This window comes from Capnocytophaga felis (genome assembly GCF_009684755.1).
In the GTDB taxonomy this organism is placed as follows: domain Bacteria; phylum Bacteroidota; class Bacteroidia; order Flavobacteriales; family Flavobacteriaceae; genus Capnocytophaga; species Capnocytophaga felis.
The window spans coordinates 173,015-229,041 of record NZ_BLBC01000014.1; the positions used below are offsets into that span (position 1 = coordinate 173,015).

Annotated in this window: 69 protein-coding genes, 2 tRNA genes and 1 pseudogene (2 of these 72 running past the window's edge); 22 read left to right on the forward strand and 50 right to left on the reverse strand. The window is 34.3% G+C overall.

All coding sequences use genetic code 11. From position 1 onward, the window contains the following. From GN105_RS11210 to GN105_RS11220, 3 genes are all read right to left on the reverse strand, one after another. Positions 1-66 carry the 5' end (the start) of a deoxynucleoside kinase gene (locus GN105_RS11210; protein WP_155285489.1) on the reverse strand. Its footprint begins 549 nt before the window's first position, so 66 of the gene's 615 nt are visible here — the first part of the coding sequence; it begins with the start codon at positions 64-66; its stop codon lies beyond the left edge, outside the window. Between the two features lie 26 nt (positions 67-92). Further along, positions 93-611, reverse strand: a complete 519-nt coding sequence (locus GN105_RS11215) for an Lrp/AsnC family transcriptional regulator (protein WP_155285490.1) — start codon at positions 609-611, stop codon at positions 93-95. Between the two features lie 145 nt (positions 612-756). Next, on the reverse strand, positions 757-1,836 hold the full coding sequence (locus GN105_RS11220; RefSeq protein ID WP_155285491.1) for a mannose-1-phosphate guanylyltransferase: 1,080 nt from the start codon (positions 1,834-1,836) through the stop codon (positions 757-759). Positions 1,837-2,031: 195 nt separating this feature from the next. Here GN105_RS11220 and GN105_RS11225 point away from each other — a divergent pair, with 195 nt between their 5' ends. The 9 genes from GN105_RS11225 to GN105_RS11265 all read left to right on the forward strand — a co-directional run bounded on the left by GN105_RS11225 (position 2,032) and on the right by GN105_RS11265 (position 10,251). Beyond that, the gene (locus tag GN105_RS11225) at positions 2,032-2,862 is read left to right on the forward strand and encodes an SAM hydrolase/SAM-dependent halogenase family protein (RefSeq protein WP_155285492.1); all 831 of its coding nucleotides are present in this window, start codon (positions 2,032-2,034) and stop codon (positions 2,860-2,862) included. A gap of 34 nt (positions 2,863-2,896) precedes the next feature. Further along, positions 2,897-4,276: a phosphoglucosamine mutase gene (glmM, locus tag GN105_RS11230; protein WP_155285493.1), complete on the forward strand. Its 1,380-nt coding sequence runs from the start codon at positions 2,897-2,899 to the stop codon at positions 4,274-4,276. 200 nt (positions 4,277-4,476) lie between these two features. After that, the gene (locus GN105_RS11235) at positions 4,477-4,974 is read left to right on the forward strand and encodes an outer membrane beta-barrel protein (protein WP_155285494.1); all 498 of its coding nucleotides are present in this window, start codon (positions 4,477-4,479) and stop codon (positions 4,972-4,974) included. A 24-nt stretch (positions 4,975-4,998) separates the two neighbouring features. Further along, entirely contained in the window at positions 4,999-5,910 is a 912-nt protein-coding gene (locus GN105_RS11240; protein ID WP_155285495.1) for a CPBP family intramembrane glutamic endopeptidase, read from the forward strand. Positions 5,911-6,030: 120 nt separating this feature from the next. Continuing rightward, positions 6,031-6,489: a Fur family transcriptional regulator gene (locus tag GN105_RS11245; RefSeq protein WP_155285496.1), complete on the forward strand. Its 459-nt coding sequence runs from the start codon at positions 6,031-6,033 to the stop codon at positions 6,487-6,489. A 154-nt stretch (positions 6,490-6,643) separates the two neighbouring features. Beyond that, positions 6,644-7,915: an adenylosuccinate synthase gene (locus tag GN105_RS11250; RefSeq protein ID WP_155285497.1), complete on the forward strand. Its 1,272-nt coding sequence runs from the start codon at positions 6,644-6,646 to the stop codon at positions 7,913-7,915. Positions 7,916-7,940: 25 nt separating this feature from the next. After that, a complete protein-coding gene (gene panB, locus GN105_RS11255; protein WP_155285498.1) occupies positions 7,941-8,759 on the forward strand; it encodes a 3-methyl-2-oxobutanoate hydroxymethyltransferase in 819 nt (272 codons plus the stop codon). Between the two features lie 69 nt (positions 8,760-8,828). Continuing rightward, complete coding sequence (locus GN105_RS11260; protein WP_155285499.1) at positions 8,829-9,653, forward strand: YoaK family protein; 825 nt, start codon at positions 8,829-8,831, stop codon at positions 9,651-9,653. Then, positions 9,556-10,251 (forward strand): RluA family pseudouridine synthase, encoded by a 696-nt coding sequence (locus GN105_RS11265; RefSeq protein WP_155285500.1) that lies wholly within the window; start codon positions 9,556-9,558, stop codon positions 10,249-10,251. The genes GN105_RS11260 and GN105_RS11265 overlap by 98 nt, the downstream gene beginning before the upstream one ends. A 156-nt stretch (positions 10,252-10,407) precedes the next feature. Here GN105_RS11265 and GN105_RS11270 read toward each other — a convergent pair whose 3' ends face one another. Both GN105_RS11270 and GN105_RS11275 read right to left on the reverse strand, forming a co-directional pair. Then, positions 10,408-10,794, reverse strand: a complete 387-nt coding sequence (locus tag GN105_RS11270; protein WP_227977367.1) for a DUF2752 domain-containing protein — start codon at positions 10,792-10,794, stop codon at positions 10,408-10,410. A 17-nt stretch (positions 10,795-10,811) separates the two neighbouring features. Beyond that, entirely contained in the window at positions 10,812-11,162 is a 351-nt protein-coding gene (locus GN105_RS11275) for a TM2 domain-containing protein (RefSeq protein ID WP_155285501.1), read from the reverse strand. Between the two features lie 164 nt (positions 11,163-11,326). Between GN105_RS11275 and GN105_RS11280 the strand changes: the two genes are divergently transcribed. From GN105_RS11280 to GN105_RS11290, 3 genes are all read left to right on the forward strand, one after another. After that, the gene (locus tag GN105_RS11280) at positions 11,327-11,590 is read left to right on the forward strand and encodes a hypothetical protein (protein WP_155285502.1); all 264 of its coding nucleotides are present in this window, start codon (positions 11,327-11,329) and stop codon (positions 11,588-11,590) included. Between the two features lie 60 nt (positions 11,591-11,650). Then, positions 11,651-11,724, forward strand: a tRNA-Thr gene (locus tag GN105_RS11285). A 74-nt stretch (positions 11,725-11,798) separates the two neighbouring features. After that, positions 11,799-13,925, forward strand: a complete 2,127-nt coding sequence (locus GN105_RS11290) for a Tex family protein (RefSeq protein WP_155285503.1) — start codon at positions 11,799-11,801, stop codon at positions 13,923-13,925. A gap of 44 nt (positions 13,926-13,969) precedes the next feature. Here GN105_RS11290 and GN105_RS11295 read toward each other — a convergent pair whose 3' ends face one another. From GN105_RS11295 to GN105_RS11315, 5 genes are all read right to left on the reverse strand, one after another. Continuing rightward, positions 13,970-14,401, reverse strand: a complete 432-nt coding sequence (locus GN105_RS11295; protein ID WP_155285504.1) for a hypothetical protein — start codon at positions 14,399-14,401, stop codon at positions 13,970-13,972. A gap of 10 nt (positions 14,402-14,411) precedes the next feature. Next, positions 14,412-14,909, reverse strand: a complete 498-nt coding sequence (locus tag GN105_RS11300) for a hypothetical protein (RefSeq protein WP_155285505.1) — start codon at positions 14,907-14,909, stop codon at positions 14,412-14,414. Positions 14,910-14,943: 34 nt separating this feature from the next. Further along, positions 14,944-15,483: an RNA polymerase sigma factor gene (locus GN105_RS11305; RefSeq protein WP_155285506.1), complete on the reverse strand. Its 540-nt coding sequence runs from the start codon at positions 15,481-15,483 to the stop codon at positions 14,944-14,946. A gap of 2 nt (positions 15,484-15,485) precedes the next feature. After that, positions 15,486-17,321 (reverse strand): ABC transporter ATP-binding protein, encoded by a 1,836-nt coding sequence (locus GN105_RS11310; RefSeq protein ID WP_155285507.1) that lies wholly within the window; start codon positions 17,319-17,321, stop codon positions 15,486-15,488. Positions 17,322-17,385: 64 nt separating this feature from the next. After that, a complete protein-coding gene (locus tag GN105_RS11315) occupies positions 17,386-18,468 on the reverse strand; it encodes an AMP-binding protein (RefSeq protein ID WP_095897047.1) in 1,083 nt (360 codons plus the stop codon). 279 nt (positions 18,469-18,747) lie between these two features. Between GN105_RS11315 and GN105_RS11320 the strand changes: the two genes are divergently transcribed. Next, positions 18,748-19,815 (forward strand): branched-chain amino acid aminotransferase, encoded by a 1,068-nt coding sequence (locus GN105_RS11320; protein ID WP_155285508.1) that lies wholly within the window; start codon positions 18,748-18,750, stop codon positions 19,813-19,815. 114 nt (positions 19,816-19,929) lie between these two features. Next, positions 19,930-20,003 (forward strand) — tRNA-Arg (locus GN105_RS11325). A gap of 125 nt (positions 20,004-20,128) precedes the next feature. On the opposite strand, the gene GN105_RS13090 is transcribed toward GN105_RS11325, so the two are convergent. The 33 genes and pseudogenes from GN105_RS13090 to GN105_RS11485 form a co-directional block, all read right to left on the reverse strand. Further along, entirely contained in the window at positions 20,129-20,263 is a 135-nt protein-coding gene (locus GN105_RS13090; RefSeq protein ID WP_262481988.1) for a hypothetical protein, read from the reverse strand. Between the two features lie 23 nt (positions 20,264-20,286). Beyond that, a pseudogene (locus GN105_RS13015) lies at positions 20,287-20,664 on the reverse strand (crAss001_48 related protein); the annotation flags it as partial. 43 nt (positions 20,665-20,707) lie between these two features. Then, positions 20,708-21,025 (reverse strand): hypothetical protein, encoded by a 318-nt coding sequence (locus tag GN105_RS11335; RefSeq protein WP_155285509.1) that lies wholly within the window; start codon positions 21,023-21,025, stop codon positions 20,708-20,710. Positions 21,026-21,029: 4 nt separating this feature from the next. Beyond that, entirely contained in the window at positions 21,030-24,791 is a 3,762-nt protein-coding gene (locus GN105_RS11340; RefSeq protein ID WP_155285510.1) for an LPD3 domain-containing protein, read from the reverse strand. Positions 24,792-24,867: 76 nt separating this feature from the next. Then, positions 24,868-25,386 carry a glycoside hydrolase family 73 protein gene (locus tag GN105_RS11345; protein WP_155285511.1) on the reverse strand — a complete coding sequence of 173 codons (519 nt, stop codon included), beginning with the start codon at positions 25,384-25,386 and terminating at the stop codon, positions 24,868-24,870. 11 nt (positions 25,387-25,397) lie between these two features. Then, positions 25,398-25,949 carry a hypothetical protein gene (locus tag GN105_RS11350; protein WP_155285512.1) on the reverse strand — a complete coding sequence of 184 codons (552 nt, stop codon included), beginning with the start codon at positions 25,947-25,949 and terminating at the stop codon, positions 25,398-25,400. A gap of 11 nt (positions 25,950-25,960) precedes the next feature. After that, the gene (locus GN105_RS11355) at positions 25,961-26,503 is read right to left on the reverse strand and encodes a hypothetical protein (RefSeq protein WP_155285513.1); all 543 of its coding nucleotides are present in this window, start codon (positions 26,501-26,503) and stop codon (positions 25,961-25,963) included. Then, positions 26,484-26,963: a hypothetical protein gene (locus GN105_RS11360; protein ID WP_155285514.1), complete on the reverse strand. Its 480-nt coding sequence runs from the start codon at positions 26,961-26,963 to the stop codon at positions 26,484-26,486. The genes GN105_RS11355 and GN105_RS11360 overlap by 20 nt, the downstream gene beginning before the upstream one ends. Before the next feature lie 12 nt (positions 26,964-26,975). Continuing rightward, the gene (locus GN105_RS11365; RefSeq protein ID WP_155285515.1) at positions 26,976-27,608 is read right to left on the reverse strand and encodes a hypothetical protein; all 633 of its coding nucleotides are present in this window, start codon (positions 27,606-27,608) and stop codon (positions 26,976-26,978) included. A 6-nt stretch (positions 27,609-27,614) separates the two neighbouring features. Further along, complete coding sequence (locus tag GN105_RS11370) at positions 27,615-27,797, reverse strand: hypothetical protein (protein ID WP_155289177.1); 183 nt, start codon at positions 27,795-27,797, stop codon at positions 27,615-27,617. 10 nt (positions 27,798-27,807) lie between these two features. Further along, complete coding sequence (locus GN105_RS11375) at positions 27,808-30,495, reverse strand: right-handed parallel beta-helix repeat-containing protein (RefSeq protein ID WP_155285517.1); 2,688 nt, start codon at positions 30,493-30,495, stop codon at positions 27,808-27,810. 11 nt (positions 30,496-30,506) lie between these two features. Continuing rightward, positions 30,507-31,004 carry a carboxypeptidase-like regulatory domain-containing protein gene (locus GN105_RS11380; RefSeq protein ID WP_155285518.1) on the reverse strand — a complete coding sequence of 166 codons (498 nt, stop codon included), beginning with the start codon at positions 31,002-31,004 and terminating at the stop codon, positions 30,507-30,509. An 11-nt stretch (positions 31,005-31,015) separates the two neighbouring features. After that, on the reverse strand, positions 31,016-31,471 hold the full coding sequence (locus tag GN105_RS11385; protein WP_155285519.1) for a hypothetical protein: 456 nt from the start codon (positions 31,469-31,471) through the stop codon (positions 31,016-31,018). An 11-nt stretch (positions 31,472-31,482) separates the two neighbouring features. Further along, positions 31,483-31,989, reverse strand: a complete 507-nt coding sequence (locus GN105_RS11390; protein WP_155285520.1) for a hypothetical protein — start codon at positions 31,987-31,989, stop codon at positions 31,483-31,485. 21 nt (positions 31,990-32,010) lie between these two features. Next, a complete protein-coding gene (locus tag GN105_RS11395; RefSeq protein WP_155285521.1) occupies positions 32,011-32,157 on the reverse strand; it encodes a hypothetical protein in 147 nt (48 codons plus the stop codon). A 6-nt stretch (positions 32,158-32,163) separates the two neighbouring features. Then, on the reverse strand, positions 32,164-32,997 hold the full coding sequence (locus GN105_RS11400; protein WP_155285522.1) for a hypothetical protein: 834 nt from the start codon (positions 32,995-32,997) through the stop codon (positions 32,164-32,166). Between the two features lie 2 nt (positions 32,998-32,999). Continuing rightward, positions 33,000-33,305 (reverse strand): hypothetical protein, encoded by a 306-nt coding sequence (locus GN105_RS11405; protein WP_155285523.1) that lies wholly within the window; start codon positions 33,303-33,305, stop codon positions 33,000-33,002. Positions 33,306-33,319: 14 nt separating this feature from the next. Next, positions 33,320-33,700, reverse strand: coding sequence for a hypothetical protein (locus GN105_RS11410; RefSeq protein WP_155285524.1), 381 nt, complete (start codon positions 33,698-33,700; stop codon positions 33,320-33,322). Between the two features lie 80 nt (positions 33,701-33,780). After that, positions 33,781-34,362, reverse strand: a complete 582-nt coding sequence (locus GN105_RS11415; protein WP_155285525.1) for a hypothetical protein — start codon at positions 34,360-34,362, stop codon at positions 33,781-33,783. A gap of 34 nt (positions 34,363-34,396) precedes the next feature. Beyond that, entirely contained in the window at positions 34,397-34,819 is a 423-nt protein-coding gene (locus GN105_RS11420) for a hypothetical protein (protein WP_155285526.1), read from the reverse strand. Between the two features lie 5 nt (positions 34,820-34,824). After that, positions 34,825-35,364 (reverse strand): hypothetical protein, encoded by a 540-nt coding sequence (locus GN105_RS11425; protein WP_155285527.1) that lies wholly within the window; start codon positions 35,362-35,364, stop codon positions 34,825-34,827. 18 nt (positions 35,365-35,382) lie between these two features. Then, on the reverse strand, positions 35,383-35,754 hold the full coding sequence (locus GN105_RS11430; protein ID WP_155285528.1) for a hypothetical protein: 372 nt from the start codon (positions 35,752-35,754) through the stop codon (positions 35,383-35,385). Next, positions 35,747-36,502, reverse strand: coding sequence for a hypothetical protein (locus GN105_RS11435; protein ID WP_155285529.1), 756 nt, complete (start codon positions 36,500-36,502; stop codon positions 35,747-35,749). Before GN105_RS11435 ends, GN105_RS11430 begins: the two co-directional genes overlap by 8 nt. 13 nt (positions 36,503-36,515) lie before the next feature. Then, entirely contained in the window at positions 36,516-38,525 is a 2,010-nt protein-coding gene (locus tag GN105_RS11440; RefSeq protein WP_155285530.1) for a hypothetical protein, read from the reverse strand. 132 nt (positions 38,526-38,657) lie between these two features. Further along, a complete protein-coding gene (locus tag GN105_RS11445) occupies positions 38,658-39,014 on the reverse strand; it encodes a hypothetical protein (protein WP_155285531.1) in 357 nt (118 codons plus the stop codon). A 1-nt stretch (position 39,015) separates the two neighbouring features. After that, entirely contained in the window at positions 39,016-39,450 is a 435-nt protein-coding gene (locus GN105_RS11450) for a hypothetical protein (RefSeq protein WP_155285532.1), read from the reverse strand. A gap of 1 nt (position 39,451) precedes the next feature. Continuing rightward, on the reverse strand, positions 39,452-39,706 hold the full coding sequence (locus tag GN105_RS11455; RefSeq protein WP_155285533.1) for a hypothetical protein: 255 nt from the start codon (positions 39,704-39,706) through the stop codon (positions 39,452-39,454). Positions 39,707-39,711: 5 nt separating this feature from the next. Continuing rightward, on the reverse strand, positions 39,712-39,951 hold the full coding sequence (locus GN105_RS11460) for a hypothetical protein (protein WP_155285534.1): 240 nt from the start codon (positions 39,949-39,951) through the stop codon (positions 39,712-39,714). A 26-nt stretch (positions 39,952-39,977) separates the two neighbouring features. Beyond that, positions 39,978-42,863 (reverse strand): hypothetical protein, encoded by a 2,886-nt coding sequence (locus GN105_RS11465; RefSeq protein ID WP_155285535.1) that lies wholly within the window; start codon positions 42,861-42,863, stop codon positions 39,978-39,980. A gap of 83 nt (positions 42,864-42,946) precedes the next feature. Further along, positions 42,947-43,273, reverse strand: a complete 327-nt coding sequence (locus GN105_RS11470) for a helix-turn-helix domain-containing protein (protein ID WP_155285536.1) — start codon at positions 43,271-43,273, stop codon at positions 42,947-42,949. Between the two features lie 5 nt (positions 43,274-43,278). Next, positions 43,279-43,554 carry a hypothetical protein gene (locus tag GN105_RS11475; protein WP_155285537.1) on the reverse strand — a complete coding sequence of 92 codons (276 nt, stop codon included), beginning with the start codon at positions 43,552-43,554 and terminating at the stop codon, positions 43,279-43,281. Then, on the reverse strand, positions 43,490-43,840 hold the full coding sequence (locus tag GN105_RS11480) for a hypothetical protein (protein ID WP_155285538.1): 351 nt from the start codon (positions 43,838-43,840) through the stop codon (positions 43,490-43,492). Before GN105_RS11480 ends, GN105_RS11475 begins: the two co-directional genes overlap by 65 nt. Positions 43,841-44,100: 260 nt before the next feature. After that, positions 44,101-44,319 (reverse strand): hypothetical protein, encoded by a 219-nt coding sequence (locus GN105_RS11485; RefSeq protein ID WP_155285539.1) that lies wholly within the window; start codon positions 44,317-44,319, stop codon positions 44,101-44,103. 172 nt (positions 44,320-44,491) lie between these two features. On the opposite strand from GN105_RS11485, the gene GN105_RS12890 reads away from it, so the two are divergent. From GN105_RS12890 to GN105_RS11505, 4 genes are all read left to right on the forward strand, one after another. Then, positions 44,492-44,824 carry a hypothetical protein gene (locus GN105_RS12890; RefSeq protein ID WP_175577633.1) on the forward strand — a complete coding sequence of 111 codons (333 nt, stop codon included), beginning with the start codon at positions 44,492-44,494 and terminating at the stop codon, positions 44,822-44,824. A gap of 2 nt (positions 44,825-44,826) precedes the next feature. After that, complete coding sequence (locus GN105_RS11495) at positions 44,827-45,231, forward strand: hypothetical protein (protein ID WP_155285540.1); 405 nt, start codon at positions 44,827-44,829, stop codon at positions 45,229-45,231. 21 nt (positions 45,232-45,252) lie between these two features. Beyond that, complete coding sequence (locus tag GN105_RS11500; RefSeq protein WP_155285541.1) at positions 45,253-45,567, forward strand: hypothetical protein; 315 nt, start codon at positions 45,253-45,255, stop codon at positions 45,565-45,567. 612 nt (positions 45,568-46,179) lie between these two features. Further along, entirely contained in the window at positions 46,180-46,317 is a 138-nt protein-coding gene (locus tag GN105_RS11505; RefSeq protein ID WP_155285542.1) for a hypothetical protein, read from the forward strand. Between the two features lie 29 nt (positions 46,318-46,346). On the opposite strand, the gene GN105_RS11510 is transcribed toward GN105_RS11505, so the two are convergent. The 5 genes from GN105_RS11510 to GN105_RS11530 form a co-directional block, all read right to left on the reverse strand. Next, positions 46,347-46,676 carry a type II toxin-antitoxin system RelE/ParE family toxin gene (locus tag GN105_RS11510; protein ID WP_155285543.1) on the reverse strand — a complete coding sequence of 110 codons (330 nt, stop codon included), beginning with the start codon at positions 46,674-46,676 and terminating at the stop codon, positions 46,347-46,349. Beyond that, entirely contained in the window at positions 46,666-46,902 is a 237-nt protein-coding gene (locus GN105_RS11515) for a hypothetical protein (RefSeq protein WP_155285544.1), read from the reverse strand. Before GN105_RS11515 ends, GN105_RS11510 begins: the two co-directional genes overlap by 11 nt. Before the next feature lie 31 nt (positions 46,903-46,933). Continuing rightward, entirely contained in the window at positions 46,934-48,205 is a 1,272-nt protein-coding gene (locus tag GN105_RS11520) for a tyrosine-type recombinase/integrase (RefSeq protein ID WP_155285545.1), read from the reverse strand. 476 nt (positions 48,206-48,681) lie between these two features. Continuing rightward, positions 48,682-49,365: an ABC transporter ATP-binding protein gene (locus GN105_RS11525; RefSeq protein WP_155285546.1), complete on the reverse strand. Its 684-nt coding sequence runs from the start codon at positions 49,363-49,365 to the stop codon at positions 48,682-48,684. 90 nt (positions 49,366-49,455) lie between these two features. Continuing rightward, entirely contained in the window at positions 49,456-49,857 is a 402-nt protein-coding gene (locus GN105_RS11530; RefSeq protein ID WP_155285547.1) for a hypothetical protein, read from the reverse strand. Between the two features lie 273 nt (positions 49,858-50,130). Between GN105_RS11530 and GN105_RS11535 the strand changes: the two genes are divergently transcribed. Further along, positions 50,131-51,420, forward strand: a complete 1,290-nt coding sequence (locus tag GN105_RS11535; RefSeq protein ID WP_155285548.1) for a dicarboxylate/amino acid:cation symporter — start codon at positions 50,131-50,133, stop codon at positions 51,418-51,420. 29 nt (positions 51,421-51,449) lie between these two features. Then, positions 51,450-53,372, forward strand: a complete 1,923-nt coding sequence (locus tag GN105_RS11540) for a DUF294 nucleotidyltransferase-like domain-containing protein (protein ID WP_155285549.1) — start codon at positions 51,450-51,452, stop codon at positions 53,370-53,372. 95 nt (positions 53,373-53,467) lie between these two features. Here GN105_RS11540 and GN105_RS11545 read toward each other — a convergent pair whose 3' ends face one another. Further along, positions 53,468-54,424 carry a DUF8428 domain-containing protein gene (locus GN105_RS11545; protein WP_155285550.1) on the reverse strand — a complete coding sequence of 319 codons (957 nt, stop codon included), beginning with the start codon at positions 54,422-54,424 and terminating at the stop codon, positions 53,468-53,470. 247 nt (positions 54,425-54,671) lie between these two features. Here GN105_RS11545 and GN105_RS11550 point away from each other — a divergent pair, with 247 nt between their 5' ends. Continuing rightward, positions 54,672-55,019 (forward strand): CidA/LrgA family protein, encoded by a 348-nt coding sequence (locus GN105_RS11550; protein WP_155285551.1) that lies wholly within the window; start codon positions 54,672-54,674, stop codon positions 55,017-55,019. Further along, on the forward strand, positions 55,019-55,720 hold the full coding sequence (locus GN105_RS11555) for an LrgB family protein (protein WP_155285552.1): 702 nt from the start codon (positions 55,019-55,021) through the stop codon (positions 55,718-55,720). The genes GN105_RS11550 and GN105_RS11555 overlap by 1 nt, the downstream gene beginning before the upstream one ends. Positions 55,721-55,768: 48 nt before the next feature. Here the strand turns inward: GN105_RS11555 and GN105_RS11560 are convergent, their stop codons facing one another. Beyond that, a protein-coding gene (locus GN105_RS11560; RefSeq protein WP_155285553.1) for a Gfo/Idh/MocA family protein crosses the window boundary here: on the reverse strand, positions 55,769-56,027 show its 3' end. Its footprint extends 1,172 nt past the window's final position; the window shows 259 of its 1,431 coding nt (coding positions 1,173-1,431); its start codon lies off the right edge, out of view; the stop codon is at positions 55,769-55,771.

The following is a 56,027-nucleotide window of genomic DNA, read 5'->3' on the forward strand; positions in this document are numbered from 1 at the left end:
CTTTGCTAAAAGAGCTGTTAGTGTCGTTTTTCCTGCTCCGATATTTCCTGCAACGGCTATATGCATCAGTATTAACTATTTTTAATATGTATTTATGATTCGCTACTGTTTTTCAATGTGTTATTATATTCGCATTCTGCTTCGTCACGTAAACATTTTATCATTGACGTATTTTTAATTTCCTTGATTACGAACGAACTTTGAATGTTTGCAATTATTTCCAATTTTGAAATTTTATGTACAACAAATCTTTGGTATTCTTCCATATCGTTTAATACCAATTTGAGCAAAAAGTCATAACCTCCCGCCATATATGAAGCTTCAAGAACCTCATCCAATGTACTTATGTAGTTTTCAAATTCTTCAAAAAGTTCTCCCTGATGACGCAATAATTTCACCTGACAATACGCCACAAGCTTCTTACCCAATTGTTTAGGATTAACCACGGCAACATAATTTTCTATAATTCCGCTGGTTTCTAATTTTTTTATTCGCTCGTGAACAGGTGTTATGGAAAGTCCTACCTTTTCTGCTAACTTTTTGATTGACTGCTTCCCGTCTTTCTGCAACTCATCAAGTAGCATAAAATCTATATGATCTAACATTTGCATAGTTATTGAGTTAATAAGATTACGTCGGTAAAAATATTTTTTTTTTTTGAGAAACACAAAAAAACAGAAATTTTTTTCTGTTTTCTCGTAATTAAATCCTTAAAAATAATCTTATTATACTTTTTTCAGAAAAGTGTAATAAAATCTATCTTAAATGCTTCCCAAATCTGTTTTTAACATCATTTAGTATCTCTTTAATATCTTGTTCATTTTGTTTGGGGCAAATCAGTAATACTTCTTTTTTATCTACAATTATATAGTCATCAAGTCCCTCAATCACTACTGTTTTTCCCTTTTCGGAGCGTACAATATTATTAGTTGCATTTCTGAACAAAACTTGGGCATTTACTACTGCGTTTTGCGTTTCATCTTTCGGAAGTTTTTCGTACAACGAACCCCACGTTCCTAAATCGTTCCAATCAAAACGAGCAGGAAGTACATATATATTAGAAGAAGGCTCTAAAATGGCATAATCAACTGAAATATTGTCAGCTTTGGAATAATTTTCGTTGATAAAACCGGATTCTTGCTCCGTATTATAGAATTCACTTCCTTTGTTAAATAACTCATACATAACAGGTTGATACATTTTAAAAGCTTGCAATACACTGCGTACACTCCAAACAAAAATACCTGCATTCCACAGAAAATTACCTAATTGTAAAAACTCTTTAGCAGTTTGATAATCAGGCTTCTCCCGAAATTGACTTACTTTTTTCACTTCATCGGAAGTATTTTTATCATACTGAATGTAGCCATATCCTGTATTAGGAAATGTAGGAACAATCCCTAAAGTCATCAGAATATCAGCATTTTGTGAAGTTTCAAAACACTTTTTCACATTTTCAGCAAAAGCAGCTTCATTTTCAATCCAATGGTCGCTTGGAGCAACAATCATTAATGCATTGGGATTTCGTTGTTTTATTTTCAACGAAGCATACAATATACAAGGAGCCGTATTTCTCATACAAGGCTCTAAAACAATATTTTGACTATCTATTTCAGGAATTTGTTCCTTGACTAACTCACCATATGTTTCGTTGGTCAAAACCAAAATATTTTCTTTTTGAATGAATTTATTAAGTCGGGAAAAAGTTCTTTGGAGTAATGTTTGTCCCGTTCCTAACATATCGTGAAATTGTTTTGGGTAACTTTCTGTACTGATAGGCCAAAAACGAGAGCCAATTCCTCCCGCCATAATTACCGCATAATGGTTATGATTCATAAATGAAATATGATAAGTTTTTCGCAAAGGTAAAAAATATTTGAGTTAAAATCAATTTCAGACAACGGAAAAACATCAATCGAAACAAATGTTAATAAATAATACTTTAAAAGAATGTGTAATAATATTTTTTTTAGTATGTTTGTGGGCATTTTTAATCGTACTACAATAATTTCAAGTGTAATAATACTTAATTTGAAAATCATTACATTAACTACAGATTTTGGAGAGAGAGATTACTCCGTTGGAGCTGTGAAAGGTGCTATTTATAGTAATTTTTCACAGGCTCACGTTGTTGATATTTCACACTTGATTACTCCTTTTGATGTTTTGCAAACGGCTTACATTCTTAAAAATGCCTATGTGCATTTTCCAAAAGGAACCATTCATATCGTTGGTGTAGATTCGGAGCGAACTCCCGAAAAAAAGCACTTGATTATGTATCTTAACGGACATTATTTCATCGGAGCTGATAACGGTATTTTTCATTTATTATCTGAAAATGAGAAAGATGTAGAAGTTTATGAAATTGGAGAAAATGAGCCTGTTACGCTATTTCCGGCACTTGATTTCTTTCCGAAAATAGTGGCTAAAATAGGTAATGAAATTCCTCTTGATAAAATTGGAAAAAAAACAGATGACTACTTGAAAATAAGTTATTTAAAACCCGAAATTTCAAGAGATAAATCTTTCATTTACGGAAATATTATTTATATAGACCATTACGGAAATGCAGTGAGTAATATCAGTCGTTCACTATTTGATGAAATTGGACAAAATCGTAATTTTGAAGTGATTTTTAAAATGTATTCATTTCACAAAATACACAATTTATACACCGATATAATCGATTTTAAAATTCCAAAAGAAAACAGAGCCCCCGAAGGAAGAAAATTACTTTTATTCAACAGCACTGATTTACTGCAAATTAGCATATATAAAAGCGATTTGAGTTCTTTGGGAGGAGCTTCCACCCTTTTGGGAATGGAATGCTTTGACAATGTTACCGTACATTTTTTTGAGTAAAAACGAACATATTTAATCATAAAAACATAAGAATATGACATTAATTAAATCTATTTCAGGAATTCGGGGTACAATCGGAGGAAAACCCGAAGACAATTTAACTCCAATTGATGCCGTAAAATTTGCCGCCGCTTACGGAACTTGGCTAAAAACAACCTTAAGAAAAGAAAATATTCGTGTGGTTGTAGGACGCGATGCTCGAATTTCAGGCGAAATGATTCAAAATTTAGTTGCTTACACGCTTGTAGGCTTGGGTATTGAAGTAATTGATACAGGTTTAAGCACCACGCCTACTGTGGAAGTTGCCGTACCAATGGAAAAAGCTGACGGAGGTATCATACTGACTGCCAGCCATAATCCAAAACAATGGAACGCCTTAAAACTTCTCAACAACAAAGGAGAATTCCTAAGCGGAAAAGATGGCGAAGAAATCCTGAAAATTGCCGAAAAAAATGATTTCAGTTTTTCTTTGGTTGATGATTTAGGAAAAATCACTAAAAATGACACCTATATAGATAAACACATTGAAGCTGTTCTTGATTTGAAAGTTTTAGACGTAGAAGCTATAAAGAAGAAAAAATTCAAAGTGGTTGTTGATGCCGTAAATTCAACAGGAGGAATTGCAATTCCTAAACTTTTGAAAAAATTAGGGGTAGAAGTTGTGGAACTTTATTGCGAACCAACAGGTCATTTCCCTCATAATCCGGAACCTTTAAAAGAGCATTTGGGAGATATTTCTGCCAAAGTTGTTGCTGAAAAAGCTGATTTTGGAATTGTAGTTGACCCAGATGTGGACAGATTGGCACTCATTTGTGAAGATGGAGAAATGTTCGGAGAAGAATACACACTTGTAGCTTGTGCTGATTATATTTTAGGAAAAACTCCGGGAAATACAGCCTCTAATCTTTCTTCTTCAAGAGCTTTACGTGATATTACCGAAAAACACGGCGGAAAATACTTCGCTTCGGCTGTGGGGGAAGTAAATGTCGTTGAAATGATGAAAAAACACAATGTTGTCATTGGTGGAGAAGGCAATGGCGGAGTAATTTATCCTGAATTGCACTACGGACGTGATGCTTTGGTAGGTGTTGCCGTATTTTTATCTCTTTTAGCTACGAAAAATTGTTCCGTAAAGCAGCTTCGTGAAAGCTATCCCGCTTATTTTATGAGCAAAAACAAAATTGAACTTACACCAGATGTAAACGTAGATAACATTTTGAAAAAAATGGCAGAAAAATATGCCAATGAAAATGTGAATACTGTTGACGGAGTGAAAATTGATTTTGCTGAAAGCTGGGCTCACTTAAGGAAATCAAATACTGAACCTATCATCCGCATTTATACAGAAGCTAAAAGTCAAAAAGACGCTGATAATTTGGCTTTAAAAATTATTGACGATATTAAAAAATTATAAATCAACAAACTAACACTTTTATAATACATTTCGAAACTTCATCAGAGTTTAATTTTGGTGAAGTTTCTTTCATATAAATTTATTTCAACAAGAAAAATATTCTTTTAAAAACAAAACTAAATTTTAACATTTTATTTGTATTCATATCTCTTATAAAGTTTACTTTTGCATTATTATTAACAATTTAATTATATAAAAAGATGAAAAAAATTATTTTATTATTCGGATTGTTTGTGTCTTTCACAGCAACTATTTATGCTCAAGGTTCGTTGGAAGTTGGTAACTATCAGCTAAATGGTGGTTTTGGCTTTTCTGGCTGGGGTATCCCTGTTTATGTAGGTGTTGACTATGGTATCGCAGAAGATTTTACCGTAGGTGGTGAAATTTCTTATCGTTCTGATTCTCATAAAAATGTAAGTTACTCAGGGTTGGGAATTATGGCAAACGGAAATTATCATTTTAACAGAGTACTCAGAATTCCTTCTGAATTTGATGTTTATGCTGGTGCAACAGTTGGGTATTTTCATTGGTCACACAACAATAATCATCCTTATTTGGAGTCGTACCATTCTTCTGGTTTAGGTTGGGGATTGCAAGTAGGCGGACGGTATTTTTTCAATGATAATTTCGGGGTAAATCTGGAATTGGGAGGAGGAAATGTTGTTAGCGGAAAGCTCGGAATTACATACATTTTTTAATAATCAGATAAGGTTAAGTAGGAAATGTACATTGAAAATGCATATCGTGGTAAAAGCCCAAAATGGCTATATATAATCTGTCCGCTGTTATTTTTTGGGGTCACTATATTGAGTTTTTTGGCTTTTTTGGTGATTGATTCCGGCGAATTGATAAAAGCATCTATTAAACAGAAAGGAGAATTACGTTTTTTTGCAGAAAATTTAATTTCTTTTGCCTTTTTTTGTGTCATTCTGCTACTTTGGGTTCGTTATGTACACCAACAACCATTATTGCACTTTCACACTTCACGAAATAAGATAGATTGGAAGCGTTTTTTCTTTTCTTTTTTTCTGTGGGGAGGTATTGTAATTGTGATGATTTTTGCTAATTACTTAATATATCCACAAGATTTTGAGTGGAATTTTCAGCTCGAACCATTTCTAATACTGTGTGCATTATCCTTTGTACTTATACCTTTTCAAGCAGGATTTGAAGAATATTTTTTTCGAGGATATTTAATGCAAGGAATAGGAATTTTTGTTAAAAATCGTTGGTTTCCACTATTTTTCAGTTCCGTAACTTTTGGATTGGTTCACGCCGCCAATCCTGAGGTAGGAAAATTAGGCTATTGGTTATTAGCGTATTATATTGGAACGGGATTTTTCCTCGGAATAATCACTCTGATGGATGAAGGTTTGGAATTGGCTTTGGGTTTTCATATAGCGAATAACATTTTCTCTGCCATTTTACTGACAAGCAGTTGGTCTGTTTTTCAAACACCTTCATTATTAAAGGACATTTCCGAACCCTCACTTACAGCAACCGTATTATTTCCATTATTGATTTATTTTCCACTAATGTTATTCATTTTTACAAAAAAATATGGTTGGACAAATTGGAAGGAAAAGCTTTTTGGACGAGTATTATCTGAAAAAGAATTTCTTGAAAATCAATAACAAAAGAGAGCTAAATGCTCTCTTTTTATTTTTATAAACGGTGCTTAATTAAAACATTCAATTCTTACAGATATATCAAAAAAAAATTGTAACTTTGTCCTTTGATTACATTAAATAGTTATGGCGAATACTACCCAAGAAAATTTAGAAATCGTGAAAAAAGTTTTCACCAAATATTTGGAAGAAAACGGACACCGAAAAACTCCTGAGCGTTACGCAATTGTTAAGGAAATTTACGAAAGTGGAGAACATTTTGATATAGAAACTCTTTATATCAAAATGAAAAATAAAAAATATCGTGTAAGTCGTGCCACACTTTACAACACTATTGAACTTTTATTGGAATGTGGTTTGGTTCGTAAACATCAATTCGGGCAAAATCAATCACATTATGAAAAAGCGTATTTTGATCGCCAACACGACCACGTAATCCTTACTGATACGGGCGAAATTATGGAGTTTTGCGACCCTCGAATTCAAGCTATTAAACAAACCATAGAAGAAATATTTGACATAAAAATAAACAATCACTCATTGTATTTCTATGGCGTAAAAAATAAAAAAGAGGAAGAAAAATAGTGTCACCACTTTGATTTTCCTAAAATTTTGATTTGGAAATTAAAACTTAAAATCTTTAAATCTTTCATTAAAAGAAATAACTTTATAAATCTGACGATAAACGATTTATAAATAAAATTGTAAAATAATTTTTCAACATAAAACAAACAAAAAAATGGCAGTAGATTTACTTCTTGGGCTTCAATGGGGCGATGAAGGAAAGGGAAAAATCGTAGATGTACTTACGCAAAAATATGACATCATCGCACGTTTTCAAGGAGGTCCCAATGCTGGACACACTCTCGAATTCAACGGAATTAAACACGTTTTACATACCATCCCCTCAGGAATTTTCCATGAAAATGCAATAAATATTGTTGGAAATGGCGTGGTTATCGACCCTGTTATTTTCAAAAAAGAAATTGACGCTTTAGGAAAATTCAACCTCAATCTGAAAGACAGATTATTAATATCCAGAAAGGCACATCTTATCTTGCCTACTCATCGATTGCTTGATGCTGCTTCCGAAGCTTCAAAAGGAAAGGCAAAAATTGGTTCCACATTAAAAGGGATAGGCCCTACATATATGGATAAAACTGGCAGAAATGGGCTTCGTGTGGGCGATATCGAATTAGCTGATTTTGAGACAAGATACCGCAATTTAACAGATAAACATCAAGAAATGATTTCGCACTACAATGTGGAAATTCAGTATAATCTGTCAGAATTAGAAGCAGAATTTTTTGAAGCTATCGAATCTTTGAAAAAACTTCAATTTATTGACAGTGAAGAATATATGCATCAAGCTATTAAAAGCGGAAAAAAAATATTAGCAGAAGGAGCTCAAGGTTCATTATTAGATATTGATTTTGGAACATATCCTTTTGTTACTTCTTCAAATACAACTGCAGCAGGAGCTTGTACCGGCTTAGGGGTTGCTCCAACAAAAATTGGTGAAGTTTTAGGTATTTTCAAAGCTTATACTACACGTGTGGGCAGCGGACCTTTTCCTACTGAACTCTTCGATGAAGATGGCGAAACAATGGGACGCATCGGACGCGAATTTGGTGCCACTACAGGACGCAAACGCCGTTGCGGATGGCTGGATTTGGTTGCATTAAAGTATGCTGTGCAAGTAAATGGAGTTACGCAACTTATGATGATGAAAGCCGATGTTTTAAGTGGGTTTGAAACATTGAAAGTGTGTACTTCCTATAAATACAACGGCAAAGAAATCAATCATTTACCATATAATATCGAAGAGCAAAACGTAACTCCTATTTACACCGAAATGAAAGGATGGGCAAAAGACTTAACGCAAATCACTGATACAAAAGAACTTCCAAAAGAATTAAATGATTATATTTCATTTTTAGAAAAAGAATTGGAAGTGCCCATTACGCTTGTTTCAGTAGGTCCTGACCGAACACAAACCATTGTTAGATAATTATCTATTTTTGAAAATTGAAAATATGTCTGTTGCAAAAAAAGAATATAAACGCGTAACAACAAAGTCGTTAATTGATATGAAATCTCAAGGAGAGAAAATTTCAATGCTTACGGCTTATGATTATACATTTAGCAGAATCATTGACGGAGCAGGAATTGATGTAATTCTTGTGGGTGACTCAGCGAGTAACGTGATGGCAGGACACGAAACCACTTTGCCAATTACCTTAGACCAAATGATTTACCACGCCTCTTCGGTAGTTCGGGGGGCAGGACGCTCATTAGTGGTTGTCGATTTACCTTTCGGTTCGTATCAATCTAATCCCAAAGAAGCCCTTCGTTCAGCTATTCGAATTATGAAAGAAAGTGGCGGACACGCTGTAAAACTTGAGGGAGGAAAAGAAATTAAGGAAAGTATCAAACGCATCTTGAATGCCGGTATTCCTGTGATGGGACATTTAGGATTAACGCCACAGTCAATCTATAAATTTGGTTCATACACCGTTAGAGCTAAAGAAGAAGCGGAAGCTCAAAAACTAAAAGAAGATGCCATTATGCTCGAAAAAATGGGCTGCTTTGCTATCGTATTGGAAAAAGTTCCTGCCAAATTGGCAGAAGAGGTAGCGAAGAGCATAAATATTCCTGTTATCGGGATTGGAGCAGGAAATGGAGTTGATGGTCAAGTACTTGTACTTCACGATGTTTTGGGAATGACTAATGAATTTCACCCGAGATTTCTACGCAGATATGCCAACTTATATGACGAAATAACTTCGGCTGTTTCTCGTTATGTGGAAGATGTGAAGAATCTTGAATTTCCAAATAAAGAGGAATCGTACTAGAATTTTTCAGAAGTTTCAGATTCAGACTTTTACTCTGAATCTGAAATTTTTGAATATTGCATTCGTGTAATGTTTCAGCATCAAGGAAAAAACAGAACGGCAAAAAATAACTTACAAATTGCCGTGGTACTTTCGTTTGTAGCGGGGATTGTTAATGTTGTTGGTTTTTTATTTTTAGGGAAATTAACCACTAATGTAACGGGACATTTTGCTCTTTTTATTTACGATGTCTCTATTATGGAGTTTTGGAAAGGAACAATTTACTTTTTGTATATTTTTTCTTTTCTATTAGGCTCATTTACATCTGGTTGGTTAATTGAAACGGCAAATCATTACAAAAAACATAACATTTTTGTTATTCCTACTTTGGTGGAGTGTTTTTTGTTGTTTACTGCAATAGCACTTAATCATTTTTTTGTTAATTTCCCAACCGATGTTACTGCCTGCATATTGCTTTTTGCTATGGGAGTGCAAAATTCATTTGTAACAAAAATTTCTAACTCCATAGTCAGAACTACACACCTTACAGGTTTATTTACAGATTTAGGAATCGAACTTTCTCAATGTATTTACCTGAAAAAAAACAACTTAAATAATCAGTTAGATAAAATAAAATCAAATATCAAGCTACGTCTGTTCATCATTATTTTCTTCTTTTTAGGAGGATTAAGCGGTGGTTTTTTCTTTATAAAAATGGAAATGAGTCTGAAAGCTTTGATTATTCCCATCATTGTTTTACTTTTAGGACTTTTTTATGACGATTTTCGTTTTGTCTATCTTACGAAAAAAAGAAAATATGAAAATAATATCAAACGCAGAAAATCTGCAAATACTTTACGAGGACAATCATCTGATAATCATAAACAAAAGAGCTGGAGACATCGTTCAAGGTGACAAAACAGGCGATTCTCCCTTGAGTGAAATTGTCAAAGAATATTTAAAAAATAAATACAACAAACCCGGTGAAGCTTTTCTCGGTGTGGTACATCGTTTGGATCGTCCTACCACAGGAATTGTAGTTTTTGCTAAAACTTCAAAAGCGTTATCCAGATTAAATACCTCATTTGCAGAAAAAAACAATGTTGAAAAAAACTATTGGGCAATTACAGAAAAATGCCCCTCTCCTACCGAAGGTTCTCTAACACATTGGCTTACAAGGAATACAGAAAAAAACAAATCCACAGCCCATAAAAAAGAAGTGAAAAACAGCAAAAAAGCGGTACTAAATTACAGATTACTGAAAAAATTAAATAATTACTATCTGCTGGAAATTCAGCTAATTACAGGAAGGCATCATCAAATTAGGTCGCAACTTTCTGCCATAGAATGTATTATAAAAGGAGATTTAAAATATGGTGCAAAACGCTCAAACCCAGACGGAAGTATCCACCTTCACGCACGAAAATTAAGTTTTATTCATCCTGTAAAAAAAGATAAAATTGAAATCACGGCTCCCGTTCCTGATGAAAAGTTATGGATGGATTGCTTGTAATGATGCAATTTAATGTTTTTATTAAGTTTTACAAACACTTTTTTATTCAATCAAAATTGAAACTTACTGGTTTTTCTGTTAAAAAATAACATCACTTAATTATTTAAAGTCCCCCTTATCACTTTCGCTAATTTTGTAATCAACGTTTAATTCTTATCATAATCCTTTCTGTATATTCCAAATCCAATTAAGTAATATCAAGAAAATGAGAGGAATATAAACGTATGTTCTTTTCAAATATTCTTCCGTTTTTATGTACATTTGATAAAGTAAAGTTTTACGAAATAGCAAATCATATAAAAGCACAATCGGAACTATCAATAAAAATAAAGAAGCCAATATACCTAACGGATTAAAATAAAGAGATTTAACAAAATTCCCTTCAAAAAAAGAAACCACGGAACGAGTTGTTCCACAGGAAGGACAAGGAATATCTGTTAAATGTTTGGACATACAAACCGTCAATCCTATATCATTTTTTTGAGTGAAGAAACTGATAATCAACCACACCCAACCTATGATACAGAATATCGTAAAAAGCACATATGTATTTTTTGCTGTCAATTATAAAATGCTGATTGCAGAATCTCTGAATTTTTATCACGTGTAGCATCCATAATCAAGAACCAATCGACGATTGTCCAAATCCCTAACCCTCCGCAAGTTAGCAATTTAGCCAATCCGAGTCCCACATCGCCAATGTAAATCCTGTCAATCCCACTAAATGCAAGAATAGGTGTTAAAATAGAAATTAACAAAGCCGTTGTAGGGTCTTTAAACTGAAGTGTTTGCAAATAAATCCACCGAGAATCATCCATCTCAAGCAGTCGCTGGCGAATTTGAGGAATTATTTCTGGTTTAAAGAACTTGGCATTTGTAATCATAAACATATCTACTTTCTGAGCATCCATAATAATATTCTTTAAGAAATAATGTGCAATATTACCATTTTTTTCCGAATTTTCATAATTTAGAAACACAAATAATCGTATATTTTCAGCAGTAAAACTCAGCCAATATTTTTTTATTATGCCTTTTTATTGTACATTTGTAACCGAATTAAAAAGAAATGATTATGGCAAGCATCAGAAGTTTAAAAAAAGAAATTAACTACGTTTTTGGAGATATTATTGATAGTGTTTTCCATTGGGAGTACACGAGCGGAAATCTTGGTAAGGGTTCAGAGCTTGTTCAAGAAATTTTGGTAGCTTATGATGATTTGATTGAAAAAATTTATCACCGAAATATTGAAAACAGAGGTTCTCATTTAAAGCAAGTTAGAAAAGATTTTGAACAAAAGGCAGGGACTTTTATCGGAAAATTAAACAAATTGAATTAATTTTTTTCAAAAAATAGTTGCAAATTAAAAAAAAGTTCTTACATTTGCACCCGCAATAACGCCGATATAGCTCAGTTGGCCAGAGCACGTGATTTGTAATCTCGGGGTCGTGGGTTCGAATCCCTCTATCGGCTCAAAAAACAAAGCCATCTTTTTAAAAGGTGGCTTTTTTTCATTTTCTTAATTCATAAAATTTTACAACTCTGCAATGACAAACATTCAGTATATTCAAAATCAAAATAATACACTTCAAAAAAATCAAATTGAAAATACATTATTGCTCCTTTCCGAAGGCTGTACAATTCCGTTCATCGCACGTTACAGAAAAGATAAAACACAAAATTTAGATGAAATAGCCATTGAACAAATCTCAAAATGGCAAACAGAATATGAAAATATTCTTAAAAGGAAAGAAACTATTTTGGCTGCCATTGAAGAGCAAGGAAAGCTATCGGATGATTTGAAGCAAAAAATCAATCTTTGTTTTATTCTCAACGAGCTGGAAGACATTTACTTACCTTACAAAAAGAGAAAAAAAACACGTGCCGATGTTGCCAAAGAAAAAGGATTGGAACCTTTGGCTAAAATCATTATGTCACAAAAAATCAATGATTTAGAATTTACTGCGTCAAAATATATTAATAAAGAAGTTCCCACAGAAAAAGAAGCTTTGCAAGGAGCTTCTGATATCATCGCCGAATGGATTAGCGAAAATATTTTTATCCGAAAAACTTTGAGACGTATGTTTCAACGCAATGCTAATGTTATTTCACAAGTAGTCAAAGCAAAAGCAGAAACCGAAGAAGCTCAAAAATTTTCAATGTACTTTGATTGGGAAGAAAATCTTCTGAAAACACCTTCACATCGTGTTTTAGCAATGCTTAGAGCTGAAAGTGAGGGATTTGTAAGATTAAAAATTGAAATCGATTCGGAAGAAGCAATCAACTTTATAGGTAAAAACATCATCAAAAGTAATGGAGAAGTTGCTGATTTTCTGAATGATGCAATTTCGGATAGCTATAAACGTCTTTTAGCTCCTTCCATTGCTAATGAAACTTTGCAAGAAGCTAAGGAACAAGCTGATAATAAAGCTATTCAGATTTTTGCCGAAAATTTAAAACAATTATTATTGGCTGCTCCTCTTGGAGAGAAAAGAATTTTAGCCATCGACCCTGGATTTAAAACAGGTTGTAAAGTTGTGTGTTTGGACGAAAAAGGAGATTTGCTACACAATGAAACCATTTTTCCGCATCCTCCGCAAAAAGATATCACAATGGCGATGAAAAAAATAAAATCAATGGTTAATTCTTACAAAATTGAGGCCATCGCCATCGGAAACGGAACAGCCTCGCGCGAAACGGAATTATTTATAAAAAATATAGCTTTCAGCTCTCCTTTGCAAGTTTTTGTAGTCAATGAAGCGGGTGCTTCTGTATATTCAGCATCAAAAATAGCTCGTGATGAATTCCCCAACTATGATGTTACAGTACGTGGAGCCGTATCAATAGGCAGACGCCTTTCCGACCCTCTGGCAGAACTGGTAAAAATTGATCCTAAGGCAATTGGCGTAGGACAATACCAACACGATGTAAATCAAACAAAATTAAAAGAAGAACTTGATTCTGTTGTGATTAGATGCGTAAATTCCGTAGGCGTGAACCTCAATACAGCAGGAAAATCTCTTCTTTCATATGTGTCAGGAATTGGTGAAAAAATGGCAGAAAACATTGTAAAATATCGTTCTGAGAAAGGGGCTTTCACTGAAAGAGAAGAGCTTTTGAACGTTCCAAGATTAGGAGCAAAGGCATATCAACAAGCAGTTGCGTTTTTGCGTATTCACGAAGGAAAAAATCCGTTGGATAATTCGGCTGTACATCCCGAGGCTTATCCCATCGTCCAAAAAATGGCAAATGACTTAGGTATTTCACCAGAAAAACTTATCGGTAATAAAGAAGCTATAAGCAAAATAAATATTCAAAAATATATCAATGATAATGTGGGAGTTATCTATTTAAAAGATGTTCTGAAAGAATTAGAAAAACCTGGATTAGACCCACGTAAATCTGCTAAAATCTTTGAATTTGACCCCAATGTAAAAACTTTTGATGATGTGAAAATAGGAATGATTTTATCCGGCATTGTCAATAATATCACGGCTTTTGGCTGTTTTGTTGATATCGGAATAAAAGAAAGCGGACTTATCCATATTTCACAACTGAAAGAAGGTTACGTTGCCGATGTAAACGATGTGGTAAAAATGCATCAACACGTTACTGTAAAGGTAATTGATATTGATAATCAACGAAAAAGAATCGGATTAAGCTTAATAAGTTAGAAAAAAAATCTCCGGAGTTTATAAATTTCCGGAGATTTTTTTCTTCACTTAGCATTTTTATAATGATTTATCAAGTTTCTATGAAACTCTTTCTCAGCATCTTTTAATAAAAGTAATTTTTTTGCTGAAATTATCTTTAAAAGTTCTTTATCCTTTTCCTTGTTCATTTGCCATATTTTATCAGCAAGTTCATCATCTTTCTTTAAAATTTCCACAGCTTCTTTTTCTGTCAAATCACTTTTTTTCTGACAACCTTTTTTTCTGCAACTTCTTATTTGACAATGCAAATTATGCAAATTTTCGTTATATTTTTCATATACAGGCCAAAAAACCTTCGCCTCACCTGGAGTAAGTTCTATTTTTTCAGTAATGTACCCTATTTTTAGTGTTTTTATCCGCTCATAATTATCTTCTTTCTGAGAAAAAACAGAAAGATTGACAAAAAGAAACAAAATAATCGTAAAAATTACCCTCATAATGTATTTTTTAATAATTTTCTTCTATATTATAATCATATTCTTGTAAATAATTACCAAGATTTTCCATATTTTGACTTTCATTCACGATAGAATTATTCAAACTTACGGCTTCCAATTGCTCCAAAATCAAATATGTTTTATCATCTTCTAAATAAATATCATTCAGATAGTTCTGTATTTCCAAAGAGGTTAAATCCGAAAATTGAACGCTTTCCAAAGAATTTCGGGAAATATAAATCCAAATTGACGAAACAACTATCAGAATTAGAACAGAAGCCACCGCGTGCCTAACAATTGGCAAATAAAACGTTTTTGTTTTTCTGGTAGTAAATTTTAAAATTGATTCTCTTGATTGTTCAAAATAAGCCTCTGGAATTTTAAAACCTTGTTCTTTTGTTATAATAAATTCAATATCAATCCTATTCTTCAGATTTTTCTCAAAATCATCAAAATACGTTTCCGGAACTTTCATTCCTGAATTTATATGTAATTTATCTTGCTCCATATCCAAGCGTAAGACGATAAAACCTGAAAAAAGTTTAATGAGTTTGCAAATAATTTTTAATTTTCTGAACTGCGTGATGATACGATGCCTTTAAGGCCCCCACCGAAGTGTCCAATATTTCAGAAATTTGTTCGTATTTCAGCTCTTCAAAATATTTCATATTGAATACAAGTTGTTGTTTTTCAGGAAGTGTCGCAATCGCTTTCTGAAATTTAATCTGAATCTCATCTCCTTCAAAATAAACATCTGCTTCCAAGTTAAGACTTCTGGCATATTGTAAATCTTCGATAGAACAATTTCGTTCATTGGCTTTTTTCTTCAAAAAATCAAGAGCTTGGTTTGTAGCTATTCGGTAAACCCACGAAAATAAAGAACTATCCCCTCTGAATTTATCAATATTCCGAAAAATTTTAATGAAAGTTTCTTGTAGCACATCATCAGCATCATCGTGTGAAATAACCATTCTTCGGATATGCCAATAAAGTTTCTTTTGGTATGTATCTACCAGAAATTCAAATCCTTTTGAACGTGTTTTTGAATTTTGAAGCAGCTTTATGAGTTCTTTTTCCTCCAAATTTATGATTCAAAAGATTGCATTTCAACTAATTTTTTGTACATACCTTGCCTTTGTAAAAGCTCATTATGAGTGCCTTGTTCCACTATGCGTCCTTTTTGCATAACCACTATCAAATCAGCTTTTTGAATAGTTGAAAGGCGATGGGCAATCACAATGGAAGTTCTATTTTTCATCATATTTTCCAAAGCATTTTGTACCAAACGCTCACTTTCAGTATCAAGTGCAGAAGTTGCTTCGTCCAAAATCATAATCGGTGGATTTTTTAAAACCGCACGAGCAATGCTTAGTCGTTGTTTTTGTCCTCCACTTAGCTTACCTCCTGAATCTCCAATATTTGTATCGAAGTGTTCGGGTAAATCTTTAATAAATTCATAAGCATTCGCCACCTTAGTTGCTTCTAAAATTTCTTGCTCGTTTGCATTCGGATTTCCAATAAGCAAGTTATTTTTAACCGTATCATTAAACAATATTGAATCCTGAGAAACCATACCTATTAAACGACGTAACGAACTTATTTTTAAATCTTTAATATTAACACCATCAATTTCAATGCTTCCTTTATTTACATCATAAAAACGTGTAATTAAATTGGCAATGGTACTTTTTCCACTTCCCGATTGTCCTACCAAGGCAATTGTTTTTCCTTTTGGAATTTCTAAAGAAAAATCAGTTAAAACTTCTTTGTCATCATAACCAAATGTAATATTTTTTAATACAATCGAAGATTTAAATTCCTGTATATCAACCGAATTAGTTTTCTCCTGAATTGGGCTTTTGTATTCCAAAACCTCAAATACACGTTCAGCGGCTGCATTTCCTTTTTTTAAGTCATAAGAAGCCTTACTAATTGCCTTTGCCGGAGTTAAAATATTGTAAGCCAATCCCATAAAAGCAATAAAAGCAGCTCCGTCCAAAGTTTTATCAACCAAAACCATAGTTCCGCCAAACCAAAGCAAAACGGCAATCATCAAAATCCCAAGAAATTCACTCATTGGTGACGCCAAATTTTGTCTGTTTGCCAAATTGTTAGCAAATTTGAAAAAACGTGAAGTGGAGTCTTCAAATTTATTCTGAAAAACTTTTTCAGCATTGAAAGCCTTCACAACTCGCAGTCCGCCAACGGTTTCTTCTATGAGAGATAAAAATCGTCCTTGTTCTTGTTGTACTTTGGTGGATTGCTTTTTTAAGGATTTCCCAATTTTAGAAATAATCCAGCCTGATACCGGAATAAAAATAAAAGTGAAAATTGTTAATTTCACACTGATTCCCAGCATCATAACAATCGAAAAAATAATTGTAAGAGGCTCTCTAATAATTAGTTCCAATATCGAAAGAAAAGAATGTTGCACCTCCCCTACATCACCCGCCACACGTGCGATTATATCACCTTTTCGTTGCTCGGAAAAGTAAGAAAGTGGCAAATTTGTTATTTTTTTGTAAAGTGCATTTCGCAAATCCTTTAGTACGCCGTTACGCAAATGTGTGATGAAAAATACTGCAATATAATTGAATGCGTTTTTAAGCAAGAAAAGTACAATTACAAGGGCAATAACAATGGTTAAAGCAGAAACAGAATCTTCTCCTACAATATTTGATATTCTGTAATTTAGCAAATTTTTACCATAACTTACCAAATCCGAAACTTTGCCTGAAAAAACAGGTTCTTCGGTTATTTTTTGGGCGTCTTTTCCAAATAAAATATCCAACATCGGGATAAGTGCCACGAATGAAATAGCACTAAAAAGTGCGTACAAAATATTAAAAAAAACATTCAGAAAAGCGTATTTCTTATAAGGAAGTATGTAAGGTATAAATTTCTTTAAATACGGACTCATTGTTGATTAAATTGATTAAAGCTCAAAATCATCATTTTTTATATTGATTTTGAGCTTTTAATTTCTATCCTTTGTATTTTTTTATGGTTTCTTTACGTTGAATTTTTCCGTTGCCAGTGAGTTCAAACTTAGGCATAAAGTAAATGGCTCTGGGAACTTCATACTTCAGGATTTCCTTATCCATATACAAATCGTGAGCCAAATTCGGATAATCTTCCTCGCTTCCTTCTACGTAAAGCACAGCTCTTTGCCCGAGTTGCTCATCTTCCTCACCTACAAGGAAATAATTATTCTTAATATATTTCTTGATTTTACGTTCAACACTTTCAGGGAACACCTTAAATCCTCCCGAATTAATTACATTATCCAAACGCCCTAACCAAACAAATTCAGTGTCTGAAATTAATTTGACAATATCATTTGTAATAATCTCGTGGTCAGATATTTGAGGAGCATTTATAATCAAACATTTTCTCTCGTCTTGATGAAATGTTACATCCGGAAGAGCTTTGTAACTTTCTTCGTGGGATTTCGTGTGGTTAACGTGTCGCATTGCAATGTGCGAGATAGTTTCCGTCATTCCGTAAGAAGAATAAACTTCTGTTGAAACATTCTGTAGCTTGGCTTCCAATTCATTATCAACTGCAGCACCTCCAAGAATTAATTTTTTTACGCGGTGCAAATCGTACAGCGATTTTGAGGCTTGTAACGGAATCATTGCAGTAAAATCATAATCTTTATTCGTTAAAGCCAATGGCATCGATGAAGGCTGAATAATATCCAAATGCAATCCCAATACAATAGAACGGATTATCATCATTTTTCCTGCGATAAAATCAGCTGGCAAACACAACAAAGCCGTGTTTTTAGGTGATAAATTCAGGTATTTTCCCGTAGCCAAGGCCGAATTTACCATATGTTGCTTTTTCAAACGAATTACTTTAGGAATTCCTGTTGAACCTGAGGTAACTGCCTCAATATAATCATTATCATCAAGCCAATTCAACAAAAAATTTCCGATAGACTTTCGGTAAGGCTCTCCATCTTTGATGTATTCCATAGCCAAAACTACCAAATCCTCTCTATCAACAGAAAAACCATTGATTTTCAAATGTCTATCTACAAAAGTATAATCTATTTTATCCATTTCCTTTTCTTGCATCTTTCTAAAACTAAAACAAGTCGCAAATGTACAAAAAAGATTTGAAGTCTGATAAAAATTTATATTTTCAAAAACAGATTTTAACGAATTATCAGCAATCATTTTCAGATTAATTTTAACAAAAGGTAAGGATTCGGCAATTTTCAAGAATTGGATTTTTGCAATAATCTAAAAATCAAACCATAAAAAATTAATTTCAAAAAACAGTTCTTTTTGTTTGAAATTTGAAAAGAAAGTTATTAAATTCGCAGAAAAAATAATATTATGGAAAATTTGGATTTCAATTTAACTATCGAAAAAATAAAAGAAAGCCGTATCAACCAAGTAGATTTCTCGAAATTGGCTTTTGGGCAAACTTTTTCTGACCATATGTTTGTATGTCATTACAAAAACGGACAGTGGCAACAACCTCAAATTAAGCCATATGCACCAATTTCTTTGGAGCCTTCCGCAAGTGTTTTTCATTATGGACAGGCGATTTTTGAAGGAATGAAAGCATATAAAGACGATAATGACGATATTTTCCTCTTCCGTCCGGAAGAAAACTACAAACGTATGAACAAATCGGCTGTACGTTTGGCTATTCCTGAATTTCCTGAAAAATGGTTTGATGAAGGACTAAAAACCCTCTTGAAAATCGATAAAGATTGGATAAAAAAAGGTGTTGGAAATTCGTTATATATCCGACCTTTTATTATTGGAACTTCAACAGGAATAATGGCTTCTCCTTCAAAGGAATACATTTTTTTCATTATTACCTCTCCGGTACAGGCTTATTACGGAGGTGAAGTGAAAGTAAAAATTGCGGATTATTACAGCCGTGCTGCCAACGGAGGTTTTGGTGCAGCAAAAGCAGCAGGAAACTATGCAGGGCAATTTTATCCTACACAATTAGCAATACAAGAAGGATATCAGCAAATCATTTGGACAGATGATACAACTCACGAATTTTTGGAAGAAGCCGGAATGATGAATTTATTCTTCCGAATCAATAATAAGTTAATTACTTGCCCAACCAGCGACCGTATCTTAGATGGTGTTACGCGTAAAAGTGTACTTGCCATTGCAGAAAAATTAGGCATCAAAACGGAAGTTCGCCCTATAAAAGTTCAGGAATTATTATCAGCTACTGAAAAAGGCACACTTCAGGAAATATTTGGAAGTGGAACTGCTGCTGTTATTAGTCCAATTTCAGGATTTGGCTACAAAGGGAAAGACTATACAATCAATCGTCCTGCTGACCTATATGCTACAAAAATTAAAGAAACCATCTTAAATATACAGTACAACAAGTCAGAAGATTCTTTTGGCTGGAGAGTAAAAGTTATTTAAATCACTGACAATAAAGGAGTAGCAAAAAAAATTATTTTTTCTTAAAAAAAGTATCAAAAACATTTGGAGTTTTAAAATAAAGCTGTATCTTTGCAACCGATTTAGAAAATAGCAGGCCTCGTAGCTCAACTGAATAGAGCACTTGATTACGGCTCAAGAGGTTTCAGGTTTGAATCCTGACGAGGTCACAAAATATAAAATAACTCACTGTAAAACAGTGAGTTATTTTTTTTGAGGTAAGTAAAAGGGTAAGTTACATTTTTTAAAAAAAAGTAAAACAAGAAATTATCTTATTTTACTTTTTGGGCAAAAACTACCGTTTACCGGCTTTAACCGATCCTTTCTTTTTAGTAGCGGATTTTGCTTTTACGATACGTCCGTTTTCGTTGTAACGGAATCCTTTTTTCAGCTTGCCGTTGGCTTTTAAGCCTTCTTTCTTGGTTGCCATATTTATAAATATTTAATTTGTTACTAATTTTGTTTTACTTGATTGTGAATAAAATACATTACATTGTGATACTTTGCCACGTGTCTTGACATATTTTTCACTTTCATTGCTGTTGTATCCTCTTTTTCAACCGCATCTATAAAAATATGCTCGTGATAGATGGGGAAGCCTAACACATCAACTCCTATCTGAAAGGAAACTTTTTCAACGTTTGTGATAAATACTTTTGCCGTATTATATTTAATGAGACGTTTCTTTAAAATATCCTCATAAGTTAACATTACCTTTAATTGTTTTTTTAGTAATGGTTGTTGTGCCTTGTCTATTTCTTTAAATTTTGAACTTTTGACAAAAATTTTTAGTTTCCCAATTCTTTCTGAAAGTTCAGACAATTCTGTTTGAACTCTTTTTTTACTTCTTTATCCATATTTCAATTTTAACATATTATCTAATTTGTTGTTCAATCTCATCAAGTTCTCGTCTGAGAGAATTAATTCTTTCGATTTCTTTTTTTGCTCTTTCAGAAACGATTGCTCCACTTATAGCACTGGAAAGGATTGCACCTCCTAATACTCCCGCTATCTTAACGCCTTTTTTTTGCTTGGTAGCAAAGGTTAATACACCTCCTACAACTGCACCCACAAGGCTAAAAACGATTATTCTTTTTTTGTCATTTTTAGGGATTATGGTTTTTGTGTGAACTTTCAACTCTAATTCCCTTAAAATTTCTGACTTTCGTTGTTCTAATTGTTCTCTATTCATATTCTTAATAAATTACATCATACACTTGATTTTCAGTTGTTTGTTCTTCGGTTTCAACAGGTAACAGCCTTTGTTGAAATATATTGTATTTCAGCTGGTCGGCTGGTATGTGATTGTATCGGTTCTTGTCCGGATACACATAATTTTCTTGGTAATTCGCAAATTTTTCCGTGAAAAGAATGATGTCTCCATCGTATTGAGAACTACTGCCCCCTTTCATTTTTCCATCTGTTGTCTGTTGATAAATCACTAAAAACAACTTGCCGTCATATTTTTTTCGTAAGTCTTTATCTACTTCAAATTTTCGGTCTAATTCCCGAAGTTTTTGAAAACTATCTATCACAATTACTTCATTTTCCCGAATGATTTTATCCAATTCAGATATGGAGCGAACATCAAAAGCCAATGTATTTCCTTGTGCTTGGCGGTTTAAATACTGATGAATTTTCTCATCGTATAGAAAACTTTCGGGATGTTCCTCTATAGAAATATGCCCTACCTTGTATCGTTGCCCCAAAGCGTTGATAAACTGAAAAGCAAACCGCGTTTTTCCCGAACCTTGCCCTCCCGTGAGTGTAATTACAAGGCTATCTTTTGTTTTTCGCTCTACTTTGCCCAAAAACTGCGACATTTGAGGCTCGTCAATTTGGAAAAAATCCCAATCAGTAGGCTGCGTTGCCAATTTGTCAATTAAAGAACCTTTGCGGTGATTAGTCTCCGCTGGTAATGAATTTACGGGTTCGGGTTGTACCTGGCTGGTTTCCGTAAATTCTTCAACAAAAACCTGCGGACGATGAGCCTCCGCTAACGTTGGTTCTTGGATAGTTTCCACGACTGGAACGGGAGCTGCGAGTCCGTATTTTTTTTCTAATTTTTCTCTGTCGCCTCTAACTTTACTGATTTCTTTTTTTATAGCTTCTTTTACAAAGTGATAAACAAATAAAGCGTCTTCATTAAGTAAATAGGCTTTTTCATCTTTTATTCCAAATCGTTCTAAAAAAGTCTGATGTTCTTTTGATTTTTTTCCATTCCACGTAAAAACCCTATTTCCATTTTTACCGTCTGCTACGCTGTTTTCTACGATTTCCCAAATATCTTCTTTTTCAATATTGGAAATTCTTTCTTTTAATTTAGGTAGTAGTGATTGGTAAAAATCTATTCTTGAATAGCCATTGTTTAACCAATTCAATTTATAATCATTTTTCCATTTTGCATCGCTTTCTAAATCATTCAATTCACTTTTTATCTTTTGTTTTTGAGAAATTTTATCTAAAACTTTTTCTTTAAGTAATTGATATTCAATCTGTTTTTTGTCTTTTGGAATATAAAAGTATTTGCCATTGGTCAAAATTCCGTTTTCTTCGTAATACCAACCTTTGCGTAATTTTCCTTTGTCGGTAAAGGCTTTTTTACGGATTTCATCGGTTAAGAGTAAGCCTAAACCAAAATTTTCATCTGTTTTTTTGCCGGAAACAGATTTTTTTGTATTTTTGTGTTCGGAAATCGTTTCAATTTGCCCGTCTTGCAGGGTGGCTACTGGCTCCTGTGCGGATTGAAGCGATTTCTTTCGTTTACCAACTTCTATACTTTTTAATTCCGTTTTCCTATTCTTATATACAGCCAAAGCAATTCTCAAATGCCTTTTTTCGCCGTCAATTATCAATTTTGATTTGAAATTCATATAACCAATAACATCCTTAGAATCAGTTATTTTTCTATCACCCCAATTGTTGTAAGATGAATTTTTAATTAACTGCTCTAAATGTTTTACAGCCACAGCCTTTGCTGAATACATAGCTTCACCATTAGCTATTTTTTTACCTGCCTTGGTTGTAAAAACTACTTCTTTCAGATATTTTTTGATAACAGTTGTTTTCCCTTTCAGGTGAGTGTTGTAATATTCTAATGTAAATTTACGCAACTCACTTACTTTCATATTCTTAAAATCATCAGTAGAAAGCTCAGGCTGGGGGGCTGCTAAACCAAAATTTTCATCTGTTTTTTTGCTGGAAACAGATTTTTTTGTACTTTTGTCTTGTGAAAATCCGTTACCAAGTAAATTTTCCGGTCTGGCTTCGCTTTTCCGTGTTGGTAACGGATTTTCTATTTCTACTTTGTGGTCGTAATAAATTACACCATTTTCGCCCTCTCGGAGCGTGATTATCACCTCTCTTTCTTCATCATTGACTACGCCAACACTTCGCATTCTATACACGCCCTTGATATTTTCTCTGCCTTTATTTTCTTCTTCAAACTTAATTAAATGAGAGTTTTTAAGCATTTTTTCAGCCTGTAATATCAAGGTCATTTTTTCTAATGAAATTCTATTGGAAAGCGTATGCTCTATACCTTTTCTATTGAAAATAACCCATTTTTCAAGTTCTTTATGATATACTTTTTTACCTCGTAAGTTCTTTAAAGCCCAATCTAAAAAGTACTTTTTAGCTTCTTTCAGATTTTTAAAAAAGTCTAATTGAGGAGCTGCCAAGCCTTGACTTTCTTTAAAATCTTTGTTTTCAGTAGCAGAAATTTGCACTTGATTAACGTTCAAATCGCTTTTCTTCTCTACAATAACAGGCATTAGCAAAGCTACATTCTTATTTTCTTTACTTTTGATTGTTATCGGTTTGTTATAAGCGACACACTCAAAGCTCACTTGTTTTGTGCCATTTACATACAAGCATTGCAAGGACTCAAATAATTTAAGGGCGCTAATATATATATCCAATTTTCCTATACGAAAAGGTATGGTATAACTATCCTCTTTTTGAACATCGAATTTCAGTAAATAGTATGCCTTATAAGCGTGATTTAAAATCGGTTCTATATCCACAAAGGGCGTTTTCCATCGGTATTGTTTGGGAAAAACAGTCTCATAATTAGGAAATACTGCATCAATGTATCTTTCGTCGTCCCACTCTTTTTCAGATAGAGCATCATCAATATTTTTAAAAACATTCAGATAATTGATATACCTGGCATTGACATCGTAAATTTTGCCTGTTTTAAGTCCGTCATTTTTAGTTCTTTCTATAACAAGCAATTTATGAGCGTCTGTACCCACATAAACCTCTTTTTCAATAAGTACCCCCGTCAGAGCAGGACGAAGTTCATCTTTTATTACGATTTTTTCAAAACTTTCAATCCCTTTTTTGCTTGTTTTGGGTGCTTTAAAATCAAACTCGTTGGTATTGATAAAACCGCTTCGAAGACGTAGCATTTTTGAAAGTTTTTTGTCAAAAATATTCTGAATATCCTTTGCCGATTGGTTTTCTTTCTCGGTTGAACTCAAAAGGATATTCAATTTTGTAGGTTGATTATCGGCAAGAATAAGGTCATTTGATGATTTTTCAACTGAATTTTGTTTACTTTCCGTATTACCGCAGGTTTTACACTCTTTTTCAGTTTCTGTGGCTTTTTTCTCGGTTTTTGTTACTTGTTTCTTGGGTTTTGAAACTTCTTTCTTCTCTTTTTTCTCAACCTTTACCACGTTTCCTTTTACGAATTTCCAACCTTTACGCAATCGTCCGCAGTCGTCTAAGGCTTCTCTATAATCGCCCGTGTGCATTGCTCCGGCAAGTCCTTGTGAATATTGCACGATATTCATTTCAAAATGCTCAACATCAGGGTAATCATTCAGAATTTTTGATATACGATAAATCACAGGCGTTTGATTTTCCGTTTTTGCCTGTTGTAAAATTTCTTCTAAATAGTTACGGCTTACCTCTTTGCCGTTCAAGTTATTAAAGAGTTGTATGCTGGTCATTTTTTTCTATTTTTATACAAATAATATCCTGTGAAACAAATTCCTGACAGCAGTAAAAAACTACCTACTGCCATCACTACTTTTTTTTTGTAGGATTGGGTAAACTTGGGTCTATTATTTTCATTATCAATTGCAAAGTGTACGCATAATCTGGTGCAGTTGCATACCCCGCTTTTGCGATTTCCTCAGCGAATTTGTACGGGTTGTGCTTTACCGCCATTGCCTTTGCATATCGGCTTAATTTGCTGAAAAAATCAGCTTGGTACATAAAACTTTCTTCCGGAGATGAAAATTTCCTAAACCAATCTTTCACTTTATACAAAAACTTGCCGTCAGAACGTTTGGTAACGGAAATAATTTGCGGGAATTTTGCATTCGGATGGTTTAAAACTTCCGTTGTGGTTAGTAATTGCTTTTGATGTTCGGGCGTATTTTTGGTTGCTTTCACCCCGAAAAACATATTTCCTGGAGCATTCTTTCCCCAGCCGCTTTCTAATGCAGCTTGAGCCAAAATAAAACGATAATCAATGCCCGTTTTCTTCTGCACATTTTTTGCAAAACCTTGATATTTAGCTATAAATTCTTGTACTGTCATCTCCTTTATTTTTAAAATTCTACATTTCCGTTAAACGTAAAAATATTACCAAGTCCTTCAATATCAACTTCATATCTTAGTGTACGAGCAAAAGCAAACCAATCTGTATTTTTTAGTGAATTAAAGGCAACTGCCGGCTTTGTAAAGTTTCCAAAACCTCCGACTTTTTCTACCAAAATACTGATGAGTGCCGATATAGGAACTTCAACCTGAATGTTTTTGAATGTATGAAATCCTCCCGCAGGTAAATTCACGCTACTGATGTCATTCAATGCTCCCGAAACCAGCAATTCATTATCGCGGTACACTCGATATACCTTTCCTTTGATGATACCAGCCGATGAAACTGTAAAATCTTGGGCAGTAGTATTTTGCATTGTCAAATCTACGTAGAAACGCAACCGGCTGAAATTAATGCTTATATTACGCAAAGCACTGATTTTGAGCAACATTTTTTCAAAAACTTCTGCTGCTTGTGATTTTTTAGCACTGGCAAAACTCATCAGAGAAACCGCCAACACGCCAACAGCTCCAATAACTGCGTATTTTTTATTGATTTTCATAATTTTTCATTTTATATGAAAGGAATAAATCTTCTGATTATTCTATAATTTTTAATTCCGAAGTAGGTAACGGAAATACCACCTATCCAAGCCAATATTTCTACCCAAAACGGCACGTATTTTTCTGTTTTAAAAATCGTTATGGTTTCTAATTTTGTACTTTGCTTATCCGTATGTTTACTTTTATATTCGGTAAAAGTGCTATCCAACTGAGCGTAAGCAACCAACGCATTTTTGTAGGCATCATAATAAAAACCGTACTCGTTGCTGCCCGATTTCTTTTTCGTATTTAGCTGCTTTAATAAGCGTTGTACTTCTCTTTGGCAAAGGCTGTCGCATTTTTTATCGTTGGTTTTTGGTGCAGGTACAGACACAAAAACAGTATCTGTTATTTTCTGATTTTTAACGATGTAAATCGTGTCGTTTATTGTAATGATTCGTTTTTCTATATTTTGTGAGGTTTTCTGAGTACTTTTACAAGATAACAAGCCTATTGCCCACACTGCCAATAACAGAAAAATTAAAAAACGATTATCAAAGAGTATTTTTTTCATTGCTCGGCGTATTTTCTTTTTTCTCATTCATATAATCAACCACAGACTTAACGATTTCTCCTAAATCATCACGATTGGTAATAATTTTTCCGACAACCTGTCCGGCACTGTCCAAACGAACTTTATCTTCTGCTTTTTCGTAAATTGATTTCACTTCAATGAGGCATAGCATTAAAGCACCTAACAAGGTTACAAACGGAAAGAAAATTATTTTATATTCATAATATTGCTCAGAATACCATACTGCGGACATTTGCAGTGCGTCTGCTACCGTTAAGGCAATGAGCAAGTTATAATATTGTGATATTTTTGTTATGGTCCTTCTGTACCCGTATGAAGTACGAGTTACATTCATTAATTTTGCTTTACGAATGCCACTCCACAAATCGGCAAGAATGGCTATCATTACAAGTAGATATATTCCAAATATAATCCAAAGCGTTACAAATATTTTTTCCATAAATTAAGTTTGTTATAAGTTTATATAATCGCGAAGCTCATCCAATTCTGATATTGTGGTTGGAGTATATTCAAAAACGACATTGTATTCCTTTCCTACTTCAACATATTGATTTTCAGGAAACGTAAATAATCCTGTTGCCTTGTCATATTGCCAATAACCTTGTGGAATAATATGCTTATTAATAAAGTTTCTCGATTCATCGTAGTATCCTATAATATTTACACTCAGAATCTTATCTATACCTAAGTCGCCGTGACCATTATTTCTGAATCTTAATGAAGATTTTGATTCTGCTATGGCGTGTGTCATACTTCTGACAGTAGGATTTAAAAAATCAAAGTTGTGACGTAATAGATTTTCAGTGGAGCCAATAAGCTTACAAACTCCTTTTTCATCTGATACTAAAATACTGGGATTTTTAGATATGGAATCATACACATAAAGAGAACAGGGGCGGGATATTTTTCCTGTTTCTTGTAAATGCTGGGATACTCTGCTATATTTTTCTGATTCATCTTCAAATAAATGATAAAACATAGGATTGTCCTTATTTTCTTCTATGAATTGATTCACGTAATCAAAAGCTTCTCTTCCTATAAGAGGCAAATCATAGACAATAAATACTTTAAGTGCTTTTTCCATTATTTATTAAGTTACAGTTTTTGTTCTATACACTCCTTTAAAATCTGATTTCTCTTTTAATTTTATAATTTCTTTTTCAAGGGTTGCAATTTTTTCAATTTGCTGTTTTTCAGTAGGAGTTAATCCAGATGAACCGGCTCCTTTAACTTCTACTGAAATTTTTTTCTTATTACTCTTTTTTCCTATCATAAAAAATAAATTAAGCTGTCCCTTCCAAATATTCCCAACGATTTTCTCCAATCTTCCGCATTTTTAAGCGTTTACCTCGTGCAAGAGCAAATTCTTGTACTCCGTAAGCCAAACCTTCAATATCGGTGGCGGTTTCAAATTTCAACTTTACTTCGCCTGTTGAGGAGTTTTTGACGTAATATTCTAAATTCGAAGGAAATATCTCATCTTTAAAAGTAATATTTCCTGAAGTTGTTTTGTTCAAAAAGGTGTGAACACTATCATTACCGATTTCAATATCCTTGTTTACCACATCACTATTTAACAACTGTGTTTCAGGATGTTGAGTTAATTGGAATGAATTGTGAATCTGATGTTTGCTTAAATTTTCAAACACTTTTTGATAACCCACTACTTTTACGTTTTCAACCTGAACATTCTCTAAGTCGTTAGCTTTGTCAGGATTTGCATACACAGTAATTGCTGCCTTCCTGTAGGTTACTTTCCCGCTATTGACAATCTCCACGTTTTTGATGTGGATGTTTTTATTCCCTTTGCGTTGATTAACGTTACGTTGTTCTATATACTGACTGTTTCCATTTGCTGATGAATAAAAACATAACGGACGGCTATAGTATTGAGGTTCAGAACCTGTCCAATGTAATTCTGTTCCGCAATCAATCAACTTTAAACCATCAATATATGTGTGGAAATTGTCGCTGTTATGGTCTATAAATGCAACCCCAAATCGCTTTGAATTGATAACCGTAACGTTGAACATTCGCAAATAGCCGTGCGTCCAATTGGTCGGAATCTTGGCGAAAAGTCCGCAACCTTTAAATACGGGATTGATAAGTTCAATGCTTACGTGTGTCGGAACAAACTCATTTTCAGACTTTAATTCATATTTCATCGACCCGTGTTGAGCCGTTGAAAGTGAAAATCCCGCAGGCTCAAAACCTCCGTTGTCTTCGAACACACAATTCAAAAATTTGATGTTTTTGAAATGATTTCTGTTATAAATAGGTTCAATATCAGTTCCATAGCCGAGATTTCTGAAATTCGAAGCCTCTGCAGGACTGGTAAATGAAAACTCACACGTATCAAATACCACATTTTCAGCACTTCGTATTCCCAAACCTTCCATTCGGGCGTTATAGAGCTTCGTATTTCGCACATACACATTATTAGCACGGGACAGAAGCATTCCGTCGCCGATGAAATATTTAGCGGTCAAATTCTCAATGGTAACATTCTGAGATTTAGTAATATAAACTCCGTGTATTTGCTCCGAACGAAAAAAATAGTTGTCTTCCTTAGGGTTCATCCATTGATGGTCTGATTTATCACCAACAAGCAAACCTCCTCGAATAGTTACATTGTTTGCCTCTTCAATACGAAGTGTTGTAAAATGTGGTAATGGATTTGGCAGCACTTTAAATTCAGCTCCTTCTTCAAGTTCAATATTGGAGTTGCTATGAACATGTACACCTACGTTAGTAAGTGCCTCTAAATCATATCTTCCTGCTTTTATAAGAATATTACGATGATAGGCAAACAACACGTTGAGCCACGTACGGGTATCGCCGATAATATTTTTGGTTGAAATTACTTTTATTCCCTCTACTGAAAATAAATCCTGAGTTTTTACCAAATCTTTATATTCCGTATCGTCTTCAAATTCAAACTTATACTGAATTATGCCGTTCTGAACACGTGCTTGCAGGGCGTATTTCAGGTGGAAATTTTCCCCGTGAAAGGGCAAGCGTTTCCATTGAGTGTCGTCTTCGGTAGTTTCTTTCCACTGCAGATAATTTCCGTCTAATATTTTGATGTGAAATGTTTCAGGATAATTTACGTTAATTAATTTTTCTTGTCTGTCTTCTACGAAACGCAACGTATTGACCCTTACCATCATATCCCCTTCGGTGTTTCGGCGATTTTCCTCGTTAGCGATGAAAGGCATATCCACCCACTCAGCATTTAATAATCCAGAGTGCCACTGAATCTTTTTATTGTCAAGAACTTTGTACTTGAAAGCGGCAACCCATTGCCCCATAAGTAGTTCTTTGTATTTTTCATCGGGTTCTCCTTGTTTTTTGATATAGATTCGATTTCTATCTACTTTGGCGACAAGTGTTTGATTATCAAGCGGACGCAACTCGTAATTATACAGCAATTTTTTCCAAGCGGAAGATGCTTCGGTTTTTAACTTCCACCATAGGTATTTATTTTGAAACTTAAACTCGAATTGGTCATCGGGAACGCTTATTTGACCTTCTAACAAATCCTCTTTGGAAATGGTTGTTCCGTCATTTAACAGAATATCCTTTGTTGTTCCTTTTTTTAAAAGTTGCTGTTTTTCTGTTTCTGTAAGTCCTTGTCCTTGCAATGAGTTTAAAAAATCTTGCTCAGTTCCTTGATTACCAGCGTCCAACCAAGACTGATAGGCGGATTTGCCGTCAGCTCCTTGAATGCCTCTTTCGCCTCGTTGTCCACGTTCGCCTGCGTCTCCCTTGTCGCCTTTGAGTTCGGTTTTGGAAATAGTTTCTCCGTTGGCGAGCAAAATATCATCACTTTCCGTTTTTTTCAGGATATTTGCCGAATTTTCTTTGAAATTATTAAGAAGTTGTCGGTCATTTTCAGAGAGCCCTCCGCCTTGCCCCGCAACCTGAAGTTCAAGAACTATTTTATTATCATTTGCACTTCCTATTGCCATTACTGTTTTTTTTATTTGTTTTTATCTTCTTTAAAATATTGATACGTACCGAACGCTGCAAGTCCAAGGATTACCAACCACATCCACGTTTTATTTTTGCTAACTTTTTGATTTAAAGATGGTTTAACAAAAACCTTCTTTTTAGGAGTTACTGTAACTCCCTCGAGTTCCATAATATCCTCAATCATATAGATTAAGGATGGTACATCCTTCGCCTTAGCTTTTACAGTTTTGAAACCAATATGGCTTATTTCTATGTCGTCATTAGGTTGTGCCTCAAGTTTATAAGCTCCATTATCACCTGTTGTTGTACCCGTTCTTTTTGTGCGGTTGATGACGTGAACTCCAGGTAATGGAAGTTTCTCATCATCAAAAATTTTTCCTGTCATTGCATTATTTTTTTTTGTTGATTCACATTCAGAAACTGCCTTAGGACGCAAGTCCTGTGCAGTTCCTGAAAAACCCAAACCAATAATTCCAATTTGATATTTTTTTAATATTTTGCTCATAATTCCCTGTTTTATAGTAATCTTGGAAATTTATCTTTTAACTCCTGATATTCAGAAGAGGACAATTCTTTTTCAAACCACTCCCTAAGATTCTTTTTTGTACCAGAACCCCACATCGGTTGTCCGTAAAAACCATACGGACGCATTCCAAAACGCTTATAAACAATCTCAAATCTTGGCTCATCAAGGTAGGACAACGTTTCCTTAATTTTAGAAAAATCCGTCCCGTTATCCTTCATCGCATCGTGCAAGTCCTGAGCTATTTTGCTAACCAAAATCCTATCATTAGCAAACGCCGCCAAATCCTTACCATATGTGTCTTTGGGATTTACGGAATAATTATTTACGGCTGAGTTGTAATCTTTGTGATTTTGTGAGGGTTGATTAGAATTGCTTTTGCTTAAAAAATAAATTATCGCTCCCAATCCAACAGCAACCGAACCGATTATAATATGCTCTTTTTTCATAATTTTTTGTTTTAAAACAGACCTTGACCACCTCCTTGGATTAGGAAGCGTAAATTTTGAAGTTCTGAATTACTGAACTGGTCAGCCATCCATTCTGTGAGTGTCATATGGCTTTTATTGCCAAATCCCAACACATCCGTTGCTGGTTTTCTTTTGCCGAAAGCGTTGTAAACCAACACAAAAGCATTTCTATTTAATCCTTTGAGTGCCTCATACACTTGCTTATATCCATTCCCAACACCTACCATTGCATTGTATAATTTTTGAGCTCTTAAACTCGCTTGTGAAGGCGTTATGTTAGAAGCTCTATCGTTAGGATTCGTTTTTATTGGAATGAATCTGTTTTTCCAGTACAAAGTATAAAAGGCAAAACCGCCAATACTTGCAATCGTAATACCAACAAGCACAAAGCCCACATTAACAGCTTTATTTACCATTTTGGGATTTTTGGCAGCGTAACTCGTTACAGCTGCCACAGCTGCCGGATTTCCTAATTTATTAGAACCTCTTTTTTTCATAATTTTTTGTATTACCGAACACTAAATCCCAAAAAATTTTTTTACCGTTACCCATAACAACGGATTGGTTAAATAGTCTTTTGCTTTTTTGCTTTTTGAAAGTGCTACTAATTTTTCAAGTACTTTTTCATCCAAATTTTCAAGTTCTTTGATATATTGTTCTTTCATAGTGTTTTACATATTTTGTCCGAAAATTAAATTGTACCAATGGGTAACTTGCTCATCGGTTACAGATGGGTCAGAAATAATATTGATAAATTGTTGTTTTATTTCTGAAATGCCTGGCGTCGCCAAAGCGGGAACCATTCCCGTTGCAGGGCTTTGCATCATTCTTTCGGCTACCATTGGTAGCACTTGTCCTAATGCTCCCACAATGTTACTGCCCGCTTCGCTTTCCCAAAAACCTTTTTTGTCTAACTCTTGACGTTTTAAATCAACCGCGTGTTTTTCTTCCGAAGTATCTAATTTTAAACGCAACGAAAAATTTTCGTCTTTCAGTTGGCGAATTTCACTTTTGGCGTCTTTGAGTTCTTCATCCAGTTTTGCATTTTCTTTTTTCAAATCTTCAAAACGCTCACGAATAACCTCGTTACGTACCAAGTCATTTTGTGTTACCTGAACAAACCCCATAGCCGGAGCCGCCAACATAGGAGGCTGGTAAATGGGAGGTGCTGGCTGTTGTTGTTCGGTTATTGGAATCATTTTTTCTTGATTTTCTTCTTGTTTTGAAAAATTAAGCGTTATCGTTTCAATATTATGGTACGAACCTGTACCGCCGTTTTCATATATACGCCTCAATGCTAACGTTGTACCATCAGTAAATCCTTGTTTAGGGAGTTCCTTAAAGAAATTTTCAAAACCTCCAAAAATCTGATTTATATCCTCCGTTTTAAACGCATTGCGTGGAGCAGTACTTTTTGACAATTTTTTACTACCCTGTGATACACTTATTACGTTTAAATGATGTTGATTCAGGAAGTTTGAAACTTTATCAATCAATTCTTTCATTGCTATTCATTTTTTGTAAAACATTCTTTTTCAACAACATATCTTATAAATACCTTGTTGATTGTTTTGCCTTCTGACTTTTTGAATTTCAGTCGGAAGGATTCGTTTACAATGGCAACAGGACTTTCAATGACAAAGCTCTCACCAGGTAAGATTTCTTGCCTTGTGGAATCGTCTAATACCAAAATGGTATCCCCAGCATTGAACATTGAAAAATGTAGAATGCCCTCACCGCCCGACATATCCATAAAATTTAGCGAACTATCATCGGTAATCACAATTGCATTATAAAGTCCTTTTCGTGTCATTGTCTGTTTTTTTATTATTCTTTGTTACATCCGCAAGAACCTTCTCTTTGGATGATGAAAACTAACTGTCCGATAAATTCATCTGTCAATGGTTCTTCTGCATTGATGGTTACGAAAAATCGGTTGTTGTCAGTCGGGAAATTCACTTGCTTAACTCCTTGAAAATAACCGCCCTCAGTACGTACATAATCTCTGTAATCGGTAGGATTGAGCAATGTACCTCCTTGTGCGTTTTTGATTTCAATTTCCACAGGAAATTCAGGCTTGTTATTCTTCATCGGGATAAAATGCACCCCTACGCAAGTGCCTTTTTCTAAGGAAATATTCCCAGAAAAAGCCGTGTCGCCTGATTTCATATGAACGTTTAATCTGCTGTATATTACGCTACTTGTCATAACTTTTTAAAATTTTAAGATTAAAAAAAGCCCCGCCCTCTTAAAAGGCAGGGCTTTTCACGTTTACAAAAAAATGAGTATTAGCGTTTTTGGTATGTTTCAAAACCTTTGAGAAGTACTCTTGCAAAAGAAGTGTCCCCGCTTGAAGGCGTGATTTTACTTCCCATTGGAGTTTCAATCTGAATTTCAACCGGAGCATTTGGCTCAATGAGTGCTAATGCCTCTAACTTACGGTAGTAAGCATCGGATTTTTTCGCATTCTCAATGGCAGAAATTGGCAATTTCACAATGATTTCGTTTTTCTGACGAATAACCAAGTGCGATGCAAGCAATACCGGAGGTAATTCTACATTATACTTAATGTTGTATACTGGGTCAGAAGAATTTCCTTCACCATATTGTACCGTTACGGCATCAGCTACGAAATAGCGGTCAGCCTCCAATTTGTTACCGTCAAAGTTGGTAACTCCCACCTCTTGCACTGCGTTACTGGTAAGCAAGTTAGCCACTCCGCCAGCAGCGAATTTAGAGTTTACATACAACTCACTCGGAGTTGGTTTTAATCGGGCAACCGGCATTTGCAAATTTTTTGATGCATTAACAGCTGCCAAAAAGTTGGATACTTTTACGTATTGTTCTTCGTTTAGCAATAATTCGTTCATTTTATTATGATTTTAAAAGTTTGTATTGATTTTTTTAAACTGCGGCAAATTCTTGTTTTGGTGCTGACGAGAATTTAACTTCATCCGCATAAGGATTGTCAATTACATCGTAATTATCCACGTCCGAAGGTAGAATAATGATTGGGTTTTCGGGGCTTCCCAATGCGGTTTTTAAAATACCTTCTTGAGGATTAACAATCTCTTTTACAAGCTCCCCTAATTGGGTCGCTGCCATTCCTGCTGCTGCTCCTTGAAGCATTTTACCAGCGTTATCCTTACCGTTAATCATTGCGGTTCCCACCACTCCGACCACAGCAAGTAATCCACGTTTCAATTTTGAGTTTTTAAGCGGAATTTTGTCCGCCAACACTCGTGAACCCATAGCTCCGGCAATAGCACCGCCAGTGAATGCCGCTGCTCCGGTTACTGTCTCTGAATTTAGTTTATTAGTTTTCATACTGTTTATTTACCTTTTTTATTTGTTGCCATTATAATTATTCCTCCAAGTGCCAAAACACCTACTCCTATACCAACATACAATGCTGTGTTATCCTTGGGCTTTTCAGCATTTCGTTGATTCATCAAAGCTATTATCGTTGCCATATCCACATTGCCCCCAGCTTGCTGTGCTGCCATTGCTTGGCTTTCCATAAAAGCCATATCTTCGGCAGTGGCTCGGCGTTGTTCACCAGTGGTTGAATCTTGAATATACACCGTTCGACCGCCTTTAAACTCATTGACCAAAGCTACTATCCCTGCCACAGTATTGATAACCTGCCCCGAGGCATTCATTATCGTGTCAAAACGCGTCTGTCCGTGTCGCTCTCTGTAAGAGAATTTTTTAGGAGTAGCTTTTGAGCCAACTGCCGTTATAGGTTTCTTGACTTCTATATACTTTTTTGAGTTAATGGCATTGCCCGGAATGTTATACCCTCTTGTTATTGTAGGTACTACCGTTGTAGGACCTGCCAAACCCATTATTGGTAATATTGCCTCTGACATAATTTCTTGTTTTTCAATTTATTTTTTCACTAATAACACAATCAATCCCAAAGCGATAACCCCACCGGTGATATACAATGCTGTATTATCTTTTTCAGGTTTCGCACCGAAATTACCCGTTATTACACGTCGCATATCGGCAGCTTCCTGCATTTTCATTGCCCGGTTGTACTGCTGTTGCTTTAACCACTCGGCGTGTTGTTCCTGCTTGATTCTGATTTCTTCAGGAGTAAGTTGGCGTTCTACTACAGTAGTATGATTTACTGTTTGACCGCCTCCACCGCCGTTGTTGCTTCCTTTGATAGAGCTATATACGTTAGCTCCGGTATTAACGACATCAAGAGCGGTGCTTACCCAACCCAACCCATATTTTCTGTATTTGTTAAGCATTTACTTTTGTCGGTTTATCTTTTCCTTTAAAGACATAAGCTCCTACGCCTATGGCTGCCAATACAAGCAGCAACGTTGTCATATTACCCTGTGAGGCTTCCGTTTTTGGAGCGTTTTTGAGTCTTTCTGCCTCACGGGCTTGTTGCTCCAAAGCCAAACGTTCTGCCTCTTTGCGGGCGTTATAGGTCGCCTTTAAGTTTTCAATTTCAGCTAAGATACTTGCCAATTTTTGCTCTCGTACTTTTACTTCCTGCTCCAATTTCTGAGCCTCTGTACGAATGAGTTGCATATTAGAAGGTGAAAATTTTGTTTGTAAAACTTCTAATCTTTCTGTTACAGCTGAAAGTTCCTTTTCCAAAGGCAACGCCTTTTCTTTGTACTCTTTTTCTCTATTGGTATAAGTATCGCAAGAAAAAGCCTTATTCCACCAACGCTTCCCAAACCAGCCTAAGCCGGAACCTGCTGCTACTTCGGGGTTTTGTAACCACATATCACGAGTGATTGTAGCCTTATTGATTTCATTATCAAGTTCCGCAATACGTTTTCTTCGGTTTGCTTGTAGTTCTTCAAGAGAAACATATTCGGCTTGAAGTACACCCGTTTCCAATGCAGAAATTTTGCTTCTTACTTCACCAATACGCCCCGGCAGAGAATTAAAGTGAGCTTCAGCCTGTCCCGCTCTCGCTCTGTGATTATCGCAACCGCCTAACCCAGTATTATTTACGTTGTATTGTGTATCGAATTGCATAATTTTTTGTTTTTTATTGTTTTAATTTCCAGATGATAGCACCTCCTAACAATGCTAAGATTCTCAAACTCATATTTTTTTTGTTCAAAATACCTGCTTCAACTTGAGCTTTTTTTCGTTCGATAGTTTGCACATTTTCAAGTCTTCTTTTTTCGTCAGAAAGGCGTTGAGCTCGTATCTTTTTCATTTCTTCCCAAAAGGAAACTTGTGTTTTCGCATACGCCTCCAGCTTATTTTTTGAAGCCCTAAGCATTTCGTTTTTATATTCCTCATCGTATTTTAGCCATATTTCGTATTGCTCTTTTCTAAGTTTGTCTTCTGCGGAAACTCGCGTAAGTACCGGCAGAAAAATATTCCTACGAATTGCCGCTATTTTTTCTTTAAACGGAAGCATTTCAGCCTTATACTTTTGTCCTACTTGCGTTCCGTATTTTCCTGAAAGCACTGCTACGTTATTATTCAACCAATTATCAAAACTTTCTTCTGTTCCGTAAGGATAAACGCCTTTTTTCTTATCACGACTTTCAATGCTTAAAACTCGATATGTAGCTTTAATCGTATTTTTGGCAGCAGGGACGATAAAATACCACATTCTACTGCTGGTACTGCTTTCCCTTTCAATAATTGATACATTAAAATCCTCACCCAAAGCCACTTTAAGCCCTTCAAGCATTGCATCAACCGATTGCTTTACGTTTACAGCAAAATTTTGATACCCTTGTAATGCGTTTCTACTACATTCATTTTCAAAGTGCGTGTTCAGTTCGTGCTGAAAATGTTTGAAGCCTAAGTCAATTTCTTTCAAAAGCGTGTTCAAATCATTGACTGCCAATGGTTGTGTACTGCCGTCAATGTTTTTTTGGACCCGCTCCATTGTAGCCTTAAACTTTTTGTGAAAATCCGATTGTAAATTATTGTTGATATAATCAGAAGTATAAAATGCTCCGGCACAAGGGTCATAACCAAACATAACCGCCAAAGAAACCAAAGCCGTTACAGCCGCAATACAAATACCCACAATCTGCCCGGCACCCGGAAACAATGCTGCAACCGAAGCCGCCGCATTTCCCACAACATTCACATTATTAAATGCTTTTTGCTTTCCTTGTTGCCTGCTCAAATCAGTGTAATGAGACGCTTCATTATAACTATCAGCTATCAAAGCATCAATATCCAAGGTAGGTGCCGACATTCCTTGCGGAATTTTTATTAAATCGTAACGTTCACCATCCAACAGAATAGTAAAGCCGTCAATAAAAAAATGAACATCTGTTCTTTGTTGTTTTGCAAGCCAATGGACTTTTCTTTTCAGACGGAGCAAATCCAGATTATCAGGCATCAAGCCTTCAAATACATCTATTGCCGATACAAACGATTGCCAAGCTCCGTGCTTTCCCGTGCTTTGTGTTTTTATGTTTTTTGTGTTTTCAGGTATTCCCAAGCCTTTTGCTTTTGGAATAAAAACATCGTCTTTAGCTAAAAAAGGAAGTTCGCCAAATTGCCTAATCGTGCCGTCAATAGTGTAATATCCTTCTGATAAATCATTTGTTTTCTGATTTTTAGGCACTACAATATACACGTGTGTAAACGCATCCGGATACATTCCCTCTTGCTTAATTCTTCGCATATAATGCGAAATGCCCGCATTTTGCAAAATGGTACTGGCAAAAATGGAATAGCTTTTACAATCAATTCCCTCATTGCGAGTTAGCCAAGCACAAGCCGGAGAACGCAACATTTGGTTGGTGCCGTCCAACTTGTACTGAATATGATTAAACAAGAAGCTATGCACTTCCTTGCACAAATCATTTAATTTCAAAGAACTAAAAAAACGTTTGGTTAATCTTTCGGTATGATGGCGATATTTTAACGCCCATTCTTTCATTTTTGCAATGGAAAAAGAGGTATCACCCTCACCGAGCTTCACAGAAGAGCAGTCGCTGAAAGGCATATAAGCATCATACCTTATTCCAGAGAGTAAGGGACGATAAAGGGACTTATTTATGCTTTCAGCGTTGCTCATATCAAACTATTTATGCAAGGATTTCACAAGCAAAAGTAGAAACACAAATGTTTAAAAATGCACGATTGGGTGAGATTGGGTACGATTGGGTGAGATTGGGCAAGATAGAGAACATAAAAACAAAAAAACGCCCTACTTCGGGCGGTTTTTTCTGCTGTTGTCATTGTTTAATATCCTTTTCCTATTTTTTCTTTCCTCAATTTCATTTTGTAATTTAATGCCTTTTTCTACATCCACGTTTTCAAGCGTTTTTTGAGCAACATATGTGAACATTTTATCGGTATTTTCAAAATAGATTGTATCTTTATTGTTGCTGTTGGTTAATCTGTTTTTATCTATATTCATATGATACACAATATCTTTAGTATATATATCCAGTATCATATCTTGTTTTATAATCTTTTGAGAAGTAGAAGCACTTGCTTTGCTTTGTGAATGCACACTGACCGTTACAGCCAGTGTAAAAATTAATATTCTTACTAAATTCATCTTATTTTTGTATTAAAGAATGAATAAAATCAACGAAGTACCGAGGCTGATTAATGATATTTTCATCTATATTGACAGGAATATCAACCGAATCTGCTTCTTCACCTGATTTTCTGCTCATAATCCAACGATTACATTCCATAATAAATGAAATATCGCTATCTTTATGCTTTTCGCAAACCCATTGGAATATGTGTGTCATTGTTACCGGAAGCCCTATGACTTCAAAATGATTCCGAACAAAACACAATCTGAACAAAAACACATCTGCATTTGATATTTTCATCAACTTAACATACTCATCATCAACATATATAATCTCATAGTCATTCCCGAAACAATGAAGGACACATCCCTTCTCTATTTCTAACAAATGAGGTAAATCCTTTCGCACACAATTTTCAACTTCGTTTACTTTCTTCTTTAATGTTTCCATATTAAACTTTTAATTTTCTGTTATTCATTTCTTTTTTTAGTTCCTCTGATAAAACATAACCATCAGGCGTACCATATAGCTCAATGAAAGTGAGTGCTTCTTGCGTGCTTATGTTTTTGCAGTTTTTTGCATTTTTACGATAATCACATACTATTTCATTGATATATTTTTTGATGTTTTTTTCGCTGTATTGGTTGATGTACAGCAGCACTATTTGCTTTTTGGTGCGTATGTTATTTTTTTCCAGAGTTTTCATAGTAATCATTTATTATTTTTTTCATAGATAAAACGATACATTTCAAGTATTTTGTCATAAATTGCTTTACCGTTATCGAATATATCCTTGCCAATAGTTTCCTTACCTTTTTTGTTTAAGCATATTCTTAACCGACTACCATTGCTCACGTACGGAACGGGATAAATACTTATTCCTTTGCTCCAGCACCAAGTCATCATTTTATGTATAGGAACCTCTTTCTTTTGTGTTTTTTCTGTTTTCATAGTTCTTTTGCATTAGGCTTAAAGCATTAAAATTCTATTCCGTCAACATCAACATCATTGTTTTGGTCACTTGTAACTTGATAACTTGAATTTTGGTCACTTGTAACTTGTGTTTTTATGTAGATGCACTCAACAGACCTTCGTTTCATACCTGTTTCCGTACTTATGTGTTCAGTTGTTAATATACGACCATCTGCACCGCATTTTTCTTTCGGATTCAGCTCATACCCTTTGTATTTGCAGTAATTTTCCAAATTTTTACGGAAACGCTGTGCCGTGGTGTGCATTCGCCCCATAACCCGCTTATAATCTTCATATACATCTTTTTTGTTAAGATTTGTATTAAGTTTGTCATCCAAAAAGTAACCATCTGCCCATTCCATAAAGTTATCACCCATTGAAGCCTTGATACTGTTTATCTCCAAGTTGCCCGTTGGTGATAGTAGCGGAGTGCGTATGTTAGTCAAATACAATTGCAAGCACTGCAACATAAAATTGAAAAAGAAATGCCACTGTGATTCGTTCCAGTCTCTGAATAACTGCCCACCAAAATCATATTCAGGCAAATAACTTTCCTTGTGTACATCGCTGGTGTAGTGATAGTAATCGGAAAATAACACAAACAAGATACGCCCTAAGGTACTGTTTGAAGGATTGCGTAATGCGTGGTTATAAGTACCTACCAATTTCGGGGCACGCTCGTAAGGAATATGGTACGAACCTACATTCTTTTGATTGACAACAATACCTTCGGTAATCATTGAATACAAAAAGTCAAAGCCGTGTGTGGTATCGTTATTCAGCATATCATCAAAAAAGATGAGTTTTTGATTTTTGTAGGACCCTAAAAGGTGCGGATCATCAAACATACGTTTGGATTTTCCGTTCACATAAAAGTAAGGAGCCAACATTGAAACGCCTTGAATTAAAAGTCCTTTACCACTTCGCCCGTTGTTTTCGCCCGTTTCTTCCTTTACCTTGTCATCAATCATATACACAAACTTTTCAAAACCACGACGTTTGTAATTATGAAGCAGATAACCGATGGCAAAGCATTTTCCTAAAAAGTGCGATTCTTGCGTAATTTGTTCATCCTCCGATAAAACGGCACTGTTAAGAATGAATTTTTTGCGGAACGCATCGCCTTGAGCCAAGAATTCCTTATCCCAGTGCATACGACAAGTATTTATAACGAAATTCATAAAATCACAGCCGTTTTCAAGAATATTCACTCGTTTTTGTCCGGTTTCGGTTTCGTAAACTTCAAAGAAAGGCTTAGCCACACGAAACTGGTGCGGAATGATATTTTTTTGCCAAACATAATTCTGTAACTCCCTTGAAGGAATTACCTTAATGGCTTCGTCTGTTACTTTTACGGCTGTATTTTCAAAGAAAAATAATTGATTACTTTCCGTTGCATCTGTGAAGTCTAACTTTTCTTCTAATAACGGAACCGTTGCCAAATCAGAATTTCGTAGTGCATTACAACCCTTTACCAATTCCAAAACTTGAGTATTTGTCCCTTTACGTATCAAATAATCCACACAAAATTCTCTAACTTGCTTTGATGTAGGTTCTTCCACTTTGAAGCCGTCAATACGTATTAAGTAATCGGCGGTTTCATTGTGTTTGTCCGAAGCAAAAAATTCAGGGGTGTAGCCAAAAAAGCCTTCGGAGTTTAAGAAATAATGCAAACTCCTTACGTTTACTCGATACTTTTTATCCTTTTGCGAAACAAAATCACACGAAACGGGAACGTTTATCAGCTTTTTAAATTCCGATGCAATAACCTCTTTCGGAGTGTTTTTCTTGGTGAAATACGAAACATAATCGCGAAAATCCTTGCCTTTTTCGCCTAAGAAATACTTAGGAAGAAAAACAATATCCAGTTTCCAATATTTTTGTGAATATTTGTAAGCGAAGTTTATACCCGAAGTGTCCACATCCGGCAAATAAAACAACTGTTTGCAATTGGCTTTGAGATATTCATACGTTTGATAATCAATAATATCATTTTCCGAATTGCCCCAAACCGGAAAAAAATCATCGGAAAGGCTGGCGATGGTTAATCCGTCAGAACCTCCGGAACACAAAACAACGTAAGGGAGTTTGTTTCTGTCCTTATCTTCCTTTAAATAGTCGCTTTGAGGGTCTGTTTCATCAACGATTAGAAAATCGTATGAATCTTGGTTGTTTTCCTGCAAAAACGCAATTTGCTTTTTTATGCGTGACAAGCCGTGATAATATTTTTCGGGCTTTTTGCCTAAATATCCGTGCTTGAAATTAATTTCCTTGCTTTTTCCGTTTTCATCGGTGATTCTTCGCTTTTTTTCAGCCGGACAATAGATTTTTGCCCATTTTTCCAAATCATCGGAGTAACAAAATATCGGATAATCAGGCGTTGCATTAACACGCATTAGCACCTTTTTTTCTGAGGTTACTTTCTCATAGTATTCTACCTCGTAAACATTGTATTCTTCACATATTTGTGCCGTTACGAAGTTGGAAAAACGTGTAGGATTTTCGACCTTGTCTTTTACCTTTATGAAGAAATAATCATCGGGTTTATCGCCTTTGTCTGAAAACGTTTTGTTGGGAGCAAAAAAGATGCTGTTTACCATTACGTTGAACTCATCATACAAGCGTTGCAGTACTTCATAGTACTCCAACCCTGTTTGCTGCATTACAATATCAATGGGGGAAAACGTTTCTTTGCTTCCGTGATCATATACCAACCAGCATTCGGCACCTTTGAAAATACCGGCTGAACCGGTACGTTCATTGCGGAGCTTGAATTTTTTACCTTTATTTCTTTCGCAACCAACACTATCAGGCAAGTATCTATGTAAAATATCTAATCCGTTATCAGTGGCTTCGTATAGTTTTTCAGGTGTATATTTGTATTCGCTCATAACTTAGGGTAAAAGTTAGTATAGTACTTAGTGATTTTATAAAGTAGCGGGACAAATTCAGGACTGGCATTGCCCCTGCTACTCTACATCCCTAAGTTATTTTTTTTGTGTTCAGCAATGATTTTTTCAATGAATTGAATTTTTGGGATACTATATGTAGCACCCACGGGATAAGCAATAATTTGCTTGTTTTTTATGGCTGTACGTACTGTATTGATGTGCTTTCCTAAGTATTTGGCACATTCTTCAGGAGTGAAGCATATATCGTGAGTTTTTAAACTATAAAGCAGATTTACAACCTCTTGTACTACATTAACAGTTTGCGGTTGCACTCCCATCAATTTATGCAAACGTTCTACTTCACTATGAGGCATTTGCTCTATGATTTGTTTGGCTATTTCGGCAGTCATAACGGCTATTTTTGTTTTTTTATCAGATATTGTTCAGCTAAAAATTCGTTTTGCTCCTGTGAGATGTTGTATTTTAAAACGACTATTTTATCGCGTTGCGTGAAGCTCACATACCAATTAGGAGGTAGGTTTTCTTCTATTTCGTTGAAAACCTCGTAATCCTCAAACCAAAACGAAAAGTGAATAGCAAAATTGGTATTGTAATTAAGGATATTCTTAATGCCTACTATATTTTTTAAGGCTTTTTCTATTTCTTGGGCATATGATTCTAAGTGTTTCATAACGATTTGGTTTGTATATGATTATTTGGTTTGTGTTTTTAAACTTTTCAAAAGCCAAAATCAAAGATTTATAAAACTTTTTCGGTATTTTTTCGGCTATGATTTTAGCTTTTTTCATACTGAGCGAAGAACTTCGAGGCACGAACTCAAAATGAATGTAGGTACCCGGAATTGGAATAGGGAAAAAACCAAAAATTGCGAAATCATAACCTCTATCTACCATAATTGTTATTTCATATTCCGAAGCTATTTCTATTATTTTCAGTGTTTTATCTATGTTTTTCATAACGTTTTTTTGTTCTTAGTATTCATCAAAAAAATTGTATAAAAATCCTAATAAAACAGAGCAAAGAAGAAAATATATACCTAAAACTTCTAATTTGTAATTATCTAAAAGTAAAGTTATTATGATAAAAATAAGTAGCATCAACATTATAATAGAGCCAAATATGGTGTTTTTTAAATCTTTCATTGTTTTCTTGGTTTTTACGGTTTTTTGGTTGTAAGGGCGTAAGCATTACGCCCCTACGGTTGGCGACACCTCTGTTATTTCTCTTCAATTTCCACGATTTTGGTTATTGCGGTTTGTGTGATTTCCGAAATGGCAAGTAAGATGCCGTACATCGTGAGTTTTTCATCATTGGAGGTTATCCAACGCTTTAGCGTAGTGATAGGAACGTTTGTTTTTAAAAACAAATGGGCTATCGCTCGTTCGTCTTCTTTGAGCTTTTCCAGCACTTCATTTTTGATTTTTACTACTCTCATTTTTCGTTTGGCTTTAATTTTGATTTCAGATGATTGTTTTTTTTTGGTTTCATTTCTGATTGCAAATGTATAAAATTTTTATACAAATGTATTATTTTTTTCTACTTTTTTTTGAAAAAAATTCCACAAAAAGTATAATGTATTGATTTTTAAATATTTAATTTTAACTACTATGGAAAAAAAAATAGGACAACTAATCAAAGAAAGAATGAAAGCTCAAAAACTGACAGTTATAGAGTTTTCAGAGCTAATTGGAACAGAAAGAAGTAATGTTTATAACATCTTTGAAAGGGATAGTATAGATACAAATTTGTTGAAAAAAATAGGACATATTTTGGAGTATGATTTTTTTGAACATTTTTTAGAAGAAAAGACTATCCAAAAGATAAAACTTTCCGACAACTTAAAAAAATCGAAAGTTTTTATCCAATTAGATGTAAGTGAAGATGAAATTGTAAAAATAGGATTTGAAGAAAAAGTATTGAAAATATTAAATGTGAAGTAATTATGAGTAAAGATTTATTAACACAATTGAATTTGGATACTATTAAGAAATATATAGAGGTTTTATATCTATGTTGTGCAAATTATGACAGAAAATATGTCTTCTCGGATGAAATTAGAGAGATGTATCATAGAAAATATGGAGAATATCCACAATTAATTGAAGTAAGGTCAGCCATACATATATTGTATTCTTTATTTAAAGAGCATATGCCTAACTCTGTATTAGAAGACAATATAGGGCGAAGTGTTACTTATGTTTCAGAAATGAGAAGTAATGATTTCGATGCTTTTTACAATAATTATGAGAAGTCTATAAATAAAAATATAGAGTATTACAACAATTATGAGGATTTGGCAGATAGGCTTGATAAAATAGAAAACATAATTTTTTCAAATGGGGAATAACCTAAATATTTTGAAAGATGTATGCTTAAAAAAACACAATTAAAAGAAATTCAAAAACGACTACCAGAGGATATTTTATTGATAGATTCAACTACGTTTGATAATTATACCGATGATGAATATTTAGCATTACTTTCTTGGATAAAATGCTTCAAAAATCATTATGAAAAATTTCAAAATAATGCTCCATTTTATCCCCATTGTGCTTTCGTTTCAACAAGATTGTTTATAGATTTCTTATATCATAACCGAGAAGAAAAAGCAATTTATTTGAACGAGATCCATATAAAAACAAAAAAGCAAATGGATGCATATATCCGTTTGTGGGGTATGTAATTTGCTGATCATAGAGTTTTTTGAGGTTAAAATTTTTGTGTGCAGAAATTCACGTTGTCAATGAAAAATTTGCACACAAAAAACGCTCTGCACACAAAAAAAATCTTGAAAAAAATTTTTGTGTGCAGATTTGTGTGCAACGTATTTTATTGATTTTCTTTATATTATACTTTATTTTTATTCTTACACACAAAACACACAAAAAAAATATAATAAAAAGAGTGTGAAAAAAATATACCGAAAACCCTCCCAAAAGTGTTAAAATCGGCATTTTCCGCACCTCACAGACATCAAGCATAAATAAATGAAAAATTTTTGTGTGTTTTGTGTGTTTTGTGTGCAAAGGCACTTAATGAATTGAAAAACAAACACATATACTTACACACAAATTGCACACAAATATTTTCAGTTCAAAATCATATTTTCTTTAGGGGGCGGGTTTTTGTTATATAAGGGAAGTAATCCTTTACCTAATTTGCTTTGAAAATGGTACCGGAAAATGAGGCGGCGAGGTGCTCCGGTACCGGAAAAAAGGGGAAAAATTTTGTAGTTATACAAAATTGATATACTTTTGTGGCGTAAATCTTTCACGTTTACAAAAAATTAAGCCTTATGAATAGATCACATACACATAACATCAGCAATCCAAGCGAAAAGTTACTTCATTTCTTTAGAGGGCTAAGAACTATGAAAGAAAAAAATCAAGATTCTATCAAATCTAAGGAGTATAAGGAGTTCAAAAAGATATAAATGGACAGTTTGGAGTAAGTAAATGAGTTTTATACTCCTAAATTGTCTTTTAAAATATCTATATTGATATTTTCGTATTCTGATTTGTCATAAATAGATACAAAAGAAACGAGCATTTCTTCAATATTCACAATGGTTTCGTAAGTAATGACCCTTGCACCGCCACTTTTACCTTTGTTTTTAGCAGTTATTTTCATTCGTATTTTCTTAAACCCTCCACCTAAATCAACACCTCCATCTTTTCCATTTTCAATGGCAGACATCAATTTTTTCAAATCATCGTTGAGGGTTTTATATTTTTTCCGCAAAGATTTAAATTCTTTATCGAAATCATCGGTTGTTGTAAACTCATATTTCATTGAGCAAGGCATTTACGGAGTTTCCTTTTCTTTTTCCTGCGGCAATTTCTTTTGCGTGTGTAGCGGAACGATTAAGTCTTTTCAAAAAGTTTTTTTCCTTTGCAGTCAAAACCTTTTTAGGCTTTGTCTTTACTTTTGTTATTTCAGTAAAATCAAATGTTTTAGCAATTTCCAAAAGAGCCAGTGCCTGTTTGCTTTCGCTGTTTATTGTAATGATGTAGCCCATAATTGTATAGATTTTCTGCAAAGATATAAAATTATTTCTGATTGTAATACGCTTCCCAATGAGCTAAAAGTTTCTCGGCGTGTTCGGTAGGCGTTACTTTAATGTAGCTCAAAAATGTTTTCTCGCTGGTATGACCTGTGATTTTCATTATTGAAATTGTTGGGAAATTCATCTTATATAAATTGGTTGCGAACGAACGCCGACAAGTGTGTGAGCTTACCAATTGCCATTTCGGATACATAGCCGTCTCCTTACGTTTGGTAAAAGCATTCATCAATGAACCACGAATAGGTTCTACCAATCCCACAATTTGGCAAACTTCTTTAATGTATAAATTGAACTTAACATCTGAAATGCTTTTGGGCATACCACGCTTAGAAATCATTTCTTTGATATGATGATGCAACGGAATAACCACTTTTATTCCGGAACTATGTTTTGTTTTCTGCGGTTGTACGGTAATAAATTTGTCTTCGGGCTTTATTTCTGGTAAGGAAAGGAAGTCAGAAACTCGTAAGCCGGTCCAAAAACCAATAATTGCCAAATCACGGCAATTTTCGAGCCTGGGATTATTGGAAAAATCATAATCGAAGATACGTTGTATTTCATCTTCACTGAGTGCAATACTCACGCTTTCTTCTTTCAGTACGGAAAATTCTTTGTAGTCAGGCAGAACGCTGTATTTCATTTCTTCTGCTTTTTTAAGCAATACTTTTACGTTTTTAACTAAATCACCAACAGTATTTGTAGCGTATCGCTTAGAATACAAATAATTGACAAATTTTTCGTAATCGTCAGTTGTAAAACTGCTTATTTTCAATTTTCCGTGCTTTGCTTCATATTCACGCAATCGATTAGCCGTCTTTTTGTAGTGCTTTATTTTTGAAGGTTCATAATGTTTTTTAGTGCTTTTATTGATAAGGTTAGGAGCTTTCTCGCAAAAATCATCAATGAAGTCTGTAAAATACTCAAACTCCTTTGCCTCCGGTACCTTGTTTTTGAAATGCAAGTCAAAAGCATTTTTAAGCTCTTGCACAGTAACGGCAATTCCATTTAGCTCCATATTGTTTATGGTTGTGATTAAAAAATCATTGTAAACGGAAATTTTTGTTTTGATATGGGAATTTGTTAGCCCGACCGCACCACGTTTTACTTTAGGGCTTCGAGCATCAAAATCCCATTCTTCCGGAGATATTTTTACGCCAGTAGTGTATTTAAAGATTTTTTTATCTACCTTTGAATAATATTGTATAATAATGGGAGTTGGCTTATCTGATTTTGGTTCTTTTAAATAAAAATACATTGCAATTTTTTTTGCAAATATATAAAAAGGGTAAGAAAAAGGGTAAGTTATTTTGTTATTGTAGTTTATTTTTGACCACACACACAAACAACCGTTTTATATAAATAACTGAAAATGTTTGTGTATAGATGTAAATAGTTTAGGTAGGTAAAATAGAATGTAATCCTGACGAGGTCACAAAATAAAATAACTCACTGTAAAGCAGTGAGTTATTTTTTTTAATAAAACTTTTACAAATTAAAATTAACGCTTCTTCAAAATTATAAAACAATCAATTCCTTATTTGAAAAGTAAAATCAGTAACTTATTTTTTAAGATTTTCTTTCTTCTTCAGGTAATTCTCCCTAAAGTTTCTTCCTTGTCTTTTGTATAGTTTATTCCGATTTTTTCTATCATTCCAAAAAACAAGAAAAAAGAACACAGGAATAATCAATAATCCCCATAACCACCACATATATTTATTATATTTTTAAAAATTATTCTTTTCTAAAATCACTGTCTATCAATCCATCACGCAAACGAATAATACGGTGTGCGTGCTGAGCGATATCTTCTTCGTGTGTTACCAAAATAACCGTATTTCCTTTTTGGTGAATTTCATCAAAAAGAGCCATAATTTCGTACGAAGTTTTCGAATCCAAATTTCCCGTAGGCTCATCTGCCAAAATAATGGAAGGATGATTCACTAAAGCTCTTGCCACAGCCACTCTTTGTCTTTGTCCGCCCGATAGTTCATTAGGTTTATGCGTCATTCTATCTCCAAGTCCCACAAGTTCAAGCACTTCTTTGGCTCGTTCTCGTCGTTTATCTTTTCCTATTCCTGCATAAATCATCGGCAAAGCCACATTATCTAACGCAGTAGTTCTGGGCATTAAGTTAAACGTCTGGAAAACAAATCCAATTTCCTTATTACGAATATCAGCAAGCTCTCCGTCAGAAAGTTTACTAACATCTCTCCCATTAAGAATATATTCACCCGAAGTTGGCGTATCCAAACAACCTAAAATATTCATCAAAGTTGATTTTCCTGAGCCTGAAGGTCCCATAAGTGCCACATATTCACCTTTTTCAATCGATAAAAAAATGCCTTTTAACACGTGCAGAACCTCGCTCCCTAACTTAAAATCACGTTTGATATCTCTAACTTCTAATAAACTCATATTTTTCACAAATTAAGCGAATTGATTGTTTTTTACAACATTCCAAATAATAAAACTTCAACTATTTTTTTGCGAATATACTAAAAATCATCAGACTTTAATATAAAAAACTTCCTTTTTTTGTTCCCTACGTATAAAAACATATCCTTGTGAAAAAGTATTTATGCAAGCTGTAGTTTTTGGATGATTTATCAATTTCTGCCAATGAATTGTATTACAATCCTTATTTATATCATTAATTATCAACACACTATCATTATGCATTCTTTCTAAAAAAGATGTAATTTCCAAATTCTCAGTATATTTATTTACAAAAATCAAATCGTATCTTTTTATTACAGAATTCGAGTAAATTTCTGTTTCAACGGAAATATTTCTTTCTGTGAATTGTAACGCTTCTTGGATATTTTTATCATTTATAAAAATGTATTTTGCATCAAAATATTCAACAAATTGTAACAATAATTGAAATTTTCTTTCAGAAATCTCCATTTTTTTGAAATTGTACATTTCTTTATTTTGAATTTCACTTTTTACACGCAAACAATTGTTAATCAAATCAAAAACAAACGGAGAATGAACTCCGTGAAGATGAATTGATTTGAAAAAAAACAAAATATAATTAAAAATAAACTTCATCACCTTTGTGTAATTCAATCACAAAAATAGAAAAAACAATTCATAAATTTCTCGTATGCGAAAAAAGTTATATATTGCGAGGTTGAATCAGAAATATAAAAACAATTCTTTTTATTTTAACTTCATATGAAAAAAAATACAAAAATTGCGTTACATTGGCAAATTCTCATTGGTATGTTAGCAGGAGGTTTATTAGCCCTGCTAATGTTACAATTTTCGTGGGGAAAAAACTTCGTGTTGGATTACGTAAAACCTTTCGGAAACATTTTTATTAAATCATTAAAAATCATAGCTATACCTCTAATTTTAGCTTCTCTCATCAAAGGAATTTCCGATTTGAAAGATATTTCCAAATTTTCCAGAATTGGTACAAGAACAATCATCATATATATGCTGACCACAGTTTTGGCAATTTCCATCGGGCTAATAGTGGCAAACATCGTTAAACCGGGAAAAATGCTGAAAGAAGAAACCCGTATTGAATTGATGGAAAGCTTTAAATCACAAGCAGATAAGAGTATAAGCATTGCTCAAAAACAAAAAGAAGCACGCCCGTTAGACGCTATCGAAAACTTAGTGCCAGATAACCTCTTTTTGTCGGCAACGGACAACGCCAATATGCTTCAAATCATTTTCTGTGCGATATTATTCGGATTTGCAATGATTTTAATCCCTGAAGAAAAGACAAAACCAGTAAAAGATTTCTTTAGCAGTCTTAATGATATAATACTGAAAATCATTGATTTGATAATGAAATTTGCTCCTTACGGAGTATTTGCACTTATTGCCGGATTAATCGTGGAAGTACCTAATTCTGAAGTACTTTCTGCTCTATTGGTTTATGCTCTATGTGTGTTTGCCGGCTTAACCATATTGATGGGAATATATTGCATTTTGGTATGGAGTTTTACAAAAAGAAGCCCGAAATTCTTTCTGGAAAAGATGGCTCCCGTTCAGCTTTTGGCTTTTTCAACGAGTTCAAGCTCAGCAACAATGCCTCTGACAATGGAACGTGTGGAAGATGAATTAGGTGTAGATGAGGAAGTTGCAAGTTTTGTGATTCCTTTGGGAGCGACTGTAAATATGGACGGAACGAGCCTGTATCTTGGAATTGCAACTATTTTCATTGCTCAAGCCTCAGGAACGGATTTGAACTTCGCGGCTCAACTTGGGATTGTTGTTACTGCAACATTGGCTTCCATTGGTACGGCGGGCGTTCCTGGTGCCAGTATTGCTATGCTCGTGATTATTTTGGAACAAGCTGGTATTCCTGAAGCAGGTTTGGCATTAATCTTCGCTGTTGACCGTCCGTTGGATATGATGCGAACCGTTGCAAATGTTACAGGAGACGCCTGTGTTGCAATGATTGTAGGAAAATCCGTGGGAAAACTCCACGACATAAAAGAAAAAGAATAATTCAATATTTATCTGTATTTTAATTATTTATGAGAAACACTATCTCTCGAAGAGTTTATGATTTTTTAAAAAAGTATCCTCCTTTTGATATTATTGACGAAGACAAATTACTTAATTTATCAAAAGAAGTTGTCGTCATCTACTTGGAAAAAGGTAAAATTCTCTTCAAAGAACACGAGGACGCTCACGAGTATCTGTACATCGTTAAGGAAGGGGCTATTGAGATGAGACAAACGGTAAACGACAATTCCGAAATGGTAGATATTTGCGATGAAGGCGATGTTTTTGGGGTACGACCTATGATTACGAATACACCCTACTTAATGACTGCCGTTGCTCAAGAAGAATCCATCATTTACGGAATTCCGGCAAATGAATTTCGTCCGCTTATTGAGAATGATACAAAAATAGGATTATATTTAATTGAAATTTTTGCTTCAAAAACAAGAAATCCGTACTCGGTTGATTACACGAAATTTTTGTATCAAAATTTTGACCGAAATATGCTTCAAAAGGATTTTTTTGAGCTACAACCTGCTGTTTATGTTCGTAAAGTAGTGAAAACCAATCCAGAAGAAAACATCCAACAAGCTGCTTTTCTGATGACTGAAAAACGTGTAAGCAGTATTGTTGTGGTTGATTCGGAAAAAAAACCTTTGGGTATTGTTACCGACAAAGATTTGCGAAAACAAATTGCAACCGGCTGTTTTTCATTGGATATGAAAGTATCGCAAGTGATGAGTAGCCCTGTCAGAACTTATCCCAAAAAAATGACGATAGCTCAAGCTCAATTTGAGATGATTAAAAATAATATTAATCACCTGATAATCACAGAAGACGGAACAGACAAAACCTCTGTTTGTGGCATAATGACACAGCACGATATCGAAACAGTAAAAGGCGATAGCATTCCGGAGTTGATGAAAGCCGTGAAGCGTTCAAAAAAATCAAAACACTTGAAACGAATCCGTAAACAATCGCTCAACTTACTGAAAGGATATGTGTTACAAAATATTCCTTTGGGATTAATTACCGATTCGTTCCATCAACTATTTGAAGCTATTATTTCTAAAGCTATTGAGATATGCATCAAACGAATGCCTTCTCCCCCACCCGTTCGGTTTGCTTGGGTTAGTTTGGGTAGCCACGCCCGAAAAGAGCAATTTTTAGTAACTGACCAAGATAATGCAATTGTTTTTGAGAATGTTGCAGAAGAAAATTATGAAAAAACAAAACAATATTTTCTGCAATTAGCCGATAAAATCAATACAATGCTCAATAAAATTGGATACGATTACTGCCCTGCGGATATGATGGCAAGAAATCCTAATTGGTGCTTAAGCTTGGAAAAATGGGAAGAACAATTCCAAAAATGGATTTCTGATGCAAATGATGCTGACCTTCTGATGTTTTCTATCTTTTATGATATGGCTTTTTCTTTTGGCGAACCTACTTTGGTAGAAAAGCTAAGTGATAAAGTATTCGAACTCACGCAAAGTAACGAACGTTTTATGGCTTTGTTAGCAAAAAGTGCATTGGAAAATCCGTCTCCTCTCGGATTTTTTAGAAATTTCATTGTCGAACACGACGGAAAATACAAAGACCAATTTGATTTGAAAGCTAGAGCCTTGACAACAATCAGTGATAGTGCACGGTTGCTTTCTCTTTCTTACAAAATCAAAGGAGTGACCAACACCTCTGAACGATTTGAGAAATTAGCAGAATTGGAACCTCAAAATAAAGACATTTACTTAGCAAGTGCCTATGCAGCTAAAGCATTGTTAAAATTTCGTATAAAAAGTGGATTGAAAAATGATAACAGCGGTAGATATCTTGACCTCAATAGTTTAAGTAAAGAAGAAAAAACAAAATTAAAACGTTGTTTCAAAGCTATTGCAGGAGTGCAGGAATTGATAAAACTACGATTCAAGGTAAATCTTACTTACGTTTAAAATTATTGAAATTCATTATAAAAAAACAAAAGAGAGAAACATAATGTTTCTCTCTTTTTTGATTTAATAATATAAATTTTTTATTATGAACGTTCTTATTTAAGTGAGAACTCCGTCTCTCCTATAGATTTCAATTTATCATCAAAAACAACAACTTTGTATGTTCCTTTTTCAAATCTATCTCCTGATTTTGCAACAAAATCACAAACATCAATGTTTTTATTTTCGTAGATAAATTTAGTTACTGTACTATAATTTACGGTATTATTTCCTACTGAAGTTGTTCCGTTTTCTCCTAAAGTAACTCCATTCGGATCAACTAACTGTATGTAGAAATATCTAGTCCCTGACTTAGCAATTCTGTTTGCTGCAACTGTGAAACACACACGGATTTTATCTGCAGCTTTTGATCTACTTGTTCCAACTAATCTACCGCTTGAACGCTCTTTAACAGCCTCTGTAGTCAATTTATTGATTTGTAGCTCTTCACCACTTTCAACTACTTGTCTTAGCTTTGTGTTTTGTTGTACCAACGAATCTGCATACGAAACCGTTGTTTGCAAAGCTCCCGCAACGCTATCACGTTCCTGACGAATTAACGCATTTGACCTTCTTAGTGAATCGTTAATAGCCAACAAGCGTTCACGTTCTTTGGTTAAAGTAAAAACTTGATTTCTGTACTTTCTCAAGGATTCCATCGAAATCTTCATTGTTTTTAAAGAATCAATGTACATACTTACCTTGTTACGAGCGTCAATCAAATCCTGATTAGTAGTTTTGTTCTCTTCTACAGCTTTGTCATAACTCGTTTTCAAAGCACTCAACTCTTTGATTATCTGTTCTTTCTGTTCATTTAATTCAACTTCATTTTTGTCTTTTTCCTGACGAAGCGAATAGGCTTGATATCCTACCCAACCTGTTGTGATAGCCAAGATTCCTATCAAAATTTTGGAAATCACTCCGCCTCCTCTTCTAGGTTCATTTCCGTAACCTTCCTCGAATGTAAACTCTTCTTTTTGAGAAGATTTGTCAAAATTTTCTGAATTTATCATAGCTTTTTTCTTTTTGTTTGCAGGGCAAATATATACAAAACTTTGATATTCTCATAATATTTTATGTTTTTTTGGATTTTTATTTCATTTTCCTTATCTAAAAACTCTCCTAATTTTCTTTTAGTCAATTATTTATGAAATAAATATATTTATCGCTAATTTTTTACTTTGATTCAGAAAGAAAATATATTAAAAATTTCTCTCTATTTTTACAAAAACAGAGTACTTTTGCAACAAATTTCATCATATGTTAGTTAGATATTGTGCCATTATTTTTGGTTGCTTAGCTTTGGGAGAACTGTTTGTTTTTGCTACAAAAATACAGTTTCCTTCAAGCATTATCGGAATGTTTTTCTTAACTTTTTTTCTGCAATTGGGATGGATTAAATTACATTGGGTGAAAGCTATTTCGGATTTATTAATAGCCAATTTAGGACTTTTTTTCGTTCCTCCGGGTGTGGCTATTTTAGCTCATTTTGACTTAATAGCCACCAATTTTTGGTCAATTGCTATTACCGTCATCGTTACTACAATTATTGTGATTGTTATCACAGGACATAGTTATCAATTTTTACGAAAGAAGATAAAAAAATAATGAATTCATTTTTAGAAAATCCTTTACTACTTTTAGGACTTACATTTGCTATTTATCATATTACTCAAATACTTCAGAAGAAGTACAATTCTGCTTTATTGAGTCCGGTTTTGATAACAACTGCCGTTCTCATTGGCTATTTATCTGTTTTTAATATTTCTCATAGTAAATATAAAGAAGCAGGAGTTTTTATCGAATTTTGGTTAAAGCCCTCCATTGTTGCACTTGGCGTACCTTTGTACTTGCAAATTTCAAAAATAAAAAAACAGTTAATTCCATTGCTTGTTTGTCAGTTTATTGGTAGTTTGGTTGGTATTTTTTCGGTCTGTTTAGTAGCGAAATTATTTGGGGCAGATAAAGAAATCATATTATCATTAGTTCCCAAATCTGTAACAACGCCTATTGCAATTGAAATTTCAAAAGTTATCGGAGGAATTACTCCTCTTACGGTTGCTTCAGTAATAATCACGGGAGTACTTGGAAGTGTTTTTGGATTCAAAATTCTTAATTTTTTCGGAGTTAAAAGTCCTATGGGCAAAGGAATTGCCATAGGAACTGCTTCTCACGGATTGGGAGTAATGGCTGCTTTTGGATTGAGTGAAAAACACGCAGTTTATGCAAGTTTGGGAATGATACTTAATGGTGTTTTTACTGCTATTTTAGCACCTCCGGTAATTCAATTAATTGAACCTTGGTTATAAAAAAAGCCTTGCAATCAGCAAGGCTTTTTACTTTTATCTAAGAAAATTTTATTCTGCAAAAGCGTGTCTGTATTTTTTAACTTTGTTCCAAGCTCCACGTGTAAAATCTGGAATTTCAACCGGAACACTTCCATTTTCCAAAGAAAGTTTTGAAAGAGGAACCAAGCAAGACCATTCAGCTAAATCATACACGTCCATATCTAACGGAAGTCCATTTCTTAAACAATATATCAAACGGTAATCCATTATGAAATCCATTCCTCCGTGTCCTCCTACTTGTTTGGCTTTCTCTTCCAATTCAATGTGA

Coding starts and splice junctions, on each gene's coding strand:
- GN105_RS11555 (WP_155285552.1), top strand. CDS start 55,019: ATGAATTCATTTTTAGAAAATCCTTTACTACTTTTAGGACTTACATTT.
- GN105_RS11240 (WP_155285495.1), top strand. CDS start 4,999: ATGTACATTGAAAATGCATATCGTGGTAAAAGCCCAAAATGGCTATAT.
- GN105_RS11220 (WP_155285491.1), bottom strand. CDS start 1,836: ATGAATCATAACCATTATGCGGTAATTATGGCGGGAGGAATTGGCTCT.
- GN105_RS11475 (WP_155285537.1), bottom strand. CDS start 43,554: ATGAAACACTTAGAATCATATGCCCAAGAAATAGAAAAAGCCTTAAAA.
- GN105_RS11385 (WP_155285519.1), bottom strand. CDS start 31,471: ATGAAAAAAGAGCATATTATAATCGGTTCGGTTGCTGTTGGATTGGGA.
- GN105_RS11505 (WP_155285542.1), top strand. CDS start 46,180: ATGAATAGATCACATACACATAACATCAGCAATCCAAGCGAAAAGTTA.
- GN105_RS11410 (WP_155285524.1), bottom strand. CDS start 33,700: ATGACAAGTAGCGTAATATACAGCAGATTAAACGTTCATATGAAATCA.
- GN105_RS11295 (WP_155285504.1), bottom strand. CDS start 14,401: ATGAGGGTAATTTTTACGATTATTTTGTTTCTTTTTGTCAATCTTTCT.
- GN105_RS11425 (WP_155285527.1), bottom strand. CDS start 35,364: ATGTCAGAGGCAATATTACCAATAATGGGTTTGGCAGGTCCTACAACG.
- GN105_RS11400 (WP_155285522.1), bottom strand. CDS start 32,997: ATGAAAGAATTGATTGATAAAGTTTCAAACTTCCTGAATCAACATCAT.
- GN105_RS11500 (WP_155285541.1), top strand. CDS start 45,253: ATGCTTAAAAAAACACAATTAAAAGAAATTCAAAAACGACTACCAGAG.
- GN105_RS11360 (WP_155285514.1), bottom strand. CDS start 26,963: ATGGAAAAAATATTTGTAACGCTTTGGATTATATTTGGAATATATCTA.
- GN105_RS11530 (WP_155285547.1), bottom strand. CDS start 49,857: ATGGAGATTTCTGAAAGAAAATTTCAATTATTGTTACAATTTGTTGAA.
- GN105_RS11480 (WP_155285538.1), bottom strand. CDS start 43,840: ATGAAAAACATAGATAAAACACTGAAAATAATAGAAATAGCTTCGGAA.
- GN105_RS11465 (WP_155285535.1), bottom strand. CDS start 42,863: ATGAGCGAATACAAATATACACCTGAAAAACTATACGAAGCCACTGAT.
- GN105_RS11420 (WP_155285526.1), bottom strand. CDS start 34,819: ATGAAAACTAATAAACTAAATTCAGAGACAGTAACCGGAGCAGCGGCA.
- GN105_RS11355 (WP_155285513.1), bottom strand. CDS start 26,503: ATGAAAAAAATACTCTTTGATAATCGTTTTTTAATTTTTCTGTTATTG.
- GN105_RS11335 (WP_155285509.1), bottom strand. CDS start 21,025: ATGAATAGAGAACAATTAGAACAACGAAAGTCAGAAATTTTAAGGGAA.
- GN105_RS11415 (WP_155285525.1), bottom strand. CDS start 34,362: ATGAACGAATTATTGCTAAACGAAGAACAATACGTAAAAGTATCCAAC.
- GN105_RS11320 (WP_155285508.1), top strand. CDS start 18,748: ATGGAAAATTTGGATTTCAATTTAACTATCGAAAAAATAAAAGAAAGC.
- GN105_RS11495 (WP_155285540.1), top strand. CDS start 44,827: ATGAGTAAAGATTTATTAACACAATTGAATTTGGATACTATTAAGAAA.
- GN105_RS11340 (WP_155285510.1), bottom strand. CDS start 24,791: ATGACCAGCATACAACTCTTTAATAACTTGAACGGCAAAGAGGTAAGC.
- GN105_RS11525 (WP_155285546.1), bottom strand. CDS start 49,365: ATGAGTTTATTAGAAGTTAGAGATATCAAACGTGATTTTAAGTTAGGG.
- GN105_RS11405 (WP_155285523.1), bottom strand. CDS start 33,305: ATGACACGAAAAGGACTTTATAATGCAATTGTGATTACCGATGATAGT.
- GN105_RS11440 (WP_155285530.1), bottom strand. CDS start 38,525: ATGAGCAACGCTGAAAGCATAAATAAGTCCCTTTATCGTCCCTTACTC.
- GN105_RS11380 (WP_155285518.1), bottom strand. CDS start 31,004: ATGAGCAAAATATTAAAAAAATATCAAATTGGAATTATTGGTTTGGGT.
- GN105_RS13090 (WP_262481988.1), bottom strand. CDS start 20,263: ATGGCAACCAAGAAAGAAGGCTTAAAAGCCAACGGCAAGCTGAAAAAA.
- GN105_RS11450 (WP_155285532.1), bottom strand. CDS start 39,450: ATGGAAACATTAAAGAAGAAAGTAAACGAAGTTGAAAATTGTGTGCGA.
- GN105_RS11540 (WP_155285549.1), top strand. CDS start 51,450: ATGAGAAACACTATCTCTCGAAGAGTTTATGATTTTTTAAAAAAGTAT.
- GN105_RS11485 (WP_155285539.1), bottom strand. CDS start 44,319: ATGAGAGTAGTAAAAATCAAAAATGAAGTGCTGGAAAAGCTCAAAGAA.
- GN105_RS12890 (WP_175577633.1), top strand. CDS start 44,492: ATGGAAAAAAAAATAGGACAACTAATCAAAGAAAGAATGAAAGCTCAA.
- GN105_RS11215 (WP_155285490.1), bottom strand. CDS start 611: ATGCAAATGTTAGATCATATAGATTTTATGCTACTTGATGAGTTGCAG.
- GN105_RS11535 (WP_155285548.1), top strand. CDS start 50,131: ATGAAAAAAAATACAAAAATTGCGTTACATTGGCAAATTCTCATTGGT.
- GN105_RS11520 (WP_155285545.1), bottom strand. CDS start 48,205: ATGTATTTTTATTTAAAAGAACCAAAATCAGATAAGCCAACTCCCATT.
- GN105_RS11515 (WP_155285544.1), bottom strand. CDS start 46,902: ATGGGCTACATCATTACAATAAACAGCGAAAGCAAACAGGCACTGGCT.
- panB (WP_155285498.1), top strand. CDS start 7,941: ATGTCTGTTGCAAAAAAAGAATATAAACGCGTAACAACAAAGTCGTTA.
- GN105_RS11275 (WP_155285501.1), bottom strand. CDS start 11,162: ATGGATGCTCAGAAAGTAGATATGTTTATGATTACAAATGCCAAGTTC.
- GN105_RS11280 (WP_155285502.1), top strand. CDS start 11,327: ATGGCAAGCATCAGAAGTTTAAAAAAAGAAATTAACTACGTTTTTGGA.
- GN105_RS11510 (WP_155285543.1), bottom strand. CDS start 46,676: ATGAAATATGAGTTTACAACAACCGATGATTTCGATAAAGAATTTAAA.
- GN105_RS11245 (WP_155285496.1), top strand. CDS start 6,031: ATGGCGAATACTACCCAAGAAAATTTAGAAATCGTGAAAAAAGTTTTC.
- GN105_RS11350 (WP_155285512.1), bottom strand. CDS start 25,949: ATGAAAATCAATAAAAAATACGCAGTTATTGGAGCTGTTGGCGTGTTG.
- GN105_RS11300 (WP_155285505.1), bottom strand. CDS start 14,909: ATGGAGCAAGATAAATTACATATAAATTCAGGAATGAAAGTTCCGGAA.
- GN105_RS11390 (WP_155285520.1), bottom strand. CDS start 31,989: ATGAAAAAAAGAGGTTCTAATAAATTAGGAAATCCGGCAGCTGTGGCA.
- GN105_RS11250 (WP_155285497.1), top strand. CDS start 6,644: ATGGCAGTAGATTTACTTCTTGGGCTTCAATGGGGCGATGAAGGAAAG.
- GN105_RS11455 (WP_155285533.1), bottom strand. CDS start 39,706: ATGAAAACTCTGGAAAAAAATAACATACGCACCAAAAAGCAAATAGTG.
- glmM (WP_155285493.1), top strand. CDS start 2,897: ATGACATTAATTAAATCTATTTCAGGAATTCGGGGTACAATCGGAGGA.
- GN105_RS11545 (WP_155285550.1), bottom strand. CDS start 54,424: ATGATAAATTCAGAAAATTTTGACAAATCTTCTCAAAAAGAAGAGTTT.
- GN105_RS11395 (WP_155285521.1), bottom strand. CDS start 32,157: ATGAAAGAACAATATATCAAAGAACTTGAAAATTTGGATGAAAAAGTA.
- GN105_RS11310 (WP_155285507.1), bottom strand. CDS start 17,321: ATGAGTCCGTATTTAAAGAAATTTATACCTTACATACTTCCTTATAAG.
- GN105_RS11365 (WP_155285515.1), bottom strand. CDS start 27,608: ATGGAAAAAGCACTTAAAGTATTTATTGTCTATGATTTGCCTCTTATA.
- GN105_RS11370 (WP_155289177.1), bottom strand. CDS start 27,797: ATGATAGGAAAAAAGAGTAATAAGAAAAAAATTTCAGTAGAAGTTAAA.
- GN105_RS11445 (WP_155285531.1), bottom strand. CDS start 39,014: ATGAATTTAGTAAGAATATTAATTTTTACACTGGCTGTAACGGTCAGT.
- GN105_RS11435 (WP_155285529.1), bottom strand. CDS start 36,502: ATGCAATTCGATACACAATACAACGTAAATAATACTGGGTTAGGCGGT.
- GN105_RS11290 (WP_155285503.1), top strand. CDS start 11,799: ATGACAAACATTCAGTATATTCAAAATCAAAATAATACACTTCAAAAA.
- GN105_RS11235 (WP_155285494.1), top strand. CDS start 4,477: ATGAAAAAAATTATTTTATTATTCGGATTGTTTGTGTCTTTCACAGCA.
- GN105_RS11315 (WP_095897047.1), bottom strand. CDS start 18,468: ATGGATAAAATAGATTATACTTTTGTAGATAGACATTTGAAAATCAAT.
- GN105_RS11260 (WP_155285499.1), top strand. CDS start 8,829: ATGTTTCAGCATCAAGGAAAAAACAGAACGGCAAAAAATAACTTACAA.
- GN105_RS11265 (WP_155285500.1), top strand. CDS start 9,556: ATGAAAATAATATCAAACGCAGAAAATCTGCAAATACTTTACGAGGAC.
- GN105_RS11470 (WP_155285536.1), bottom strand. CDS start 43,273: ATGACTGCCGAAATAGCCAAACAAATCATAGAGCAAATGCCTCATAGT.
- GN105_RS11550 (WP_155285551.1), top strand. CDS start 54,672: ATGTTAGTTAGATATTGTGCCATTATTTTTGGTTGCTTAGCTTTGGGA.
- GN105_RS11345 (WP_155285511.1), bottom strand. CDS start 25,386: ATGACAGTACAAGAATTTATAGCTAAATATCAAGGTTTTGCAAAAAAT.
- GN105_RS11430 (WP_155285528.1), bottom strand. CDS start 35,754: ATGCTTAACAAATACAGAAAATATGGGTTGGGTTGGGTAAGCACCGCT.
- GN105_RS11460 (WP_155285534.1), bottom strand. CDS start 39,951: ATGAAAACAGAAAAAACACAAAAGAAAGAGGTTCCTATACATAAAATG.
- GN105_RS11375 (WP_155285517.1), bottom strand. CDS start 30,495: ATGGCAATAGGAAGTGCAAATGATAATAAAATAGTTCTTGAACTTCAG.